The organism is Pauljensenia sp. UMB6358, from assembly GCF_030216865.1.
GTDB lineage: Bacteria > Actinomycetota > Actinomycetes > Actinomycetales > Actinomycetaceae > Pauljensenia > Pauljensenia turicensis_A.
The window spans coordinates 1-57,429 of record NZ_JASOMS010000010.1; the positions used below are offsets into that span (position 1 = coordinate 1).

Annotated in this window: 56 protein-coding genes (1 of these 56 only partly in view); 28 read left to right on the plus strand and 28 right to left on the minus strand. The window is 56.2% G+C overall.

Annotation, left to right across the window (positions count from 1 at the left end; genetic code table 11):
- Window positions 1-126: 126 nt before the first annotated feature.
- Window positions 127-606, minus strand: a complete 480-nt coding sequence (gene greA, locus QP381_RS07310) for a transcription elongation factor GreA (RefSeq protein ID WP_285068211.1) — start codon at window positions 604-606, stop codon at window positions 127-129.
- A gap of 168 nt (window positions 607-774) precedes the next feature.
- Window positions 775-1,455, minus strand: coding sequence for a PAQR family membrane homeostasis protein TrhA (trhA, locus tag QP381_RS07315; RefSeq protein ID WP_103632026.1), 681 nt, complete (start codon window positions 1,453-1,455; stop codon window positions 775-777).
- Window positions 1,456-1,792: 337 nt separating this feature from the next.
- Here trhA and QP381_RS07320 point away from each other — a divergent pair, with 337 nt between their 5' ends.
- Complete coding sequence (locus QP381_RS07320; protein ID WP_285068212.1) at window positions 1,793-2,554, plus strand: isoprenyl transferase; 762 nt, start codon at window positions 1,793-1,795, stop codon at window positions 2,552-2,554.
- A 97-nt stretch (window positions 2,555-2,651) separates the two neighbouring features.
- Here the strand turns inward: QP381_RS07320 and QP381_RS07325 are convergent, their stop codons facing one another.
- The 3 genes from QP381_RS07325 to xseA all read right to left on the minus strand — a co-directional run bounded on the left by QP381_RS07325 (window position 2,652) and on the right by xseA (window position 5,419).
- Window positions 2,652-3,587, minus strand: a complete 936-nt coding sequence (locus QP381_RS07325) for a carbohydrate kinase family protein (RefSeq protein WP_179369845.1) — start codon at window positions 3,585-3,587, stop codon at window positions 2,652-2,654.
- Between the two features lie 248 nt (window positions 3,588-3,835).
- Window positions 3,836-4,048, minus strand: coding sequence for an exodeoxyribonuclease VII small subunit (locus QP381_RS07330; protein ID WP_103632023.1), 213 nt, complete (start codon window positions 4,046-4,048; stop codon window positions 3,836-3,838).
- Between the two features lie 78 nt (window positions 4,049-4,126).
- Window positions 4,127-5,419, minus strand: a complete 1,293-nt coding sequence (gene xseA, locus QP381_RS07335; protein WP_179369844.1) for an exodeoxyribonuclease VII large subunit — start codon at window positions 5,417-5,419, stop codon at window positions 4,127-4,129.
- An 87-nt stretch (window positions 5,420-5,506) separates the two neighbouring features.
- Here xseA and QP381_RS07340 point away from each other — a divergent pair, with 87 nt between their 5' ends.
- From QP381_RS07340 to QP381_RS09690, 7 genes are all read left to right on the plus strand, one after another.
- Window positions 5,507-6,583, plus strand: coding sequence for a 4-hydroxy-3-methylbut-2-enyl diphosphate reductase (locus QP381_RS07340; RefSeq protein ID WP_103632021.1), 1,077 nt, complete (start codon window positions 5,507-5,509; stop codon window positions 6,581-6,583).
- 38 nt (window positions 6,584-6,621) lie between these two features.
- Window positions 6,622-7,716 carry a redox-regulated ATPase YchF gene (gene ychF, locus QP381_RS07345; protein ID WP_179369843.1) on the plus strand — a complete coding sequence of 365 codons (1,095 nt, stop codon included), beginning with the start codon at window positions 6,622-6,624 and terminating at the stop codon, window positions 7,714-7,716.
- 9 nt (window positions 7,717-7,725) lie between these two features.
- A complete protein-coding gene (locus tag QP381_RS07350) occupies window positions 7,726-9,267 on the plus strand; it encodes a recombinase family protein (protein ID WP_179369842.1) in 1,542 nt (513 codons plus the stop codon).
- Between the two features lie 727 nt (window positions 9,268-9,994).
- Complete coding sequence (locus tag QP381_RS07355; protein ID WP_179369841.1) at window positions 9,995-10,528, plus strand: antirestriction protein ArdA; 534 nt, start codon at window positions 9,995-9,997, stop codon at window positions 10,526-10,528.
- A gap of 219 nt (window positions 10,529-10,747) precedes the next feature.
- Window positions 10,748-12,334: an HsdM family class I SAM-dependent methyltransferase gene (locus tag QP381_RS07360; RefSeq protein ID WP_179369840.1), complete on the plus strand. Its 1,587-nt coding sequence runs from the start codon at window positions 10,748-10,750 to the stop codon at window positions 12,332-12,334.
- 3 nt (window positions 12,335-12,337) lie between these two features.
- A complete protein-coding gene (locus tag QP381_RS07365; protein WP_285068217.1) occupies window positions 12,338-13,267 on the plus strand; it encodes a hypothetical protein in 930 nt (309 codons plus the stop codon).
- Complete coding sequence (locus tag QP381_RS09690; RefSeq protein WP_179370289.1) at window positions 13,239-13,502, plus strand: recombinase family protein; 264 nt, start codon at window positions 13,239-13,241, stop codon at window positions 13,500-13,502. The genes QP381_RS07365 and QP381_RS09690 overlap by 29 nt, the downstream gene beginning before the upstream one ends.
- Window positions 13,503-13,546: 44 nt before the next feature.
- Here the strand turns inward: QP381_RS09690 and QP381_RS07370 are convergent, their stop codons facing one another.
- The 7 genes from QP381_RS07370 to QP381_RS07400 form a co-directional block, all read right to left on the minus strand.
- The gene (locus QP381_RS07370; protein ID WP_285068218.1) at window positions 13,547-14,044 is read right to left on the minus strand and encodes a toll/interleukin-1 receptor domain-containing protein; all 498 of its coding nucleotides are present in this window, start codon (window positions 14,042-14,044) and stop codon (window positions 13,547-13,549) included.
- Window positions 14,045-14,327: 283 nt separating this feature from the next.
- On the minus strand, window positions 14,328-14,636 hold the full coding sequence (locus tag QP381_RS07375; protein ID WP_179369837.1) for a hypothetical protein: 309 nt from the start codon (window positions 14,634-14,636) through the stop codon (window positions 14,328-14,330).
- 242 nt (window positions 14,637-14,878) lie between these two features.
- A complete protein-coding gene (locus QP381_RS07380) occupies window positions 14,879-16,162 on the minus strand; it encodes a relaxase/mobilization nuclease domain-containing protein (protein WP_179369836.1) in 1,284 nt (427 codons plus the stop codon).
- Window positions 16,159-16,404 carry a hypothetical protein gene (locus tag QP381_RS07385; RefSeq protein WP_285068221.1) on the minus strand — a complete coding sequence of 82 codons (246 nt, stop codon included), beginning with the start codon at window positions 16,402-16,404 and terminating at the stop codon, window positions 16,159-16,161. Before QP381_RS07385 ends, QP381_RS07380 begins: the two co-directional genes overlap by 4 nt.
- A 293-nt stretch (window positions 16,405-16,697) precedes the next feature.
- Window positions 16,698-17,006, minus strand: coding sequence for a hypothetical protein (locus QP381_RS07390; RefSeq protein WP_179369834.1), 309 nt, complete (start codon window positions 17,004-17,006; stop codon window positions 16,698-16,700).
- Window positions 17,007-17,073: 67 nt separating this feature from the next.
- Window positions 17,074-18,825, minus strand: a complete 1,752-nt coding sequence (locus QP381_RS07395; RefSeq protein WP_285068224.1) for a DNA primase family protein — start codon at window positions 18,823-18,825, stop codon at window positions 17,074-17,076.
- Window positions 18,822-19,118, minus strand: coding sequence for a helix-turn-helix domain-containing protein (locus tag QP381_RS07400; RefSeq protein WP_179369832.1), 297 nt, complete (start codon window positions 19,116-19,118; stop codon window positions 18,822-18,824). The genes QP381_RS07395 and QP381_RS07400 overlap by 4 nt, the downstream gene beginning before the upstream one ends.
- Before the next feature lie 450 nt (window positions 19,119-19,568).
- Between QP381_RS07400 and QP381_RS07405 the strand changes: the two genes are divergently transcribed.
- Complete coding sequence (locus QP381_RS07405) at window positions 19,569-19,898, plus strand: XRE family transcriptional regulator (RefSeq protein ID WP_101627554.1); 330 nt, start codon at window positions 19,569-19,571, stop codon at window positions 19,896-19,898.
- A 124-nt stretch (window positions 19,899-20,022) separates the two neighbouring features.
- Here QP381_RS07405 and QP381_RS07410 read toward each other — a convergent pair whose 3' ends face one another.
- Complete coding sequence (locus QP381_RS07410; RefSeq protein ID WP_179369831.1) at window positions 20,023-20,940, minus strand: hypothetical protein; 918 nt, start codon at window positions 20,938-20,940, stop codon at window positions 20,023-20,025.
- The gene (locus QP381_RS09695) at window positions 20,867-21,346 is read right to left on the minus strand and encodes a relaxase/mobilization nuclease domain-containing protein (RefSeq protein ID WP_350310056.1); all 480 of its coding nucleotides are present in this window, start codon (window positions 21,344-21,346) and stop codon (window positions 20,867-20,869) included. Before QP381_RS09695 ends, QP381_RS07410 begins: the two co-directional genes overlap by 74 nt.
- On the opposite strand from QP381_RS09695, the gene QP381_RS07420 reads away from it, so the two are divergent.
- Window positions 21,238-22,471 (plus strand): IS3 family transposase gene (locus QP381_RS07420; RefSeq protein ID WP_285068230.1). Its coding sequence is split into 2 segments (ribosomal slippage): window positions 21,238-21,527 and window positions 21,526-22,471, totalling 1,236 coding nucleotides; the frame shifts between segments, so codons are not numbered across the junction. The genes QP381_RS09695 and QP381_RS07420 overlap by 109 nt on opposite strands.
- 233 nt (window positions 22,472-22,704) lie before the next feature.
- Here QP381_RS07420 and QP381_RS07425 read toward each other — a convergent pair.
- The gene (locus QP381_RS07425) at window positions 22,705-24,099 is read right to left on the minus strand and encodes a sugar porter family MFS transporter (protein WP_179369828.1); all 1,395 of its coding nucleotides are present in this window, start codon (window positions 24,097-24,099) and stop codon (window positions 22,705-22,707) included.
- A gap of 171 nt (window positions 24,100-24,270) precedes the next feature.
- Window positions 24,271-25,272, minus strand: coding sequence for a LacI family DNA-binding transcriptional regulator (locus QP381_RS07430; RefSeq protein ID WP_179369827.1), 1,002 nt, complete (start codon window positions 25,270-25,272; stop codon window positions 24,271-24,273).
- A gap of 244 nt (window positions 25,273-25,516) precedes the next feature.
- Here QP381_RS07430 and QP381_RS07435 point away from each other — a divergent pair, with 244 nt between their 5' ends.
- From QP381_RS07435 to araA, 3 genes are read left to right on the plus strand one after another with little or no spacing between them, the layout of a single operon-like run.
- Complete coding sequence (locus QP381_RS07435; RefSeq protein ID WP_285068235.1) at window positions 25,517-27,142, plus strand: xylulokinase; 1,626 nt, start codon at window positions 25,517-25,519, stop codon at window positions 27,140-27,142.
- A gap of 36 nt (window positions 27,143-27,178) precedes the next feature.
- On the plus strand, window positions 27,179-27,880 hold the full coding sequence (locus QP381_RS07440) for an L-ribulose-5-phosphate 4-epimerase (protein ID WP_179369825.1): 702 nt from the start codon (window positions 27,179-27,181) through the stop codon (window positions 27,878-27,880).
- Window positions 27,881-27,922: 42 nt separating this feature from the next.
- Window positions 27,923-29,431, plus strand: coding sequence for an L-arabinose isomerase (araA, locus tag QP381_RS07445; RefSeq protein ID WP_179369824.1), 1,509 nt, complete (start codon window positions 27,923-27,925; stop codon window positions 29,429-29,431).
- Window positions 29,432-29,695: 264 nt separating this feature from the next.
- Here araA and QP381_RS07450 read toward each other — a convergent pair whose 3' ends face one another.
- The 3 genes from QP381_RS07450 to QP381_RS07460 form a co-directional block, all read right to left on the minus strand.
- Window positions 29,696-30,088, minus strand: a complete 393-nt coding sequence (locus QP381_RS07450) for a hypothetical protein (protein ID WP_179369823.1) — start codon at window positions 30,086-30,088, stop codon at window positions 29,696-29,698.
- Window positions 30,075-30,296: a hypothetical protein gene (locus QP381_RS07455; protein ID WP_179369822.1), complete on the minus strand. Its 222-nt coding sequence runs from the start codon at window positions 30,294-30,296 to the stop codon at window positions 30,075-30,077. The genes QP381_RS07450 and QP381_RS07455 overlap by 14 nt, the downstream gene beginning before the upstream one ends.
- Before the next feature lie 71 nt (window positions 30,297-30,367).
- Window positions 30,368-30,946, minus strand: coding sequence for a 1-acyl-sn-glycerol-3-phosphate acyltransferase (locus QP381_RS07460; protein ID WP_442953407.1), 579 nt, complete (start codon window positions 30,944-30,946; stop codon window positions 30,368-30,370).
- Window positions 30,947-31,240: 294 nt separating this feature from the next.
- Here QP381_RS07460 and typA point away from each other — a divergent pair, with 294 nt between their 5' ends.
- Complete coding sequence (typA, locus tag QP381_RS07465; protein WP_179369821.1) at window positions 31,241-33,160, plus strand: translational GTPase TypA; 1,920 nt, start codon at window positions 31,241-31,243, stop codon at window positions 33,158-33,160.
- A gap of 46 nt (window positions 33,161-33,206) precedes the next feature.
- Here typA and QP381_RS07470 read toward each other — a convergent pair whose 3' ends face one another.
- Window positions 33,207-33,584: a 2-hydroxymuconic semialdehyde dehydrogenase gene (locus QP381_RS07470; RefSeq protein ID WP_218840330.1), complete on the minus strand. Its 378-nt coding sequence runs from the start codon at window positions 33,582-33,584 to the stop codon at window positions 33,207-33,209.
- Between the two features lie 54 nt (window positions 33,585-33,638).
- On the opposite strand from QP381_RS07470, the gene fdxA reads away from it, so the two are divergent.
- The 3 genes from fdxA (at window position 33,639) to QP381_RS07485 (ending at window position 36,740) form a co-directional block, all read left to right on the plus strand.
- The gene (fdxA, locus tag QP381_RS07475) at window positions 33,639-33,962 is read left to right on the plus strand and encodes a ferredoxin (protein WP_006681386.1); all 324 of its coding nucleotides are present in this window, start codon (window positions 33,639-33,641) and stop codon (window positions 33,960-33,962) included.
- 17 nt (window positions 33,963-33,979) lie between these two features.
- The gene (dapC, locus tag QP381_RS07480; RefSeq protein ID WP_285068241.1) at window positions 33,980-35,122 is read left to right on the plus strand and encodes a succinyldiaminopimelate transaminase; all 1,143 of its coding nucleotides are present in this window, start codon (window positions 33,980-33,982) and stop codon (window positions 35,120-35,122) included.
- A 283-nt stretch (window positions 35,123-35,405) separates the two neighbouring features.
- Window positions 35,406-36,740 carry a citrate synthase gene (locus tag QP381_RS07485; protein WP_179369820.1) on the plus strand — a complete coding sequence of 445 codons (1,335 nt, stop codon included), beginning with the start codon at window positions 35,406-35,408 and terminating at the stop codon, window positions 36,738-36,740.
- Between the two features lie 135 nt (window positions 36,741-36,875).
- Here QP381_RS07485 and dapD read toward each other — a convergent pair whose 3' ends face one another.
- Both dapD and QP381_RS07495 read right to left on the minus strand, forming a co-directional pair.
- Window positions 36,876-37,859: a 2,3,4,5-tetrahydropyridine-2,6-dicarboxylate N-succinyltransferase gene (gene dapD, locus QP381_RS07490; protein WP_179369819.1), complete on the minus strand. Its 984-nt coding sequence runs from the start codon at window positions 37,857-37,859 to the stop codon at window positions 36,876-36,878.
- 98 nt (window positions 37,860-37,957) lie between these two features.
- Window positions 37,958-38,653: a Maf family protein gene (locus tag QP381_RS07495; RefSeq protein ID WP_103632015.1), complete on the minus strand. Its 696-nt coding sequence runs from the start codon at window positions 38,651-38,653 to the stop codon at window positions 37,958-37,960.
- 128 nt (window positions 38,654-38,781) lie between these two features.
- Here QP381_RS07495 and QP381_RS07500 point away from each other — a divergent pair, with 128 nt between their 5' ends.
- The 6 genes from QP381_RS07500 (at window position 38,782) to galE (ending at window position 45,182) form a co-directional block, all read left to right on the plus strand.
- Window positions 38,782-39,837 (plus strand): adenylate/guanylate cyclase domain-containing protein, encoded by a 1,056-nt coding sequence (locus QP381_RS07500; RefSeq protein ID WP_103632014.1) that lies wholly within the window; start codon window positions 38,782-38,784, stop codon window positions 39,835-39,837.
- A gap of 120 nt (window positions 39,838-39,957) precedes the next feature.
- Window positions 39,958-40,632 (plus strand): response regulator transcription factor, encoded by a 675-nt coding sequence (locus tag QP381_RS07505; protein WP_103632065.1) that lies wholly within the window; start codon window positions 39,958-39,960, stop codon window positions 40,630-40,632.
- Window positions 40,633-40,746: 114 nt separating this feature from the next.
- Window positions 40,747-42,072, plus strand: coding sequence for an ATP-binding protein (locus tag QP381_RS07510; RefSeq protein ID WP_179369818.1), 1,326 nt, complete (start codon window positions 40,747-40,749; stop codon window positions 42,070-42,072).
- 105 nt (window positions 42,073-42,177) lie between these two features.
- Window positions 42,178-43,326 carry a 5-(carboxyamino)imidazole ribonucleotide synthase gene (locus QP381_RS07515; RefSeq protein WP_179369817.1) on the plus strand — a complete coding sequence of 383 codons (1,149 nt, stop codon included), beginning with the start codon at window positions 42,178-42,180 and terminating at the stop codon, window positions 43,324-43,326.
- 120 nt (window positions 43,327-43,446) lie between these two features.
- Window positions 43,447-44,013, plus strand: a complete 567-nt coding sequence (gene purE, locus QP381_RS07520; RefSeq protein WP_103632011.1) for a 5-(carboxyamino)imidazole ribonucleotide mutase — start codon at window positions 43,447-43,449, stop codon at window positions 44,011-44,013.
- 167 nt (window positions 44,014-44,180) lie between these two features.
- Window positions 44,181-45,182, plus strand: coding sequence for a UDP-glucose 4-epimerase GalE (gene galE / locus QP381_RS07525; RefSeq protein WP_179369816.1), 1,002 nt, complete (start codon window positions 44,181-44,183; stop codon window positions 45,180-45,182).
- Window positions 45,183-45,267: 85 nt separating this feature from the next.
- Here the strand turns inward: galE and QP381_RS07530 are convergent, their stop codons facing one another.
- The 4 genes from QP381_RS07530 to QP381_RS07545 all read right to left on the minus strand — a co-directional run bounded on the left by QP381_RS07530 (window position 45,268) and on the right by QP381_RS07545 (window position 49,317).
- Entirely contained in the window at window positions 45,268-46,827 is a 1,560-nt protein-coding gene (locus QP381_RS07530) for an LCP family glycopolymer transferase (protein ID WP_285068249.1), read from the minus strand.
- Complete coding sequence (locus QP381_RS07535) at window positions 46,824-48,140, minus strand: LCP family protein (protein ID WP_285068251.1); 1,317 nt, start codon at window positions 48,138-48,140, stop codon at window positions 46,824-46,826. Before QP381_RS07535 ends, QP381_RS07530 begins: the two co-directional genes overlap by 4 nt.
- 62 nt (window positions 48,141-48,202) lie before the next feature.
- Window positions 48,203-48,637, minus strand: a complete 435-nt coding sequence (locus tag QP381_RS07540) for a DUF2304 domain-containing protein (RefSeq protein ID WP_103632006.1) — start codon at window positions 48,635-48,637, stop codon at window positions 48,203-48,205.
- The gene (locus tag QP381_RS07545; protein WP_101627541.1) at window positions 48,637-49,317 is read right to left on the minus strand and encodes a glycosyltransferase family 2 protein; all 681 of its coding nucleotides are present in this window, start codon (window positions 49,315-49,317) and stop codon (window positions 48,637-48,639) included. Before QP381_RS07545 ends, QP381_RS07540 begins: the two co-directional genes overlap by 1 nt.
- Before the next feature lie 105 nt (window positions 49,318-49,422).
- Between QP381_RS07545 and QP381_RS07550 the strand changes: the two genes are divergently transcribed.
- The 4 genes from QP381_RS07550 (at window position 49,423) to QP381_RS07565 (ending at window position 54,433) form a co-directional block, all read left to right on the plus strand.
- Window positions 49,423-50,037, plus strand: a complete 615-nt coding sequence (locus QP381_RS07550; protein WP_285068255.1) for an acyltransferase — start codon at window positions 49,423-49,425, stop codon at window positions 50,035-50,037.
- A complete protein-coding gene (locus QP381_RS07555) occupies window positions 50,037-51,137 on the plus strand; it encodes a DegT/DnrJ/EryC1/StrS family aminotransferase (RefSeq protein ID WP_285068258.1) in 1,101 nt (366 codons plus the stop codon). Before QP381_RS07550 ends, QP381_RS07555 begins: the two co-directional genes overlap by 1 nt.
- A gap of 7 nt (window positions 51,138-51,144) precedes the next feature.
- Window positions 51,145-52,128, plus strand: a complete 984-nt coding sequence (locus QP381_RS07560; protein ID WP_285068260.1) for a Gfo/Idh/MocA family protein — start codon at window positions 51,145-51,147, stop codon at window positions 52,126-52,128.
- A 100-nt stretch (window positions 52,129-52,228) separates the two neighbouring features.
- A complete protein-coding gene (locus QP381_RS07565) occupies window positions 52,229-54,433 on the plus strand; it encodes a cell wall-binding repeat-containing protein (protein WP_219585339.1) in 2,205 nt (734 codons plus the stop codon).
- A gap of 71 nt (window positions 54,434-54,504) precedes the next feature.
- Here the strand turns inward: QP381_RS07565 and QP381_RS07570 are convergent, their stop codons facing one another.
- Window positions 54,505-55,668, minus strand: coding sequence for a glycosyltransferase family 4 protein (locus QP381_RS07570; RefSeq protein WP_219585337.1), 1,164 nt, complete (start codon window positions 55,666-55,668; stop codon window positions 54,505-54,507).
- The gene (locus tag QP381_RS07575; RefSeq protein WP_219585335.1) at window positions 55,665-57,020 is read right to left on the minus strand and encodes a lipopolysaccharide biosynthesis protein; all 1,356 of its coding nucleotides are present in this window, start codon (window positions 57,018-57,020) and stop codon (window positions 55,665-55,667) included. The genes QP381_RS07570 and QP381_RS07575 overlap by 4 nt, the downstream gene beginning before the upstream one ends.
- Window positions 57,021-57,085: 65 nt before the next feature.
- Here QP381_RS07575 and QP381_RS07580 point away from each other — a divergent pair, with 65 nt between their 5' ends.
- On the plus strand, window positions 57,086-57,429 hold the 5' end (the start) of the coding sequence (locus QP381_RS07580) for a glycosyltransferase (RefSeq protein ID WP_219585333.1). The gene runs 886 nt beyond the window's last position; only the first 344 of its 1,230 coding nucleotides appear in the window; its start codon is at window positions 57,086-57,088; its stop codon lies beyond the right edge, outside the window.

A 57,429-nucleotide genomic window follows, 5' to 3' on the forward strand; every position in this document is an offset into this window, starting at 1 on the left:
GCCAAAGACTACTGACCCCGCCACACATGCTTCGGCGCTATTTCCCTCCGGGTGTTCTACGGAAGCGTATCCTCTTTGAAACGCTGACCGTAAAAGAGTAGGAATGAAGGGGCGCTCTAGAGCGGATCAGCCCACGAAAGGCTTTGCTGTGAGGATCTCGACCTCGATCTCCTTGCCATTTGGGGCCTCGTATGACACCTTGTCGCCCGTCTTGTGCCCGGTGACCGCGGCACCCAGAGGAGCCTTCGCAGAGAAGACCTGCACGCCCAAGTCTCCACCAGCGTCACGTGAACCGAGAAGGAACGTCATCTCGCGTCCGCCAACCAGAGCAGTCACAACCATGCCGGGTTCAACGATGCCGTCATCAGCGGGCGTTTCGCCAACCTCTGCTGAAGCGAGCATCTCCTGGAGAGTCTGGATGCGCGTTTCGTTCATCGACTGTTCGTTGCGTGCAGCGTGGTAGCCACCGTTCTCACGCAGGTCGCCCTCTTGGCGAGCCGCATCGATCAGCTTCGCAATTTCCGGGCGCTTGATTTCAATGCGCTCGGTGAGCTCTTTGTGCAGAAGGTCGTACTGAGCCTGAGTCAGCCACTGAGTGTCGGCCATAAGTGTCCTCCAAAAACGATAGCCGGAACGATGGTACCGGCGCTAAGACTCAGTCAGTCTAGCAATGTCAAAACATTCCTGCCCGAATGTGAAGTAGTCAGGTGAATTCCGGGCGCAAACGTAACGTGCAGATGAGCCGTCCGGCCTCGTCAACAAGGGAAGAGAAAATCAGAGAAGAACGGCCAAGTACACGCCCACGCAGTGGCATGCCCAGGCGGCAACGGTGAAAGCGTGGAAGATTTCGTGGAACCCGAACCACGTCGGGGAAGGATCCGGACGCTTTGTTGCGTAGACTATTGCGCCCAGTGTGTAAAGAATGCCCCCCGCGACGATCAGCCAGACCATAGCCGGGCCACCAGCGCTCCAGAGCTGAGGGAGGTATGCGACAGCAGTCCATCCCAAAACCACGTAGATTAACGTTGAGAGCCGCCGCGGGGCGGTCGGCCAGAAAAGGTTGATGAGGATCCCGATGACGGCCCCAATCCAGACAATCGACAGCAGAACCATTGCATCGTGCCTGGTGAGCAAGGCAACCGACAAGGGAGTGTATGTGCCAGCGATGAGAAGGAAAATATTCGAGTGATCAAGCCGTTTCCACACGAGCTCCCAGTTCGGCTTCCAGTAGAAGCGATGATAGAGAGCCGAGATGCCAAAAAGAAGAAGAGACGAGGCAAGGTAAACCGCGGATGCCCACTTCGTCGGAGTCGTTGGGGCAAGACAGATCAGCACAATTGATGCCGCTAGCGAGAGTGGGGCTGTAACAAGATGCAACCATCCTCGCAGGTGAGGCTTAATAGCGATCAACTGGTTTGGAACCCACGACTTCGGATGAAGCGATGCGACCTTCATGATGCCTCCCACAACGAATTCAAACGCGAATTAATTCAAACCGTGGCTGTCAGTCTCACGCTGATATCCACATAACCTACGTTACCGTAAGTTAGCGATTGTGTACGAGGGGCAATTCAGCAGATGAACATCTTCCAAGGCCTCCAAGGTGTTCGGTTCCAACAATCGTGGTCATCGCGCACCTCCACTGTGCATACGCGCGCAGGTAAGGTCACTTTCATTATGAAAAACGATTACCCTTAACGCAGATCAACGATCGCTAGCGGTTGCCCAATACGGTGTCGCTAACGGTTACGACACTGTCAACTGCTACCGGTAGTCTGAAATGGGAGGGACCATGGCGCGACTCGCTCTGGCCTATGACCTGTACGAGGAACGTCTGCGCAAGCAGCTTCCCCAGTCGGCCATCCCCAGACACATTGGTGTCATTCTTGACGGAAACCGTCGTTGGGCCAAATCCACCGGAAAACAAGCGTCGCAAGGCCATCGTGCCGGCGCCGAAAAGATCTCCGAATTCCTCGTCTGGGCAGAAGAACTCGGCGTCGAAGTCATCACCTTGTGGATGCTGTCGACCGACAATCTTTCTCGCACATCAGAGGAGCTGACCGAACTCCTTGGTATCATCGCCGACGCCGTTGACCACTTGGCTATGCAAGGAAAATGGCATCTCAACGTCGTTGGAGACTTGGGCCTACTCCCCGAAGACGTAGCAGCGCGGATCCGCGCATCGGTTGCATCGACCGCGACTATTCGGGGCATGAAAGTCAACGTTGCCGTCGGCTACGGAGGACGCCACGAAATCACCGAAGCTGTTCGTGCCATCATGCGTGAGGCGTCGGCCCAGGGGAAGAACCTTGACGAAGTCGCGGACTGTCTATCCGATGCGGATATCACTGCTCACCTGTACACGAAAGACCAACCGGACCCCGATTTGGTGATCCGCACGTCCGGCGAGCAACGACTGTCCGGGTTCATGATTTGGCAGTCAGTTCATTCGGAGTACTACTTCTGCGAGGCCTATTGGCCGGACTTTAGGCGCGTGGACTTCCTGCGTGCTCTGCGCTCCTATACTCAACGTGAACGCAGGCTGGGAAAATAGATCCGTCGGAGTGTGACACCGGTGGAGTGAAGCCACCTGTTGGATAAAGAATACGGGCGATACTTCATGAGGTATCGCCCGTATTTCACGTAGTGTGTCAGTCGATTTCGTACGACCACGGTGGGTTAGCGCCCGCGCGTGACACGGTCACGTCAGAGATGTGGGAAGCGCGGTCAAGAATTGTTTGGACCTGGCCAGCATCAATTGTCTCAAGAGTGGCGCGTCCTTCAGCACCGTACAGCTGAAGACCCCACATTGCATCCAAAATGCCACCCATGAACGAATCACCGGCACCAACGGTGTCGACGACCTTGACATCGCCGGGGGTAGCTTCGACGCGGACACCTGACTTCGAAACGGCTAGACCGCCCTTCTTGCCACGAGTGACGATAATCAACGAAGGCCCAAGGTCAAGCCAACGGGCAATCACATGATCGAGGTCTTCACCATTGGTAAGCCACTCAAGATCCTCGTCGGACACCTTGATGATGTCCGATACTCCGACGAATTTTTCGACCAGGGGCATGGCTTTTTCTGGCGAGCCCATAATGGCAGGACGAGCGTTCGGGTCGAAGGTGATCAGTGCGTGAGGACGCGCGGTTTTCAGGGCCTCGTACACGGTGTCGGCACCGGGCTGGACGGCCGCGGAAATCGAGCCTGCGTGCACGACCAGCGCCTGGTCAGAAACGGGGATCGGGCTGGTGGGGTTCCAGTCGAAGTCAAAGGTGTAGGTGGCCGCGCCCTTGTCATCAATGGATGCAAGAGCAGTGGTCGTGTGGTGAGCCCCGCGCGATTCGGGGGTGATGACCACGTGGGAAGCGGTGAAGTGTTCCTCGATGACCTTGCCACGCGGGTCGTTTGCAAACCACGTGGAGAGCACCGATGGGCGTCCCAGACGCCCGAGGGTCATAGCGACGTTCGCTGGCGAACCACCGGGGATTTCGCGTGCATCTTCAGGGTGAGAAATAGGCGTAACGATGTCAATGAGCGCTTCGCCGATGGCGAGAATATGAGGCTCGTGAGCAAGATCCATGGCACATCCTTTGTCGGGTGCGCAGACAGGCTGCGCGATCTGTACCGATTTTAGTCTGAGCAGGGTATCAACGTGCCCAATCGATGCTCGCGTGTGGCATCTGTGCGCAGGGTGTTGGTCTGTTGCCCGCCATGGTCGCCGTGTTCGACCCCAAAGCGGATATCAACTGGATCTCAAGCACATCCACAAAGACTCCCAAACGAATTCGATGACAAGCTCTACGCGAACCATCATTCGCGCCTGCCAGCTTACTGTGTGGGGGCCTCAGCCTTATCCAGACGAGACGCGGCAACATCAAGAATCTGCTTGCAGTGAGTGGCCAACGCTTCCCCGCGCTCCCACTGAGACAGAGTCGTTTCAAGCGGTGCTTGACCCGATTCGAGTTGCTTGACGATCTGCACGAGTTCGTCGCGTGCTTGCTCGTAGGACAGTGACTCGACGGGAGCCAGTTCGTTATCCATATGTACCTCCGGGGTATGACAGTCGATGTGAGAGTGAATGGTTGATGTGCAAAGAAAGGGGGACGAGGTCGCGCCCATTTATCCGTTCGCTTGGCCTGTCGGCGACGCGGGCGTAGTTCCCACAACCTGAGCGACCATTCGGCCCGATGCAAGGATGCCTTCGATCAAACTACCTTTTGGTGCGTCGGCAACATCCTTGATGATTGCTCCACTGGGAAGCTTCAGAATTGAATATCCGCGATCGAGTGTTCCCTGCGGGGAAAGAGCAGTGAGTGTTGCCTGCATCCGTCCCAGTGCGGTTGTTTCAGCTGAAAGGCGTCGCTCGACTGCATGTCGCAAACCGGTGAGCGTTTGAGCAAGCCCCGCGCGATGCGTATCGACGACCGCCCCCGGGCTGAGCAGAACCGGGCGAGAAGCGTATGAATCGATGAGCTGGCGCTCGCGGCCCAATCGAAGCATGATGGCTCCGCGCATTGTGTCGATTGCTGTTTGAATGTGCGCTTGCTCAGTTGTATAGTCCGGGACGATTCGCTTCGCGGCATCCGTCGGAGTCGACGCCCTGAAATCGGCGACAAAGTCCAGCAGGGGAGCGTCGGCCTCGTGTCCAATCGCCGACACGACCGGAGTGGAAGTTGATGCGACGGCGCGCAGTAGTCGCTCGTTAGAGAACGGCAGAAGGTCTTCGACGGAGCCGCCGCCGCGTGCGATGACGATGACATCAATATCAGGCCGTGCGTCCAATTCACTGAGAGCACTCATGACTTCGGGTACGCAGCGCTCGCCTTGAACGGCGACTTCCCTGATCTCGAAGTCGGCGACGGGCCAGCGGTCTGTGGCGTTGACGAGGACATCGTCTTTCGCCTTCGCGTTCGACCCGCAGATCAGGCCGATTCGACCGGGCAGGAAGGGGATGGGCTTCTTTCGCTCAAGGGCAAAGAGTCCTTCTTTTTGAAGCTGAGCGCGCAATTGCTCGATCTGAAGCAGAAGATTGCCCGAGCCCGCGATACGGATTTCTTGTGCGCGCAGATTCAGGGAACCCTTAGATGTCCAAAACTGAGGGGTAACACGCGTGACGATCCGTGCGCCCTCTGTGAAAGCGCCACCAAGTTCCTTCAGCATCCCCGGCCATGCGGTGACGGTCATCGAAGTGTCGGTCTCAACATCACGGAGGACGAAGAATGCGATTTTCGAGGTAGCACGTGGCTTATATTCAACGATCTGGCCTTCGACCCAGAGCGTAGACATGCGTTCGACGTAGATTTTGATGTTCTCCGTTAGCTTGCGGAGAGGCCAGGGGTTATCTGCGGTTGTGTCCGCGGCCCGAAGTGCCAGAGGTTGATTCGTCACGCATCCAAGAATGCCACAGGCCATGGGTGAATCGAATTGCAGAAATGTGGAGCTGTGCTCAAAGCCTCGTTCAGCGCGCACTCACGACACAGATGTCGGTAAATTGAGAGCATGAGTGACCTGACGGATGCTTTTCCCGCCATCGATTCGACCTACTCCGCTTCTTCGAAGGAATCGGGGAACGAGACCGGCCATATCTACTTGGCCGCCCCACGTGGGTACTGCGCCGGAGTGGACAGGGCTGTTGATGTCGTTGAAAAGGCCTTGGACCTTTACGGTGCGCCGGTTTACGTGCGTAAAGAGATCGTGCACAACAAATACGTCGTTGAGTCACTGACGAAGCGTGGTGCGGTTTTCGTCCAAGAGACTGACGAGGTCCCCGAAGGGGCACGCGTCGTCTTTAGCGCGCACGGTGTTTCGCCACAAGTACGTGATGGAGCTGAACGTCGTCGGCTTGCCACGATTGATGCGACGTGCCCGTTGGTGACCAAGGTTCACCGCGAGGCCATGCGTTTCGCGAAGGAAGACTACGACATCATTCTGGTCGGGCATCAGGGGCACGAAGAGGTCGAAGGTACTTTCGGTGAAGCCCCTTCGCATATTCAGGTCGTGGGAACACCCGACGAGGTCGCAAACGTTGAGGTTCGTGATCCTGACCGTGTCGTGTGGATTTCACAGACCACGCTGTCCGTTGACGAGACGCGCGAAACGGTTGACCGTCTGCGTCAGCGTTTCCCCAATCTGATTGACCCGCCGTCGGACGACATTTGCTACGCGACCCAAAACCGTCAGGTTGCCGTTAAGACGATTGCCCCGAAGGTTGATGTCATGGTGGTTGTCGGTTCGGCGAACTCCTCGAACTCGGTGCGCCTTGTCGAAGTCGCTCTTGAAGCCGGTGCCGGTGCAGCGTATCGCGTGGATAAGGCTGAAGAACTGCAGGAAGTCTGGTTTGAAGGCGCCAAGACGGTCGGACTGACCTCGGGTGCTTCCGTGCCTGAGATCCTGGTTCGCGATGTTATTGAGTGGTTGCAACCTCGTGGGTTCCCCACGGTTGACGTTGTTCGAACTGAAACGGAAACGATCACCTTCGCGTTGCCTCGTAATTTGCGAACGGAACTGAAAGCGAACGGCTTAGTCGACGCACGCCCGCACGCACCGCGCAAGGCTGGCCCTGATCACACCAGCTGATACTCCATACGATGGCACGCTGACCTAGAATGGTCAGCGTGTCTCTTACTATCGGAATCGCAGGACTGCCCAACGTCGGCAAGTCGACCCTGTTCAATGCTCTGACTCGCGCCACCGTTCTGGCGGCGAACTACCCGTTCGCAACCATTGAACCGAACGTTGGCGTTGTGCCTTTGCCGGATCCTCGCCTGAAGGTGCTGGCGGATATCTTCCATTCAGAGAAGATCATTCCCGCGACGGTTTCCTTCGTTGATATTGCAGGTATCGTCCGAGGTGCGTCTGAGGGTGAAGGCCTGGGCAACCAGTTCCTCGCGAATATTCGCGAGGCCGACGCGATCTGCCAGGTGACTCGCGCATTCTTAGACCCGGATGTCGTGCACGTTGACGGCAAGGTTGATCCTGCTTCCGACATTGAGACGATCCAGACCGAGCTGATTCTTGCCGATATCCAGACGCTGGAAAAGCAGATCCCGCGCCTCGAAAAAGAGGTACGAGGTAAGAAGACCGAAGCGGTCGTCCTTGAAACTGCCAAGGCAGCTCTTGAAATCCTCGAACGTGGCGAGCTCCTGTCGGGCCCTGCGGGCGCTGACTTGGATCCCGATGCGCTGAAATCGTTCCAGCTCATGACGACCAAGCCGTTTATTTTCGTGTTCAACATGGACGCGAAGGGGATGGAAGACGAGGCCCTGCAGGCATCGTTGCGCGAGCTGGTCGCTCCGGCTGATGCTATCTTCCTTGACGCTCAGTTCGAAGCCGAACTGGTTGAGCTTGATGAAGACGATGCGCGCGAGATGCTGGAAGAATCCGGACAGGGCGAAGCCGGCTTGGACAAGCTGGCGCGCGTTGGTTTTGAAACTCTTGGCTTGCAGACTTATCTGACGGCTGGCCCGAAGGAATCACGCGCGTGGACGATCCATCGCGGTGATACTGCTCCGCAGGCTGCTGGGGTTATTCACACTGACTTCCAGAAGGGCTTCATTAAAGCTGAGATCGTGTCCTATGACGACCTGATCAAATACGGTGGCATGCAGGAAGCCCGCGCGGCCGGCAAGGTCCGCATGGAAGGCAAGGATTACGTGATGGCTGACGGCGACGTGGTCGAGTTCCGAACGGGGCTTACGTCTAAGAAGTAGAATAGGGGTATGAGCAGTACCCCATCTACACCCGTCCGCGCAGCCGTCTATCTCCGTATCTCGCTCGACCGTGAAATGGACGGGCTTGCCATCGATCGCCAGCGGGAGGACTGTGAGAAACTCGCTCAGTTCCGAGGGTGGGAGGTTGTCGAGACCTACGTCGATCAGTCGATCTCGGCCTCTGATAAAACCAAGAAGCGCCCTGCCTACCTGCGGATGATCGCTGACTACGAGGCGGGGCTACTTAACGCGATCGTGTGCTACGACCTCGACCGGCTCACCCGCCAGCCTCGGGAACTCGAAGACTGGATCGACCGAGCCGAGTCCCGTGGCCTGCTCCTTGTCACGGCGAACGGTGACGCCGACCTTGGCACAGACGGCGGGCGCATGTATGCGCGCATCAAGGCTGCGGTCGCCCGCAACGAGATCGAACGCAAAGCAGCGCGACGGTCGCGTGCGCAGATCCAACGAGCTCGCCAGGGGAGACCTCCTAAAGGTGTCCGTCCAATGGGTTACACGACCTCAGGCGAACTCATCCCGCATGAGGCTGAGGCTGTTCGGGCTATCTACTCAGCCTTTCTGCGAGGTGACTCGCTCCACGGCATCGCACGTGCCCTGAGCGGTACTCAGGGCGGCGGCGAGGGGGCAGGGATTCCGCGCGTGCCCCTGCATAGTCGGACGATCGTTCTCGAGCGCAACGCACGTCGGCAGGCCGAGGGCAAAGAGCCTCGCCCCGTGCCCGCCGATAAGCCCTGGTCAGCCTCGACGGTGCTCGGGATCTTGCGGAACCCGCGTTACGCGGGCTACTCGGTCTACACCTCGAAGGACACTCGTCGGCAGGAGGCGGGGGAGTCGCGCCGCAAGGCCCTGCGAGACAACCTTGTCAAGGATGAGAACGGAGAACTCGTTCTCGGTCAGTGGGAGCCCATCGTCGAAGCAGATCAGTGGTGGACGGTCCAGAACCTCCTCGACGACCCTGCCCGCGTGACGAACCGCTCCGGCTCCACCGTTCGCAAGCACCTGGGGACAGGGCTTTACCGGTGCGGTGAGTGCGGGGAGCCGGTGCGAACCCGCGCCCGCTACTACTCGTGCAACGCCGGGCATCTCAACAGGACCAGAGACGCGATCGATAACTTCGTTCGGACTCTCGTCGTTGTCCGGCTCCAGAAGAAGGACCTCAAGCGGCGCAAGAAGCAGGCGGACCCCGAGGTCAAGGACGCATTCTCGGAGCGTATCGCTCAACAGCGCGCACGCATTGCTCGTGCTGAGCGAGATTACGACGCCGAGGTGATCGAGGGTGCTGACCTTGCCCGTATTCGCGCTGCTGCCCGTGATGAGATCGCACGACTTGAGGCCGAGCGCCTCGCCTCCGGTACCGGGACCGTGCTCGCACCCATCCTCGGGACGCCAGATCCGGCAGCGGCCTTCCTCGCGGCCCCTATCGCGTTACAGCGAACGATGATCGACACCCTCATGACTGTGACGCTCAAGCGGGCAAAGCAGGGCAAGAAGGGGTTTGATCCCGAGTCGGTTGAGATTACCTGGAAGTGACCTGGTTTCGGGGTGATGACGGTATGTGCTCCGGGGTGGAGTTGTGGAAACATCCAAGACCGCGCCCTGGCGGGCGCGATAAGGCGAAACTGTACAGCGCCCCTGCGGGCGCGAGGTCACCCTCACAGGAGGGTGAGCACGTGAAGGTGAGTGCCATGCGGGTGGTCGGCAGCATGTGAATAAGCCCGACATCACACGGTGCTGCACACATGCACACATTGTACACACATCATGTGTGCAGCACTTTTCGTTGAGATAGCAAGGTAAACTCGGGATTTACACACATGCACACATCTGAACGCATTACACCCTCTATAGGGCAATTATTTTTTCTCCCTATAGAAATGAGTAAGAAAGATGTGTGCAATGTGTGCATATAAGGACTTTTCGTTGATATAGCAGGCGAAAGTCCGCGCACACATAAGTGCACACATTGCACACAAATGTGTGCACTTGTCCTCACATCTTATCTCTCACCCTCACGTGCTCGATATAGAGCGATAGGTCTCGCCGATGTGGATGATTGTTGTCGTCGCGCCGAAGGAGCGCTGAGGGGCGTTGCTCGCGCAGTGAGCTCGCCACGTGGTTGATCGTCTAAGAACTCTCGTGCCGGGGAGCGCGGGTCGCAGTGCGACCCCGAGCTGCTTGTCGGAGGTGAGGTCGTTTGTGAGCGTCCTTACCCGAGCTGGACTGCCCGGCCTCACCTCCACCTACTCGGGAGGCTGAAATGACTACTCAAACTACTGTTCGTCCGTCGGTCTGGATCGGCTGCCTTGCCTGCTACAACACGGGTGTACTAAATGGACGGTGGTTCCCTGCAGAAGATGCCGAAGAAGTTACGCCTGATGACCTACACCAGAACCCCACAGATCACGAAGAGCTATGGGTCTTCGATCACGAGGGGTTCCCTGTCGGAACAGGCGAGATGTCAGCCACCACTGCTGTGCAGTGGGGTGAGCTGTTCGATGAGGTTGGAGAAGTGCAGTGGCCCGCACTGCTCGCCTGGGTCGAGACCGGCTGCTACATCGCAGGCGGCGATAACCTGCCGAGCGCGTCCGACTTCGAGGAGAGATATTGCGGTTGCTGGGAGTCGTTCGCTGACTACGCTACCCAGCTGGCTGAGGACATCGCCTTAATTGACGGATGGCCCGAGGAGGCGCAGCGCTACTTCGACTGGGAAGCGTGGACTCATGACCTCAAGTTCGACTACACCGTTGCGGATGCCCCTGACGGCGGAGTCTTCATCTACAGATCGTTCTGAGGCTAGACCTCGGTCACCATACGGTGACCGAGGTCTAGCCTTTCCTTTTGTCCCTCACTGCCACAGCGTCCACTGACGTTAGTATCCTAGTTTTGGTACGCTATCGGCTGTCAGACACCGATTGTGGGACACTCCAATCCGGCTTTACGCCCCCGTTGCTGTGTTTCTTGCGCTGTGTCCATAAACGAGTGATAACGGACAAGCGAGTGGAGGACGTCAATGGCTTTGACGGGACCTGAGCATCTGAAGGTGCGCCTTCCGGTCATCGAAAGGCTGAAGGTCGCAGGCTGGCGCGTGTCACAGATGCAGTGGCAGCCCGAGTGGCGCGTACCTAAGCGCCCCTCCGAGGCCAAGCTGCGCGAGGATGGGCGATCCTTCGAGGGCTGGCCTGTTGACCTCGTTTTGTTCCAGGATACTGACGGCCAGAACGACTGGCAGAACGTTCTCGGCATCTTTGAGTTTAAAGCACCGACGGAGAATGCTGGCCTTTCACAGCTGGAGATTTACCTCGGTCTGGAGCCGCGCGCACGCTTCGGTGTTTGGACTAATGGTTCTCGCACCGCGATGCTCTTCAAGTTGCCCGACGGCACCTTCAAGACCGTACGCCACAAGGAGCTTGTTCTCCCGTGCCCAGGAGATGACTTCGAGCAGGCCACGTCAAAGGCGATCACGTTCGATGATCTTGTTCAGCCTACCGAGCAGGAGCTCAAGGCTTCGTTCAAGACGATGCTTGATGTAGTTGTCGCTCGCGACACGATTGCGACGCGATCCGAGATGCACCTGGACCAGTTATGCAACCTCCTCCTCCTCAAGCTGGAGTCTGACACTAATGCCTCGCTCAAGCCTTCCTCTCCAGTCACTTTCCAATTGCAAGGTGACGAGGGGGCCACTGCGAAGCATATCCGCGAGGCCTTCGACCTTATGGTTGAGCAACGAGAAGAGGTATTCCGCGACGAGTTCGAGACTTCGCTCTCTTTGGATAGTCATACGATCAAGGAGGTCGTCTACGCGTGGTCGGGATGGAACCTTCTTGATATGCAGGCCGAGGCTGTTTCGGCAGCATTTCAGGTCTTCCGTCGTGCCAACCTCAAAGCGGGTGAGGGGCAGTACTACACGCCTGCACGGATCATCCGCGCTGCAATCAAATTGATCGACATTCAGCCTGATGACAAGATCATCGACCCTGCATGCGGTACCGGTGGTTTCCTTGTGGAGGCGTTTCGTCAGATGTCGGCAGGAATCGCGAATAGCGCCCGCCTGCGCACATGGGCTCACCGTAACGTCTACGGAGTCGACAAGGACTCCATCAATGTCAAGCTTGCGCGAGCGATGATGATGGTGATGGGCGATGGGTCAACCCATATCAACATCGGGGATTCCCTGCGTGAGGATCGGTGGGAGCAGGATTACCCGCACCTCCCGCAGGCGATGCGGGACGGCTCCTTTACCGTTGTCGTTACCAACCCACCGTTTGGGGAGAAGTTGAAGATCACTGCGAAGGACTGTCGAGAGAACGGCTACACAATCTCTTTCGCTGCCGGTGGTGGCAAGACGTATAAGGATCTCGAAATCGGTTTGGTCTTCTTGGAGCGTGCCTACCGTCTTCTTGCCCCTGGTGGTCGTATCGCGATCATCCTGCCCGAGACATACTTCTTTTCCGCGTCATACCGCTACGTACGCGAGTGGATGGCCTCGCGTTTCATTCGTCGCGGCGAGTTCAATATCCCTATGGAGGCGTTCCAGGGCTTCTGTCGTGCGAAGACGAACCTCTACGTCTTCGAGAAGATTTCTAAGAGGGGGGACTGAGCTATGCCGCACAAACCGAGCTGGTTCCGCGATGATGAGGTTTTCGTTTCCTTCGCAGATACTTGCGGAATTAATAAGGACGGCAACGTCCTCTACGTGATCGACTCCTTGACTGGAAAACGCACTGAGACCATCGATGACCGCCTCATGGAGGACATTGATGCCCTCGTTGCTGGGCGTCCAGCAGTGACTGGTCGCTGGGTCCATCGCGATCACCTCTCGATCGGGGCTCCGCGCTACTATGACACGCGCTTCGTGGCGGCTCTCGACGACCTACTCAAACAGCCTGCCTTTCGAGGATTCACAGCATGTACCATCGGTGAGCTTGTCGATGATGGTTTCATCGCCAAACGTGCCGGTCACGGTTCCCCGTCCGCCGACAAGCGCGGAGGCTCTGTCCCGTACATCAAGGTGTCCGATATCCGTGCAGGTCAGGTGAATATCAACCCGTCGAATATGGTGTCAGGGATTGTCGCCCAGTCCTTCTGGCGCGGACCTCATTCTGGCCTCAAGCCTTTCGATCTTGTGACTCCCATTCGAGCCTCGAAGAACATCGGTGAGTTCGCAGTCCTCATGCCCGGTCAGGAAGATGTTGTGCTGACAAAGGAGATGCTTATTCTTCGAACAACCTCGACGGCACCGGTTGATAATTTCTTCCTCCTTTGGGCGCTTTCCCTCAAGATCGTCCGACAGCAATGGAATCGCATAGTCCTAATGCAGACGAACCGCGAGGACGTAGGCGATCGTTACCTGGAGATCGAGATCCCTTGGACATCTGATGAGGACGCTGCTCGCAGCGTCTCCGCGCCATTCCGGAACTACTACCTTGGCATGGATGAGCTGCGACGTGCGTTCACTTCAGCACTTGCGCAGGACGATCTTCATCATGTCTTCCTCGGGATTGATGAGCCCCAGGAGGAAGCCGACCAATAGGTGTCCTCTTACCGTCACAAATACCCCTCACAGCTACGAAGTAGGTCTTGATCCTCATCGGTACGCCCGTGTGTCGACGGCCCGGCAGCGCGAGTCTCTGGACACCCAGCGTGACGCTCTCCTCGACGTGGGCTGCGACCCGACCCACTTCTTCGCCGACACTGTTTCCGGCAGCAAGTGGGAACGCCCCGGCCTCAAGAAGGCGTTCTCGTACATGCGCCCCGGCGGAAGCTGAGGGGTGTACTCCCGGTCTCCTTGTGATGCCTGGTTCTTTTCCGGTTAGTCAGAGAATGCGTCTGTCGAGACCAACTCGCTGATCTTCGTGGCGATCTCTTCCATCGTGTCATCGGCTGTATCGAGTCCACTCCGTGACGCGAGGAGGGGGCTCTCTTCTCGCAGGTCATCGTAGGTTACACCGTGAACGATCGGGACGAGCAGATCGCGTGCGAGCAGGGCGGAGAGCTCTTTGTCGGCGACACCTTCAGCCTTGATTCTCTTGATAAAAGATTTCGTAACCAGGACCAGTCCAGCACGCGACTTGGACAGCCCCTTGTCGATTTCGCGCATAAGATTCGAGCCCAGAAGCACTGCGTTCTCGCTAAACCACACAGATACGCCGACTCTCTCGAGTGCATCATTCAGCTCTTTTGCCGTCTCTCGCCGGTCGTCCCATGCGTGGCAGAGAAAGACGTCGTACTTGTCCGGTCGAAGGCCCTGTTCCTCGATGGATTTGCGAATCGGAGAGAGAGCTCGCACCTCTGATGCCGTGTATACCACGGTCGAAGACGAAGAGGACCAGCGTGGACGACTGTTTCGAGAAGAAACTCCCGTCCGGGTTCTGGGAGTCTGATACGTTGACGGTGAATAGGCGGATGGACTGCGGCTCGGGTAGTGCGAGCTGTAGTCGTACCGACCACCTCCACACGCCGGGCAGTTCGCTCGTCCGCTTGCAGTGCGGTGCCCTTGGATAGGTGCTGTGCATTGTGCCATACCGATATTATATGCGCTTGGGGGCTACAGGCGATGCCCAGAGCCCCCAAGTTTCTCGATGGTCCTCCTCTTACCACGTGCCGAACTCTTCGCGCAGCCGCTCACCGAGTCGCCATACCACAGCCGCGAATCCGGCTACCCCGCCGAGTGTGGCTAGCGCAATGAGGCCCTTTGCCCACCACGAGGTCGCTGCCTCGAATGATCCCCACGCCCAGCCCAGGAGCGGCCCGAAGCCGAGGGCGTAGAACGCTCCCATCGTGAGACCGCCGAGGATGACGAGCACCATCGCGAGTGGCACGAGGGCGAGGCAGATGCGACCAACCGTCGTCCAGGTGAGGTACCCCTTCAGGGCCTCTAGGCGGCGTTCGGTGTGGCTCACAGTGGTTACCACCTCCTCTGCCTTAGCGAGAGTCTGATCGAGCCTCTGGGCGACCTCGGAGATCTTATCAGCGCCGAGAGAAGCTACGCGATGCTCGAACCCTTCGAGGGTGCTCTCAACGCGCTTTATAGGGGGCTTCGACAGCCTGTGAGAGCCTCTGGTCGAGCACACGCACCGTGTGGTCACTAAGCCGGTCGATGTCTACACGGACAGTCCTGCCATTGCCGACGACGTGCTTGAGTTCACCCAAGGCCGAAGTCGTCTTCGTCAGATTGCTGCTGAGCTGCTTCATCATCGAGTGTGCTTGCAGTTCGGAGGCGCTCACGCTGGAGCCGTCGCTCGTTTTCACGACGCGCTTGTCTGAAACTGTCTCTCCGAGCGCGCTGAGCGTCTCGCTCTGCGCGTTCAGCGTCTTCTTGATCTCGTTTACGTCGCTCGTCAGCGAGTCGGGCAGCGAGACCTCCGAGGTCTGCGTCAACGATTTCAACTCGTTCGTGCGCGTGATCATCTCCTGCTCGACGCTTGTGAGTCCCTTCCTCAGGCTCGCCTGCGATTCGACCACGGCGAGGAGCAAATCCTCGATCTTCTTCAGCTGCTCTGAGCTCGCGGAGGGCGGCGTCGAGCTGCTCTCCATCTTCTGTAAAGCTCTGGACATCTTCTATCTCCTGTTCTCTCATCATTCGTTCGTTCATCGTGTTGTGGAGCGAAGCCCAGCCGTAGTCGGCACCGAGCTTCCTGGCCGTGCAGGCAGCCTTCGACCGACCGAAGCGGCGAACCTCGTCATTGTCGTCAACAAGGGCATAGGTGACGCTTGGGTCTCGTCCTGCTGCCTCGCTCTTTGCGCTGGTCTTCTTCTCGATGCTCACGCCGTGCTCGCGTGCGACGGTGCGCAGCGAGTCGAAGTCCACCGAGCGCGGGTCGAGGAGCGCCTCGTCGACCCGATCGGCGAGAAACTCTCGCCATGTGCTCTTGTCGAGCTCGTCGACCGTGAGGCCCTGGGCGCTTGCACCGGAACGCGACCTGTTCACGTCATGAGCGAGTGCGTCGGCTTTAAGGACGCCGAGTCCCATCTCGCGCATGATCTTGTCGTTGGCCTTCTTCAAGACCCAGTGAGCAAGGCCGTTCTCTCTCGCTGCTCGACCCGTTACGAGATCGACGTTCGCGATCGTCACGTGCGCGTGGGGGTTCCCGCCGTCGCTATCGAGATGCACAACGACATCACAGGGAGAGTTCGGTGCAACCTCTTTCGCCAACGCATAAGCAGCGTCAGCGACGATCTGCGGCGTTGCCGGATCGTTCGTGTCGAGCTCGTCAGCCGAGAACGACTGGATCACCATGAGCGCCTGGTTCTTGCGACCCGTGCCCTTCAACATCGACTCGATGGAAGTAATCGCGTCGTACGGGGTACGGAAGTCCGAACGCCATGCAGCCGCACGTGACTGCTTCACGTCAGCAGGTTTCCCAAAGTGTGCATACATGATCGCCGCTGCTGCTCGCACCGTCGTCGTCTGCTTCGTAATACTCATGCCGACAACTCCTTCACGACGCGCAGCAGCGCAGCCGTCGCCTCGTCGAGGCGAGCGACCGACGGTGCTGCACCAGCCCACCCTTGACGGGCGAGCTGGTTGACGTTGACGCCTACGGCGTTGACCTCGCCGGTCAATCGCAACACGTCGCGATTGACCAGCTTCGGCGCGGGCGCGCCGTCGAGATGATCGACGGCGGCCCTGATCGCTCCCGACTCGGAGAGCCGGTAGCGATTGGCCACACGGGCGAGCTGTGCAGCTTCTCCTTCGGAGAACCTGACAGTCACCCGCGTGCCGCGAGGCTCACGCCTCGCGATCCTCCGGTCCCCGCCACGGACTTGGTCTTCGACCTCGTCCGTTGTGGTGACCTCCGGCTGGACGTGCGGCTCCCTATCGTTCGACTCCTTCTGAGTCGACCTTCGAGGTGGTACCGCCCGTCGGCCAGCAGACGGTCTGTCTGACGACATCCCGTGCTGGCCAGAGGGGCGGCTAAGCCCCCCTCTGGACTCCCCCCACACGCTCACGTCGAAACTCGTCATCGTTCACCACCCCACACGGGCTGAGAACTTGACTCGTTCGACGCTTCGCTGTTCGCCTCACGACGGTGCGCCGCTGCCTTAACAGCAGCGCGCTTACGCTTCGCATTCTGCTCATCGATCCTCGCTTGTGCTCGATCGGTGAGCGTACGAACGCTCACCGAGTCTGCGTCCTCAATCTGATCGAGAAGGCTCACGATTGCGTCCGCGAAACGCGAGCGTTCCTTCGCCTCGGCAACGCGCTTCTTCTCCTTCAGACGCTCGACCTTCGCAAGAGCGACTGCGATTTCCTTGTCGAGATTCGCCATGATGATCTTCCTTTCACTAATGCGACGTGCTCATCGCGTTCGTACCGGTGCCCATCCCGGTTGAGGGCTAGATGGTGGTGATCGGTTGGAGACGAACGAGACCTCGACCGCGAGGATGGTTCTCGAAGAACTTAGGGTGCCCAGCGGACGTATCCCCCCACTCGATTCCCAAGGCGTAGCCGTACTCTTTGGCAAGCGGTTCATCGTCCCAGTACTGACCCCACATGACGGGGTTCTCGTTGCGTCCCATGAGTCTGAAGTGGGGTGTGCTCTCGCCGTCGAGGATGACCTTCAGGCGATCTCGGAACTTGCGGTAGGAAATCGCCCGACCCGAGGGATTCGTCTGCTTGAACCAAGCGACGTACGTCGCGAACAAGAACTCGACAGGTAGAACATCGGACACCAGTCGGTGCGAGTTCTCGCTCCACCAAGCACGCACAGGATCGTTGTTGAGCTTGACGTCTTCACCGAGCTCGACGGCCTTCGTTCCGACGATGAAGTCGTCGAAGTCGGGCAGCTCCAGGGCGACTTTGAGGACGAACTCCAGGACCTCAGGATCACGCATGAACCTGTCTTTAATGGACGAGTCGCGAGCTCCCGTGAAGCACTTGTCGAACGGCAGGAACGCAAAACGTCGCCACAACGAGTCAGTTTTGTCGGCGAACTCGGGCAGGTCGTTGAGGCACTGAACCATGACCCCGCGCGGTCGCCACTGGACGGCACGCTGGTTCTTCCGGTCGAGCGTGATGACTTCGTGCGTGATGTATTGCTTCAAGTCGCTCGCGGTCTCGGTGAAAACGCTCACCGAGTTCTCATCAGTAAACACCGCAGACTTACCGAAGAGCGGCTCCGTGCCGAACCGGTCAGAGAACTTCTTGAGGGGTACAGAGGCCCAGTTGCCAGAACCGACAAGCTCCTTCAAGAGCACGAGCAGTGTGCCCTTGCCACCCTCGCCCTTGGACGAGTAGAAGCAGACCGCCTTGTCGTAGTTCTTGTGGACTCGAAGAGCCGCCGTGATCGTCTGCCAGACGAGCGTGACCCGTTCCATATCGCCCGTGAAGAGGTCCGCCAACCACGAGTTGAACTCCCAGGGCGAGCCGTCCTTCAACTTGCGGATCGGGGAGACAGCGTTCGGGTTGTAGGCGGTCATGCACTTGGTCAAGTACACGCGATCCGGCGAGAACGCTTCGAGCGTGCGAGTCTCAACGTTGTAGATGCCATTGTCCACTGGGACAAGGTGAGGCTCGGTGCACTCAGCGACCATCGGCGCGAGGCAACGCAATTGCGCGTAGACCTCATTCACGAGGTACGTGTTCGCCGTCTTGGTATAGAAGGAAAGCAGCTCGCGCACGCCCTCGCGCTCAGTAATCTCGCGATAGGTGCCCTCGAACCGGCCAGAGGTGTGGTACCTCATCAGAGGCATCTTCGAGACCTCATCCGTCTCCTCACCGACGAGCACCACGCGATGCTCGGAGGCGATGAACTGCGCGAGCATAAAAGGCGGCAGGTTCTCCGGTGCGCTCCTGACGACGCAGCTACCCTTGTTCGCCTTGATGATCGCGAGGAAGTTACGGATCAAATCAAACGCCTTGCGATCCATGCGACGGCCACGGTTGCGCCCCGTCAGCCCCTCGGCGTTCGCCCAGCGGATCACTGTCTCCGAGACGAGGCTGTAGAACTCGCTCGGGGTGATGAACGCGCCCTTGTCGATCAAGCACACAAGGCTTTCAATGGCGTCATCTTCGATGCTATTCTGGGGAGTGAGTTCGAGAGCCCCCGTGTCCCCCTGGATGCGGGGGTTCTGTTGTGCGTAGTTCATGCTGCATCGCCTCCGAGAGCGAAACGGAGGCGAGCGATTTGCTCGTCGGACAAACGTGGAGCGGCGTCTACGAGAGCCTTGACGTGTCGCTCAACGGGGTCGATTCCCATCGGAACAGCAAGGGCTTCGAGGTCTTCGCGGCGAACCTTCACGCGATTGCCGGTCTTGTAGGCAGGCAGCTTGCCCCGGGCGATCCATGTGCGCAGGGTCGAGTACGCGCCGAAGCCTTCGGCAGCGGCCTCTTTAAGGGTTAGGTAGTACGTCCTCTCGGATGGAGGGGAGTAGGTTCTCATGGGGAGTCTCCAGATACGACGAAGTACCCGGAGGGGGATGCTTTCCCGGCTTGTCACTGGGCGGCCTACGCCGTGCTCATCGTCGCATTACCCCGGGTGCTACCCGGGAACCCAGCCCCTTCTGCTGCCCGGCCTGCCGTTCCGGGGCGTTACGCAGCTTCACTTCGTCGGAGGATCTACCGGCTGCTCGCCGTTCGGTGTGCTACACCGTGGCTTGGAGATCGATGCTCCAGCCACCCTCGGGGTGATCCCCTCTCCAGCGGCTCGCGTGATGTCGCTAGAAAGCTAACGCGATTGTAGCACGCCTCGCCAAATGTGAGCAACCGTTGGTAGTTGCATCCTCGATGTGTAATGTATGCGATGTGCGTAATGTGGTTGAGCTCCGCTTCAACGTTGAGCGAGGTGCCCCACCCATTGCAGTTTTCTGCTACTCGGTCTGATACTTGAAGCATGACGATGTGGAAAGTGTCTGATGACTGGTTTGATCGGCACACAACCCAAGACCTGGCATACCGAGTCCGGGTGCGTGTCATAACGCCGAAAGCGCTGGACTCCGCGTGGGCGCGCATTGTTGAAGAGCACGGTTCTGATGCCGAGGGTGTTGTGCCAATCGGCGGGGCTGCGCTCATCCGGGTCAACGACTGCGAGGCTGAGGCCATCAGCGGGGGAGAAGACGCCCTTGACTCTCTTGAGTGGGCGGTCAACGACGTTCTCGGTGAGGCCCTCAAGGGGGCCGAGGTGCTCGTTGTAAGCGAAGAGCGTTCCCTCGTCATCGACTAGGGAACGCTCTTCGGCTGCTTCTGAAATCAGCTGTGTGGTTAGGTGGTCATGCCCGATGCCCGGTCAGCTTCTTTAGTGGTCCTGATGAACCATGCGTTTGCCTGCGCCAGCCAGAAGAACGCAATCAGAAGGTCAGAAGGATCGAAATGATGGTCACTGCGACCGTTCCGCCACCACCGGACTCGAGGCCTGCGACGGTGAGGATGATCGAGTAGACAACGGTGAGCACTGTGACGGCTGTCAGGCCTGCACGTGCCCATTCGGAGCCCTCCCTGATCTTCAGAGTGAGCGTCAGCTGCAGAAAAGAAGCATCAACAGCTGCAGGATCATCGTCGCGAAGAAGGCGATGATGACGCCCCAGCGGATTTCGCCGAAAAGACTCATCATTCCTGTTCCCACGAGGGTCAGCGGGCTGACGACAATGCCGATCACAATCGCCATGATCGAGAAGAACCAGGCGATAATTGTCAAGGCGCAGCCGACGAGCTGCGTCGGCGAGGGCTGCTCGTGTAGCTGCGAGATCGACTCGCTCAGGCACTTCATCTCGGCGCTCTGCGCTTCGTCCATCGCCTTGAGGAGCCCGCTCACCCTGTTCACGGCGTTCGTGAGCTCCCTCGTCTGTTCCTCGACGTCTTCGAGCCTCGACATCAAGACTGCTGATGTCTCCGAGGCCTTCTGTTCTTTGAGCTTGTCCAGTGCGCTCACTGTCTTTCTCCTTTGTGCTTGCGTTCTGCTGGTGGAAGTCGAAGACCTCTTCAACCTTCGTTTTCATGAAGTCGTCGCACAGCGACGATGCTTTGCGCCTTCCCCACTTGCCGTTATCAACGCGACGCATGGAATACGTCCATCCGTCGCGCTCGGTGACCCGCAGCCTCACCTCGTGCTCGGCGAGCACCTGCTCGAACGCCTCGCGGTCAACACTTCGCGGATCGAGTAGCGCCTCCGTGATCTTGTCGTCGAGGATCTGTTCAAAGCCGGCGCCCTTGAACGCGCCGCGACGCAAATCCCAGTCGGTCTTTGGCTGCTCGGGTGAGGGGAGCACCTGGCAGCCCTCGTCCCTCAGAGTTGTCGTTTACTTGGCGGAGCCCTCGTGCCCACGAGCGGCAGCGTGAGAGTGTCTTGCCGGTGAGGTTGTCGTGGTTGACGACGTAGATGTGGTTGTGCAGATGTCCACCGGCACTATCCGTGTGGGTGACGACGAGGTAGTCGGCGCTATTCATCCGGCGTGCGAGCTTCACGCCGAGGTCGTGCACACGCTTGACGTGCTCGGGGTCGTTCAGGTTGAACTCTGAAGTGCCCCAGGTTTTGTTCCGTTTGAGTAGATGGGAAAATCTGGAACATGCCAAGAAAGTTTGATCAGGATGCGAAGGACCGTGTGGTCCGCCTCGTGGAAGACCGCATCTTGGCGGAGAACATTTCCATGCAGGAAGCCTGCAAGCTCGTGGCACCAAAGCTGGGCGTCTCGTGGCACACGGCGAGGCAATGGACGCAGGCCGCTCGCCGTGAGGGATACGTTTCTGAACCGTTGCCTGAGGACCTAGTAGCAGAGAATTCACGCTTGCGGCGTGAGAATCAAGAGCTGCGGGACACCAACGAGTTGTTGAAGGCCGCTTCGGCTTTTTCGCGTCCGAACTCGGTCCCACACGTCGGAAATGATCCGGTTCATTGATGAGTATCGGAATCGTTTCTCAGTCGAGTTCATCTGCCAGACGTTAAACACGCATCGCGAAGGCGGCTTCCTTACTTCGCGTGGGTACCGTCAATCTAAAGCCCGCGGTCTAAGCGCCCACAGCCTTCGCGACGCTGCTCTCGTGGAGCATATTCGCGACGTTCATGCTGAAAACTACGGCGTCTACGGGGTGCGGAAGATGTGGCGCGTGCTGCAACGCCAGGGTATTGACATCGGTCGCGAGCAAACGGCCCGGCTGATGCGCAGCGCTGGTCTGTCCGGCAAGGGCAAAGGCAAAGCACCAATCACAACGTGTAGGCCCAAGGGCCCGGATCTTCGCCCAGACTTGGTAAATCGTGAATTTAGGGCTCCGGGCCCTCATCGGCTGTGGGTGGCGGACATTACTTATGTGCGCACCAGGAAAGGGTTCGTGTACACAGCTTTTGTCACTGATGTGTTCTCCCGACGGATCGTTGGCTGGGTGCTGTCTGATTCGATGCGTACCGAGGCGTTGCCGCTGCAGGCGCTGAACCAGGCGATTGTGTGTGCGAAGGAGACAACGGGCTTGATTCACCATTCAGACCACGGCTCACAATACGTCAGCATCGTCTACAACGAGCGCCTGGCCGAGCACGGAATCACTGCTTCTACCGGCACTGCTGGTGATTCCTACGACAATGCTTTGGCTGAAAATGTCAACGGCTCCTACAAGAACGAAATTATCCATACCCGCGCATGGAATGATGTGATCGACGTCGAGATCGCCACGTTCGAGTGGGTCACCTGGTGGAACGAATCACGGCTCCACCAGAGCTTGGACTACCGCACGCCGGCTGAAGTCGAAACAGAATTTTGGGAACACCACCCCAGCCGAGAAATAATGGAAATCAAGGCAAATGCCTAGGAACAAAACCCAGGGCACTTCAACCAAGACGGATCCCTACACATCCGCAAAGGCTGGGCAGGCCAATAAACCACCCGACACGCCCGAAAAATACACACATTTTGGGTATTAACCCGGAAATAGGGGGTGGAAATCCTTCGTCGTCCATAACATAGAGAAAAACCGGTGGCACCTGATGTGGAAAGTGTGGTGCCACCGGAAAATATTGTTTGACGTTCGTCTAAGAAGAATAACTACTTTCCTAGGGAACGACGAACAGCTGCCTCTTCGATATCTTCGAGGCTGTGTCCACGGGTTTCAGGAACCATGAACTTGACGAAGAGAACGCCGAGTACACAAATCACGCCGAAGATGAAGAATACGAGTTCTTGGGACATCTTCGCTGTCATGATCGGGAACACGAGGCCCACGAGGAAAGATCCGATCCAGTTGAAGGAGGAAGCAATTCCTGAAGCGCGGCCACGAATAGCAAGTGGGAAGATTTCTCCAACAATAACCCAGGTTAACGGTGCCCAGGTGAAGGAGTAGAAGGCAACATAAAGGCTCAAGAACACGACGATCATCATCGGGTGAGCATTTGGCATCACCATGTTAATCACGGCGGGCAAGATGAAGGACAGAGCCATCACCGTTCCACCCATCATGATGAGAGTCTTGCGGTTGAACTTTTCTGCAATAGCGATGAACAAGAGTGAACCGAGAACCAGAATCACGCCCTGGATAATCGGCCACATCAGCGCTTCACCGGCGGCTTGGCCTGTTGCTTTTTCAACGATCAGTGGGATGTAGTAGAAGATCGCGTTAGCGCCCTGGAACTGCTGGAACGCGGCCACGCCAATACCGGCGATAACCAAGTAGCGGTAGCGAGGGGAGAACAGGGTACCCCAACTGACTTTACGATGATTTTCAGCTTCTTCGCTTGCGGTAGTGGTGATTTCATTGATTTCTGCTTCTACCTGATCGACAGGACGGATCATGCTGAGAACGTGACGTGCTTCCTCAACATTTCCATGATGAATAAGGAAACGAGGAGATTCAGGTAGGCGGAGAACACCGAGGAACAAAATCAGAGCAGGAATTGCGGCTGCAGCGAGCATCAAACGCCATGCGTACTGGTGAGGAAGGCCCTTGAGTAAGTAATCGACGATGTAGGAAATCAACATACCTGAAACGATCATCGTTTGATTCAGGCCGGATAGGTTACCTCGCAGGCGCGCAGGTGCCATTTCTGACATGTATGCAGGAACGAGTGCGGAAGCTGCACCAACCGCTATACCTAAGAAAATACGCATCGCGATGAGCCAGCCGGTGCCGTTATTGGGAACGATACTGCAAGCAATAGAACCTACGACGAAAATGACTGCCGAGGCAAGAATCATTTTCCTTCGACCTAAACGGTCAGAAAGCATACCGGCGGTTGCACCACCGAAAATAGCGCCGAACATAACGCCCGAGGTGATCCAACCGATGGTTGTTGCCTGCCCTTCAAGATTCCAATCATGCTGGAGGAAGGGTAGAGCGCCAGTCATGACGCCGATATCGTAACCAAATAAAATCCCGCCAAAAGCACCGAAGAAATAAATGAACTTCTCCGAAATCTTCTTCCGGCCATCTACAGTTTGTGCCATAGGAACTCCTTAAAAACCTCTCCGTTTCTCATTCATCGCATCATTACGATTATTTCGCCTGGTCGGTGAAGCGAAACTTTTAAAAAAGTTAACGCTAACATTATGGGGTGTGATAGTGACTTTAAAGAGTGGAAATCTGTTTGTCAATACCTAAATGAAAGGATGGTGAAATTACCTCTCGTGGTTCCACGGTCGAGAAGTTGATTCTCTAATCACTAAATGTGTAGGAATCGGCGCGAAATCAGTTTCTTCCTCCTCAATGAGGTGTAGTGCATTGGCTAAAACCTTGTGACCTAATGAACTGAAATCTTGTTCTACGGTTGATAGGGGTGGGCTGTAGTATTCGGATTCCGGAACATTGTCGAAGCCGATCACAGAAATGTCTGAAGGGACAGAGATTCCGCACTTATGGAAGGCGGCAAAAAGCCCGAGAGCCATGTGATCGTTGGCTGAAAATACTGCTGTTGGCCGGGTTTCCTTAGGCATGGAGGCAAGTGCTATACCTGCTTGATATCCCGATTGTGCGCCCCAGTCTCCTGGAAACTCAATCAACTTGAGGTTGTTGCGCTCTGCTTCATCTGTAGCTGCTTCCCGCCGCTGCCGTGCATCCATCCAGTTATCTGGGCCGGTGAGAAAAGCGATATTTCTGTGCCCGAGTTGGATAAGGTGACGAATCGCCAACCGAGCCCCTCCATCTTGATCAACCCATAAAATATTGAGGTTTTCACTCAGCGGCGAAGGGGAGCTGACCAAAAGAACGGGGATGGAGAGTTCGAGTTCAGCGGCGAATTTCGTGGTTAAATGCCGCGCCGCAACGATGATGAGTGCATCAATCGAACGCTGCATGAAATTATCTACCGCGCCGAAGAATTCGCTGCGAGATTCTTCTGTGACGGTTGCGAGAAGAGTGGTGTAATCCTGGGCGCGCGCTGCTTGTTCAATTGATGAAATTGATTGCGTTGGCCCATAGAGGAATGACCCTACCGTGATCACTCCAATCATGCGCGAACGCTTGGTGACCAGAGTTCGCGCAGTGGTGTTGGGGACATATCCGGTTTGGCGGATTACTTCCTCTACGCGTTCGCGTGTTTGCGGCTTAACTCCGGGGAAATTATTGATGACGCGGGAGACAGTCTGGTGGGAAACGCCTGCGATTTTAGCTACTTGCGCCATGGAAATGGATTGTACAGAGCCCATTTTTCCCTTCCTGATTACCTAAAGATAGGAATGTATTTCATAGAAGGCTGCAGGAGCCCACGTCGGCTTTAAAGTATAGAACAAGGGAGAAAAGTCATTCAATGCAAATTGCCCCTTGTGTAACTTTCGCTTATCTGGCATACTAGGAAACGCAACGATGTTAACGCTAACATGAATGGGTGTAAAAACGAACGTAAGTTTTACTCGAAGGAGAGTTACTATGCCACTTCTTCCTGATCACAAATCTGTGATTCGTTCGGGGGGTACTGCTTTAGGGATCGAATTTGGGTCCACACGTATTAAAGCAAGTCTCGTTACATTAACAGGGGAACCTGTCGCTACCGGTGTGCGCGAATGGGAAAACCAAATGATTGACGGCCATTGGAGTTATTCTCTTGATGCTATCTGGGAAGGCATTTCTTCCGCGTACGTCTCTATGCTGGAGAACTGCAAAGATAATCACGGCGTCGTCCCTGAAACATATTCAAGCATCGGCATTTCTGCCATGATGCATGGATATATGGCATTCGATCACGAAGGCAATCTTCTCACGCCGTTCAGAACATGGCGCGATACCACCACCAGCGCCGCCGCTGAAGAACTGACCGAAAAATTCGGCGTCAATATTCCGCTTCGTTGGTCCATTGCGCACTACTACCAAGCAATACTTGATGGAGAAAAGCACGTACCCAACATCGCTTTCTTCACCACATTAGCTGGTTACGTCCATTGGAAACTCACGGGTGAAAAAGTACTCGGCGTGGGGGATGCTTCCGGAATGTTCCCCATCGCCGCTGATGGAACCAGTTACGAACCAGAGATGATTCAAGCTTTCAATGCTCTGTCCGGCCAGGATACGAATGTTGAAGATCTCATGCCCGCTATCCTCCAAGCAGGTTCTAGCGCCGGGCACCTCACTGAAGAAGGAGCGCAGCTCCTGGACCGTTCCGGCAAACTCAAGCCTGGGGTTCTCTTTGCTCCACCTGAAGGTGATGCCGGAACAGGCATGGTAGCCACCAATGCAGTGAGCGTTCGAACAGGAAACGTCAGCGTAGGAACATCGATCTTCCTGATGGCTGTTCTTGAAGGCCCCTTGAAGAACGTTCATCCTGAACTTGATCTTGTCACCACGCCAGATGGTAAGCCTGTTGCGATGGTGCACTGCAATAACGGTGCTGATGAAATGTCGCGCTGGGTGGAAATCTTCCGTCAGGTAGGTAAGCGCCTCGGGGCTCCCGATACCTCCACCGATTTTGTGTTTAAAGCAATGCTGGAGAGCGCTCTCGATGGCGAACCAGATGCTGGCGGACTTCTCGCCTTCAACAATTTGGCAGGTGAACCCGTTGTTCATCTCACGGATGGCCGCCCGTTGATTACTCGCACGCCTTGGGCAGCCCTTAATTTGGAAAACTTTATGCGAGCACAAATGTATTCCACATTCGCAGCACTGGCGATTGGCGTTGAGGTGTTGGAATCCGAAAAGGTGCAGCTCGATATTCTTTCCGCTCATGGGGGAGTGTTCCGAACAGAAAAGGTGGCACAGCGATTGCTTGCCGCGGCAACTCACACACCGATCACCGTGCCCGATGGAGCTTCGGAAGGTGGATCGTGGGGAATGGCTGTTTTGGCTGCATACACCGCCTATCGTGAAGAAAAACAGCACGGGCCAGTCGTCAAGAGTTTGCCAGAATTTTTGAACGACGTTGTATTCGCTACTGCAGCAAACACCACGATCGTTCCATCCTCGGTTGATGCGCAAGGTTTCGCTGATTTCTTAGCTGAATACCGCGCAGCTTTGGCTATTCAGCCTGTTGCAATCGAAGCACTTCGTCCACGTGATCTGTAGAGCCAATCATCTGAATAGTCAATAAGGAGAAAAACGATGAGTTTAGAAAACTATTCACCTCAGATTCAGGAAAAAATTGCTGAAACACGAAAAATCGTGTGCGATCTTCACGCTGAACTTCCCCGCTGGGAACTCGTGGTGTGGACAGCAGGCAATGTGTCCCAACGTGTTGTTGTGGGAGATGAACCCTCACATGATGATCTTTTCGTCATCAAACCTTCCGGTGTTCGCTACGATCAACTCACCCCGGAATCCATGGTGGTCTGCAATATTAAAGGCGAACTGGTAGATGGGGATAGAAGCCCATCATCAGATACCGCAGCACATGCCTACGTTTATGAAAATATGCCCGAAGTGGGTGGTGTGGTTCATACCCACTCCCCCTACGCAACAGCGTGGGCAGCCCGAGGCGAAGAAGTACCTTGTGTGCTCACCATGATGGCCGATGAATTCGGTGGCCCGGTGCCTATCGGTCCCTTCGCCGTCATCGGTGATGATTCGATCGGCCGCGGCATCGTCGAAACACTCAAAGGTCACCGTTCCCCAGCTGTTCTCATGCAAAACCATGGACCTTTCACCATCGGTAAAGATGGGGAAGCAGCTGTGAAAGCAGCAACGATGGTTGAAGAAGTAGCACGCACTGTCCATATTGCTAGCCAGCTTGGTGAACTCATCCCGATTCCTCAAGAAAAAATCGATTCACTCTACAACCGTTACCAAAACGTCTACGGACAATAAAAACACCAACCACACACATTCATGAAACAAAGGAGTACACCCATGAAAAACCCATTCGAAGGTAAAGAAATCTGGTTCCTCACAGGAAGCCAGTTCCTCTACGGGCCAGAAACATTGGCTCAGGTAGCAGCACAATCCCAGGAAATTGCCAAGGCAATTGATGCCTCAAGCGAAGTTCCTGTCAAGATCGTGTGGAAGCCAGTTCTCACCACCTCGGATGCTATTTTGCGCACATTCCTCGATGCCGGTGCCGATGATAACGTAATCGGAACGATTGCGTGGATGCACACCTTCTCTCCCGCAAAAATGTGGGTACGTGGCCTAGAAGCAATGCGCAAGCCACTCCTTCACCTCCACACCCAAATCGATCGTGAAATGCCGTGGGCAACCATGGATATGGACTTCATGAACCTGAACCAGGCAGCTCACGGAGATCGCGAATTCGGCTACATCCTCACCCGCATGGGCGTTCCACGCACCACCGCTGTTGGCCACTACACCGATGAAGAAGTCCATCGCGAAGTAGGCGTATGGGCACGTGCTGCAGCCGGATGGAACGAAGCACAGAACCTGCGAGTTGTCCGCTTTGGGGACAACATGCGCAACGTCGCCGTAACAGAAGGCGATAAAACAGAAGCTGAAGTTCGTTTCGGCATCTCCATCAACACCTGGGGCGTCAACGATCTTGTTGCCCGCATCGAATCTGTCGAAGACAGCGAAGTTGATGCACTCGTCAACGAATACGAAGAAAAGTACGACGTCGTAGAAGAACTGCGTAAGGGCGGAGAACGCCACGATTCCTTGCGCTATGCAGCCAAGCAAGAAATTGCCTTGCGTTCCTTCCTCGAAGAAGAAAAAGCTGGCGCATTCACCGATACATTCGAAGATCTCGGCGGGCTCAAGCAGCTCCCAGGCCTTGCTGTTCAGCGTTTGATGGCTGAGGGTTACGGTTTCGGTGCCGAAGGCGATTGGAAGACAGCTGTTCTCGTTCGCTTGGCAAAAGTCATGGGCTACGGCCTCGAAGGTGGCGCATCCTTGATGGAAGATTACTGCTACCACATGGTTCGCGGCGAAGAAAAGATTCTCGGTGCACACATGCTCGAAGTCTGCCCCACACTGTGCGATGAAAAGCCACGCCTAGAAATTCACCCATTGGGCATTGGCGATCGTGAAGATCCGGTCCGTTTGGTATTCACCGCAACCCCACGCGAAGGCGTTGTTGTGGCAATGAGCGATGTTCGCGAACGTTTCCGCCTCGTCGCTAACAAAGTGAATGTCACCGAGCCAAATGAAGATCTTCCTAAGCTCCCAGTTGCTCGCGCAGTATGGCAGCCAGCACCTGATTTCCAGACTTCAACACACTGCTGGCTGGCAGCAGGCGCTGCACACCACACCGTGATGACTACTCAAATTGGTGTGGATGTGTGGGAAGCCTTTGCCAAGATCGCAGAAGTTGAACTCGCAGTCATCGATGAAGAAACAACTGTTCGGCGTTTCGAAGATCAACTGCGTTGGAACGCCGTGTACTACCGAATCGATCCAGCTCTGTAAATAGGGCTCAGGGACTGACATAAAATGACTGCTCTACTAGCGATTGCGCTGGTAGAGCAGTTATTTTTTAAGGATTGGATTAAATCGCGATCGCTCGAGATAGCTCGAGCGTCCGCGATTTCCTTGTCGAGATTCGCCATGATTCATTTCCTTTCGTGAGAACGCCGGCGCCCGCCCGGCGTTAGTAAAGGGGCAGATATAAATGCCTCACCATGGGGCGGGCAGGTTCTCGATGATGTTGAGGGGTCGACCCGTACCGCACCCTTAAGCGAGCGCGACGGAGGAAGTCCATGACAACGAGGGCGACGAGAGGGTACCCGCCAGGCAGTCCTCCAGAGGAGAACGCTTCAACATGTCCGCGGCCATCCGGCCCGGCCATGTTTCCGCTCCCATAGAACAATATGGCCGGAAGCCGTTTTGCTTGGTAGACGAGGCTTCCTGAGAGGTAAAAATGACAACCTTCCCGAGAAGGTTGTCACGAGAAGGACCGTTTTCGTTCTCAGAGTTGTCATTTGAGAGGATTTCGGGGCGGCGCTCTAAGAGCCTCCAGAGCGCGGCAGTAGGAACGCCACCAACAAGCTCATCAGAGGAATGCCAAGCGGTGTTCTGGAGCTGATCAGAGATGGTTTGGAAGGCGACAAACTCATCGTTGATCACCTCCGAGAGCGAAGCGGAGGCGAGCGATCTGCTCGTCGGACAGGCGAGGAGCGGCATCAACAAGCGCTTTGATGTGGCGAGCGATCGACTCGTCGGAGCTCGTCGTGGTCACGCGATGCGTGTTCACGTAATCGCGAAGATCTGCGATCCGGTAGCCGACGGTGCCACGCTGGCGACCAAGGCGGTCGGTGACGCCGGCGTACTTCACATAAGCGGGTCCCTTACCGCGCGAACGCCAGTTGTTCAGCGTTTTGGGTATTAACCCCAAAAACCAGGGGGTTAGGCCTCTTCGTCCTCAGCGCGCAGGCGCGGAACCGACGCCATTTCGGGGTTCACGCCCACCTTGTCAGCGTAGAACTCGCGGATGACCTCCATGTCAGCGCGCACGTCGCCGGTCAGGGTGATGTTATGACCCCATCCGAAAGTCATTGTCTTCTTATCGACAAACCCGAGCTGAACAGGCAGGTGAGCGTCCGTCGCAATGCGGTAGAAACCGGACTTCCAGTAGTCGCGCGGGGACCTCGTACCCTTCGGGGTGAGCACGATGGTGAACTCATCTACGGCGTTCGACTGCTCCACAATCTGCCCAACGACACCGTGTGCGCCACTGCGATCGATCGCACGTCCGCCGATCCACTTGACGAACCTGCCGAAGATGGGGACCTTCACCACGGAGTCTTTGACGAGGAACGTGAACTCGCGGTTAATCGACCAGAATGCGAGCGCCATGAAAACGCCATCCCAGTTGGACGTGTGAGGTGCGCCGATGACCATGACTTTTTCAGGCAGGGGTTCGGCGGACAGAGTCCAACGCGAGAACTTCATGTACGTGCGGGCGATCAGCGGGCGTATTCGCACAGTGTCCCTCTCGATGGTGGGTGCTTCGGGGTGGTTGGGTGGCGTTCGACAATGATGGGCGACGAGGCGCATCATGTGGTCGTACTTCCTATCTAACGGTAGTACGCCCGCTCGCGAGCGTGCATGAGCGTCCCACATGACGTGGTGAACGTCGCAGGTATGGGTAGGGGAATGCCGGCGTTAAGCCGATATTCTGGTTTCAGCTATTTTGTGGGTCGAATGTGTACCCACCGGCCATGCTCGCACTGACTGATTCAGGTGTTGCTGGCCATCGTGTTATTGAGGAGTTCATCTATGCCAACCCGCTCTGACCTGCGTAATGTCGCAATCGTGGCGCACGTTGACCACGGTAAGACAACCCTGGTCGACGCGATGCTCTGGCAGTCCGGCGCTTTTTCTGACCGTGACACCGTCGAGAAGACGGGCGAGCGCGTCATGGACTCGGGCGATCTTGAACGCGAAAAGGGCATTACGATCCTCGCGAAGAACACAGCTGTCCACTACCGTGGTCCAGCCGCTCAGAAGCTCGGTCTTGAAGACGGCGTCACCATTAACGTTATTGACACCCCCGGTCACGCTGACTTCGGTGGCGAGGTTGAACGTGGTCTGTCCATGGTTGATGGTGTTGTCCTGATGGTCGATGCTTCCGAGGGGCCGCTTCCTCAGACTCGCTTCGTTCTACGTAAGGCTCTGCAGGCACAGCTCCCGGTTATCGTCGTTGTGAATAAGGTTGACCGCCCGGACTCTCGTATCGAAGAGGTCGTTTCTGAAACGACCGACCTTCTGCTGTCGCTGGGTGAAGATCTGCTGAATGACGGTATTGAAACCGATGTTGATTCTCTGCTCGATGTGCCCGTTATTTACGCGTCCGCCAAGGCTGGCGTGTGCTCGCTGGAAAACCCCGGTGACGGCCAGCTTCCGACCGAGGATCTCGAGCCCCTGTTTGAAACGATTCTGAACCGTATCCCCGGCCCAGAATACGAAGAGGACATTCCGCTTCAGGCACACGTTACGAACCTTGATGCATCGCCGTTCCTAGGTCGTCTTGCTCTGCTTCGTATCCACAATGGCACGCTGACCAAGGGTGCGAATGTGGGTCTTGCCCGCCATGACGGCACCATTCGTTCCGTGCGTATCACCGAACTGCTACGCACTGAAGGCCTGGAGCGCGTTTCTGCTGAGACTGCTGGCCCCGGCGATATCGTCGCTGTTGCCGGTATTGAAGACATCATGATCGGTGAATCGCTGGTCGACCTTGAAGATCCTCGTCCTCTGCCGTTGATCACCGTTGATGATCCGGCGATCTCGATGACGATCGGTATCAACACTTCGCCGATGGCTGGTCGTGTCAAGGGTGCGAAGGTCACCGCACGTCAGGTCAAGGATCGTCTTGACCGCGAGCTGGTGGGCAACGTGTCTCTGAGGGTTCTGCCGACCGAGCGTCCCGATGCCTGGGAGGTTCAGGGGCGCGGGGAGCTGGCTCTTGCCATCCTGGTCGAGCAGATGCGTCGCGAAGGCTTCGAACTGACCGTCGGTAAGCCTCAGGTTGTCACGAAGGACATTGAAGGTGTTCGCAGTGAGCCGATGGAACGTATGACTATCGACATTCCCGAAGAGTACCTCGGCTCCGTTACGCAGCTGATGGCAGCCCGTAAGGGTCGCATGGAAACCATGTCGAACCACGGTTCGGGCTGGATCCGCCTGGAGTTTGTCGTTCCGGCGCGCGGTCTGATCGGCTTCCGTACCCGCTTCCTCACCGAAACGCGCGGTACCGGTATCGCATCGTCGATCGCTGACGGCTACGCCCCGTGGCAGGGGGTCATCGAGCAGCGTCTGACCGGCTCGCTGGTTGCTGACCGTGCAGGCCAGGCAACTCCGTATGCGATGACGAATCTGCAGGAACGCGGTTCCTTCATCGTTGAGCCTTCTTCCGAGGTTTACGAAGGCCAGGTTGTTGGCGAAAATCCGCGTGGCGAAGATATGGACGTCAACATCTGCCGTGAGAAGAAGCAGACGAACACGCGTTCAGCTACCGCTGATGTGTACGAATCGCTGACTCCGTCGCGCAAGCTGACTCTTGAAGAGTCGCTTGAATTTGCGGCTAACGACGAATGTGTCGAGGTCACGCCTGAAGCGGTTCGCGTCCGCAAGGTCGTCTTGGATGCGCAGGAACGTTTCAAGATCGCAGCACGCGAGCGTCGCGCAGCGAAGTGAGTGGCGCGACCATGCTTTACTAGCTCAGCTATAGATTCCGTCCCCGTCAGTTTTCCTTCTGAAACGATCCGAAGGCTGGTGGGGGCGGAACTTTTTTACCCGTGACCATGGTTTCGGCATCGATTCGGACCAATCCACGTCGGGTTTCAATCTCGACGTAGTCGCGGGACGTTGTTTTGAGGGTGCCAAGAGCGTCATGGAGTCCGTCGGCTAAACGGTAGCGGACAACAACGCGTTCGCCAGGTATCCATGCGAGCCATGGGAGTGGTGGTAGATTCGCGCCTTCGGTTATGTTGGCAGGAATTGCGCCCCGTGGGTCTTTGGAAAATCGCGCCTTCGCGTTGGTCTCGCTCGTGGGGAACGAGGCCTTGTCTTCGGCGCGATTATGCGCATTGGCGCTTTCAATTGGGGCACTTTGACTCATAAAGGAGATAATAGAGGGCAGAAGCTTCCCTATCGATTCCAATGAGGAGTTGCCATGACCTACGTCATCGCACAGCCCTGTGTTGACGTGAAGGACCGCGCTTGCGTTGATGAGTGCCCGGTCGATTGCATCTACGAAGGTGCGCGTACTCTCTACATTCACCCCGAAGAATGCGTGGATTGTGGTGCGTGCGAGCCGGTGTGTCCGACCGAGGCAATTTTCTACGAGGACGATCTGCCCGAGGAATGGTCGGATTACTACCGAGCAAACGCTGACTTCTTCAAGGATCTTGGTTCCCCCGGTGGCGCGCAGAAGACCGGTGTCCAGGACTTCGACGATTCGATGATTGCTGGACTTCCTCCGCAGAATCAGGACTGAGTCGCTAACGTGTCTATATGACCACGTTGCCTCATTCTTTATATCTTCCTGTATTTCCGTGGGATCAGCTTGCTCCCGCGAAGGCGCTTGCTTCGTCGCATCCCGATGGGATCTGCGATCTTTCGGTGGGAACCCCCGTCGATTCGACGCCGGGTTTTATCCGCGAGGCACTTTCGGTAGCGTCGGATGCTCACGGTTATCCGACGGTTATTGGCACTCGGGAAGTGCGCGAAGCGATCCTTGCATGGGGGCAACGTCGCAATATGGTGGACGTTGGCTTGTCCGGCGTTATTCCCACCATCGGTTCGAAGGAAGCGGTTGCCTGGATTCCGCGTCTGCTGGGAGTTGGCCCGGGGGATACGGTGCTTGTCCCAGAGGTTGCTTATCCGACCTATGACATTGGTGCGCGTCTCGCGGGCGCGACCCCCGTTCCAGTTGATCCTAGGAAGCCGGATACGTGGCCGGATGCCGTTCTTGTTTTCCTCAATTCTCCTGGAAACCCGGATGGTCATGTCCTGTCAGCTGACGAACTTCGTGCCGTTCGTCAGTGGGCATGTGAGCACGATGCCGTTGTCGTGTCCGACGAGTGCTACACGGCCCTGCCCTGGGCCGAGCCCTGGATCTCGGAGGGCGTCCCTTCCCTCCTCGACGAGACCGTGTGCGAGGGCGACCCGAGCGGCCTCCTCGTCCTCTACTCGCTCTCCAAGCAGTCGAACCTCGCGGGGTATCGCGCCGCACTCGTCTACGGGGATCCTGAGCTCGTCGCCCCGATCGTCGAGGTCCGCAAGCACTCTGGACTGATGGTTCCTGCTCCCGTTCAGCATGCGATGGCAATCGCTCTTCGCGACGAGGCGCATGTCGAGGCTCAGCGTGCTGTGTACGAACGGCGACGTAAGAGGCTGGTCGAAGCGTGCGGTAAAGCTGGCCTCGTGAATGATGAAAATTCTGTTGCCGGACTCTATCTCTGGCTCGCACATCCGCGCACGCAGGATTCGTGGGCGTTGGTTGACGCGTTCGCGAAACTGGGAATTCTGGTTGCCCCCGGCGATTTTTATGGGGAGGCTGCGAAGGGGCGTGTGCGAGTGGCTCTGACGGCAAGCGATGAGCGAATCGAGGCTGCCTCGCAGCGCCTTGAAACGTGCGTCAATTTCCTTGCGTAAGGGGAAACTCTCCCGGGTGTGGTGTCTTCCTGTTTTCGAATAACGACCCACACTTAGTATGTTGTTGACTAGTCCTTTACAATAACTTTGAAGAAAGTTTGGTGTTCTAGCGCTTTACAGGCCGAATAACGGCGTATAGAGTGACATAAATAACGGACTTTCGTCCTAAGTGGTGATTGTGGTCGCAGTGAAGCGACTCGTTGAGAACGAAAGCGCTTTCGCGCATTCTTCCAACCTGTGTGCTTGCATGGCTCCGCATTGCCCAACGCGTTAAGGAGTCCTCATGGCCAAGGCAAAAGTGGAATCGGTCGACACTACTTCCGACGGTGTGCTTACCGTCGGGGAAAAGAAGATCGTTCTCCCGCGCACCAGCGCCTCCGTCGGTAATGATGGCTTGAGCGTCTCCCGCTTGCTCGCCGACGGCGACGTAGTCAGCCTCGACCCCGGTTTTACGAACACAGCGTCATGCCAGTCTGCGATTACCTACATCGATGGTGGTGCGGGAATTCTGCGCTACCGCGGTTACCCGATCGAACAATTGGCAAAGCGCTCGTCGTTCCTAGAGGTTGCTTACCTGCTGATCTACGGCGAACTCCCTGATGCCTCCACACTGGAAAGCTTCATTCGCGCCGTCCACCGCCACCGCTTGCTTCACGAAGACTTCAAGGCTTTCTTCACCGCGTTCCCGCACAGGGGCCACCCCATGGCGATTCTCCAAGCGGGTGTCGCAGGCCTGGCAACCTACTACGAAGACACGCTTGATCCGCGCGACCGCACTCAGCTGGATACCGCGCTGGTGCTTCTGCTGGCGAAGGTACCGACCATGATCAGCTACATCGCGAAGCGTGCCGCAGGCTTGCCACTGCTGTACCCAGACTCGCAACGTAGCTACACCGAAGACTTCATCCGCATGACCTTCGGCATGCCCTATCAGGCGTACGACATTGATCCTGCGATTGTTCGAGCACTCGATATGTTGCTGATTCTTCACGCTGATCACGAACAAAACTGTTCGACCTCGACCGTTCGTTTGGTCGGGTCCTCGCAAGCGAACCTGTATGCGTCTGTTGCGGCCGGCGTGGGCGCGCTTGCTGGCCCGTTGCACGGTGGCGCGAATGAAGCGGTTCTGCGCATGCTCAATCAGATTCGCGACACTGGTGAGTCGGTCCAGAACTATGTGGACAAGGTGAAGTCGAAGGCGGAAGGTGTACGTCTGATGGGCTTCGGGCACCGCGTGTACAAGAACTACGATCCGCGCGCGGCTCTGGTGAAGGAAACCGCACACGATGTTCTGTCTCGCCTCGGCAAGCGCGACGAGCTCCTGGATATTGCGATGGAGCTTGAAGATATCGCTTTGAATGACGATTACTTCAAGGAGCGCAAGCTGTACCCGAACGTCGACTTCTACACGGGTCTGATCTACTCGGCGATGGGATTCCCGACCAAGATGTTCACGCCACTGTTCGCACTTGGTCGCCTGCCCGGTTGGATTGCGCAGTACGTTGAAATGACCGAGGATCCGTCGACGAAGATTGGTCGCCCGCGTCAGGTGTACGTTGGCTCGACTGAACGCGACTATGTGCTTCTTCGCCAGCGCTCGGCTCGCGTGATTGACTAACGCGCTGTCGGGTTTGCGCTCGGCGCATAGCCAAAGTCCTTGCCGCGCGTGGACGAGGCCGATCAACTGAACGTCAACGGGGGTGGTAGACCGTGGTCTGCCACCCCCGTGAGCATGAAAAGGATCGAGCCTTCATCAGTTGGTTGCATGTAGCTCATCGTTCAATTCGATGCCCTTGCCACCGCGGGCCAGTGCTTCGATTCGACCCGACTGAGAATTGCGTCGGAACAAGACATTTGATGCGCCTGCAAGCTCGCGCGCTGCAACCGTCCGAGGTTCTGCGAAGAGGCCGTTCGAACCGGGGACGACGCCACCGGATTCCATGACGGCAACCTTTGCTCCTGCGGTCAAGTACAGACCAGCTTCGACGACGCAGTCGTCGCCAAGAGGAATTCCGAGACCGGAGTTTGCGCCGAGCAAGCACCGCTTACCAAGCTTCACGCGCTGGCGGCCACCGCCGGACAGGGTGCCCATTGTGGATGCGCCGCCGCCCACGTCGGAACCGTCGTCGATGACAACGCCCTGAGAGATACGGCCTTCAACCATGGATCGACCGAGGGTGCCGGCGTTGAAGTTCACGAAACCGGCGTGCATGACGGTTGTTCCTTCAGACAGGTAGGCGCCCAGGCGTACGGTTGCACCGTTTGCAATACGCACGCCCTTCGGTACGACGTAGTTCACCATCGGGGGGAACTTGTCGACGCCGATCACGGTGACCGGGTGGCCAAGGTGAGCGCGCATACGCAGACGTGTTTCTTCGAAGTCTGCGACTGCGCACGGGCCCTCGGAGGTCCATACGACGTTGGGGAGGCGAGAAAAAATACCGTCAAGATTGATGGTGTTCGGCTTTTTCATTCGGTGGGAAAGCAGGTGGAGGCGCAGGTAGGAATCCGCAGTGGACTGCGGTTGATCGTCCAGATCTGACCTGCAGGTGACAACCGTGGTGCGAACACCGCGCGCATCATTGTGGCGCTGCATGTGAGTCAGGGTGTCGAGCAGATCTGCGTCATCGCCGGGTTCCATCTGACCCAGGTGTAGGCGCGGGTACCAGACGTCGAGAGTCTCGCCGTTCTTCGTCACTGTTGCGAGGCCAATGCCCCATGCCTGATTCGTATCCATGGGCTTACTGTAAAGCGAGAGTGCCCGCTGTGGGGTGCCCATTCCGCCTTTCGGCAGGTTTGCAAGGTGTGATGAGTGTTCCCAAATGCTGGGAAAGTTCAGCGAGGCTGGCGATGATCCCAGAGATCCGGCCAGAAAACACCAATTTCTTCAGCCATCGTGTGAACCAGTGGGAGTGAAATCCCGACAACGTTGTGGTGATCGCCGTCGACCCCAGCAATGAAGGGCCCGCCAAGACCGTCGATCGTGAAAGACCCCGCAACGTGGAGCGGTTCGCCGGAGTCTACGTAGGCATCAATCTCGGCGTCGCTCATCGAGCCGAATCGGACGATGGTTGAAGTCGAGGCGTGGGTGCGCGCAATCAGAGCGTAGGAATCTAGCGGGGTAGAGGGGTCTCGCTCGACGAGCGCTGCGCTATGGCCGGTCCACAGAATTGCTTCGGAGCCTCTGAAAGCTCGGATGCGCTCGCGTGCAATTTCTGCAGTGTGGGGCTTGCCCAGCATCTGCCCGTCCTGCAACAGCATCGAATCGCACGCAACGACGAGGAGGCGTTCGCAGTGGGCCTCGTCGATCACAATCGTGCCATCGACTAAGCCGGAAATGACCGCACCGCACTTCGCGTCTGCCAGGGTTGTCACCTGATCGCCGGGCGAAGGAACGCCGGCGCTACGCGCGCAGAAGTCGGCGAGCACGAGGTCTTCATCAACGTCGGATATGCGAACAATAGGTGTGATGCCAGCGGAAATCAGAGTTGCTCGGCGAGCCGGTGACTTTGAGGCAAGAAGAAAACGCATAGGTCTATTTTGCCTTTTCAATCGGCAATTGATACATCTTGATAATTGTGTGCAGTAACTGCACGAATCTGTCAAACGTGATGTACGCTACTGAAGTATCTGTGTGGATCTGTATGTGAAGGGGAGAGATGGACAGCGCTGTGCCCAATGGCGAAGCTCAAGCTCACCAGTCTCAGTCCCCTACTTCGGACGACCATCAGACCGTTAAACGCTACGTTCCCCGCCTTTTGGGCGGTCCTCTGACGATGAGTGCCGACGAGCTCGCCCAGCACGCTGGTACTACCGTTGAACAAATCAATGACTTTTGGAATTCACTGGGATTCCGCCCCCCTGAGCCTGGCGAAAAGACGTTCACCGAACGTGATCTGGACGTGTTCGTCTCGTGGAACGACATGATTGATTCACAGGCGATTGACACGGCAACCAGCCATTCGCTTCTGAGGGCGAATTCCCACTTGGCCGATCGTCTAGCGCTGTGGCAGTGTGAAGCGCTTGTTGAAGACGCGGTGCGACGCCTAGGCTTGGATGACACGACGGCTCGCCTCTACGTTCTAGACCATATGAAGGACCGTGTCGAGGCATTCGAGAGGATGTTCATTCACTCGTGGCAGCGTCAGATGGAGGCATTGCTGTCGCGCTTGGATAAGGAAGTGTCCCAGCGCGGTCACGAGAACTCCAAGGCTCGGTTCCCACTCAATCGTTCGTTGGGCTTTGTCGACATGGTGTCCTACACGTCCTCGTCGACAATCCTGGGTGGTGAGGTCGTCGAACTGATCGAGCACTTTGAAGCCGAATCGCGTCAGGCGATCACGCAGGCTGGCGGTCGCGTGGTGAAGACGCTGGGCGATGCTGTTTTGTACATTGCCGACGATCTTGAGACCGGTTTGAACGTGATTTTTTCGCTGATTGAGCGCTTGAATGCGGATGATACGATCCTTCCTGTTCGTGCATCTTTCGTCCGTGGCGATGTCTTCTCACGTTCGGGTGACGTGTTCGGCCCGACGGTGAACTTGGCTTCTCGTTTGGTTGATATTGCGCCGGTCGGTCAGATTTTGACGGACCCAGCGACCGCTACTGCCGTTGCTTCGAAGGCGGGGGATGGGTATCGCTTGGAGGAATTCCCCTCCGCGGACCTCCACGGATTTGGTCCGGTTTCCCCCTACTTGCTGACGCTCCAAGACTAAGGGGGCCCGCTTTTATATACGAGGCCGGGCACTTTGACGTGCATGAGCTTCTCAACAAACCCGTGTCCAAAAGGTCAAGAAATCTGAAAGAAATTATCTTGAAAGTATATGATGGGGTACGTGACTACTGTTCTGCTCGTTGAAGATGATCCCGCGATCAGCGAACCTCTCGCTCGCGCCCTTGGCCGCGAGAACTACGAAGTGCGTGCGCACGGCACCGGTCGTGGCGCACTCGCTGAAGTAGATGGCGCTGACCTCGTTCTGCTTGACCTTGGCCTTCCAGACATGGATGGTCTGGATGTCGCGCGTGAAATTCGTGCGTCGGGAAAGAGCGTTCCGATTCTGATCCTGACGGCGCGCACTGATGAAGTCGATATGGTTGTTGGCCTGGATACCGGCGCCGATGATTACGTGACTAAGCCTTTCCGCCTTGCAGAACTTCTTGCGCGCGTCCGTGCTCTTCTGCGTCGCACGGGAACCGAAAGCGTCGAGGGTGACCTGGGCGCTCAGGATGTTCGCGTTGATGTGAACGCTCACCGTGCTTTCGTTGGTTCAACAGAATTACAGCTGACGGCGAAGGAATTCGACCTGTTGCGCGTACTGCTTCGCGACGCGGGAAGCGTTGTCGAACGTGACGCTCTGATGCGTGAGGTCTGGGGATCGGACCCGACAGGATCCACGAAGACTCTGGACATGCATGTCTCATGGCTTCGTCGAAAGCTTGGCGATGATGCGACCAAACCGCACTACATCACCACTGTCAGGGGTATGGGCTTCCGTTTCGAAGTTCGCTGACACACTGACAACCTTATGGGGCCCGCGGCGAATCCTTCGTCGCGGGTAACCTATTTCAGGGGAACGATCTGACAGCATCGCTTCGCCGGGAATCATAGGGAATGAAAGGGACCCATGCGTAAAAAAGCCGTTCGCATGATTGTCACTGCTGTTGCAGTGGTGTGTTTCCTGATGGGTATTCCCGGTGCGGTCGCAACCTCCACCATTGTGTGGAACTCTGATTGGGATCGCGTCCAATCCCGGGCACAGACGATTGTGAACACAATCGATCGTCGTATAGCGACTGGTGCAGATGTCGATCAAGACACGGTCACTTCTTTGGCGAAACCAGTGACCGACATGCAGGGGAATGCCTATATCAGTGTGAACACGCGCCAACACGGACTGATGCTTGCCGGGGAAAAACCCCGGGGAATGTCGTTCGTCGTGCATGCGTCATCCACGGCGGGAACGTCGATCCGCATGGAAGTATCCGCAGAACAAACGCTGAAACGTATCGCATTCGTGTTCGGAATCTTTATTGCCGGAATCGCAGTGTGCCTGCTGGTTGGTTTAGCCCTTGCCCTCCGCTTTTCACGCCAGCTATCCGCGCCCCTCATCTACCTGGCAGCCCACGCTGAGCAGGTCGGTGCGGGCCAGGTTCGTGCTCAGGTCAAACCTTCGGGCATCGAAGAAATCGACTTGGTCCAAGAAGAACTGTCGCGTACCAGTGAACGCATGGCGGGCAGGCTAGCTGCCGAACGTCAGTTCGCAGCCGATGCGTCACACCAGCTTCGCACTCCACTGACTGCACTTTCCATGCGCCTCGAAGAGATTGAAATGATCTCCACTGAACCCGAGGTACAAGAAGAAGCTCGCAACTGTCTCGAACAGGTCGAACGCCTCACGGGCGTTGTGGCTGAACTCCTTGATGCGAACGCCCGAGCATCTGCGCAAACTGAAGCAATCCACATTCTTGAAGCGTTCAACACACAGCGCGAAGAATGGGAACCCGCGTTCGAAAAAGCCGGGCGTAGCCTCGTATTCACCGACGAAGCTGAACTGCCGTTGCTTGCCGACGCCAGCAAGCTTTCCCAGGTCCTTGCCACATTGATTGAAAATTCGCTGAACTACGGTGAAGGCACAACCCTGGTCGTCGCACGGAAGTCGACGAACAAGCGCGGAGTCATTATCGAAGTCTCAGACGAAGGATCGGGTGTCGCCGATGATCTTGCTCCCGATATTTTTGCCAAGGGAGTTTCCGGCCACGGTTCGACGGGGATCGGCTTAGCACTGGCGAAAGACCTGACTCAAGCGATGGGTGGGCGTCTGGAACTGACACAGAACCATCCTCCGGTTTTCACCGTTTCGCTTTCTGCGATTCCTGCTTCGATGGACCCGGATCACGTCATGCCACAGGGATCGGTTGTCTCGATGGGGCGTCGTTCTCGTCGCTTCTGAAATTGGCGTTGCTTTCGCGCGCATCCCAATGGAAGAACAATGAGGCTCTGACGTCGCCGTGAACGTAGGTGCGCCCATAAGCCCCTTGCGACTAGATTAAGAGCCATGGATCAAGCCAAGGACACTCGTCCGGTTGTTGCAGTAATTGGCGGTGGGCAGCTTGCCCGAATGATGGCGGAAAGTTCGATCGCCCTCGGCTTTGAACTTCGTGCGCTTGTTGAATCCTCGGATGGGTCAACGGGACAGGCACTCGCCACGTCGATCGTCGGAATGCCAGGCGATACCGACGCCGTTGCACAGCTGATTGACGGTGCGGATGTGGTCACGTTCGAACACGAACATATTCCGGCTTCGGTCTTTGATGTCGCCAAGGGCCACCTTCCAGCAGAGCCCCCGCGAACCGCGTTGCTGTATGCCCAAGACAAACTTGCAATGCGCGAAAAGTTAACCGAGCTGGGCATTCCATGTCCCCGTTGGGCGAAAGTGTCCACCCTTGAAGAACTCGCCTCTTTCGGTGATGCTGGCACGTGGCCGATCGTCGTGAAGACTCCGGTCGGCGGATATGATGGCCACGGTGTACGAGTGATTCACCAAGCTGAAGACGCCGTCGATTGGCTTGCCAAAGGAACTCTTCTTGCCGAAGACTGCGTCCCCTTCACCTCAGAAGTCGCCTCCCTGAGCGCACGTACTCCCTCCGGTCAGATCGCATCCTGGCCGGTCGCATCCACCGAACAGGTGGACGGAGTCTGCTCCGTGGTTACCGCGCCTGCTCAAGGCCTGACTGAGGAAACACGTGCCCAGGCCACATCGATTGGTGAAACGGTCGCGCGTGAACTTGGCGTCACGGGTGTCCTAGCCGTCGAAATGTTCGTCGTCGGACAAGGAAGCGACCAGCACGTCCTTGTGAACGAGCTTGCGATGCGCCCACACAACACCGGCCATTGGACGATCGATGGGGCGTTCACCAGCCAATTCGAACAGCATCTTCGCGCTGTCCTTGACCTGCCCCTCGGTTCAACAGACCTCGTCAATCCTGGAACACACGCGGTCATGGTGAACCTGCTTGGCTCCGAATTCGTCGACCCAGCACGCCACCTTGCCTCTGCGCTCGCAGACCACCCGCGCGCCAAAGTGCATCTCTACGGCAAAGAGGTTCGCCCCGGGCGCAAACTCGGTCACGTCACCGTCGTCGACAAGGACCCAGCCGTTGCGCGCGCCGAAGCTGAAGCCGTTGTCGCCACTCTGCGTGGCTAACGCTCACATATTTCGCCTCTCGTTCTTCGTCACCGACGAGGCCGGGCGGCACTCACACCCCCGATCCGTAATCATGCCCGCATACATGACCCATTGACCGTTTTAGTGAAGGAACCATCGATGACAACCGAAACACACCAGCTCGATATCACTCTGACAAAGACCGGAGACAACCCTGCAGTCGGTATCGTCATGGGATCCGATTCCGACTGGCCCACCATGGAACCCGCTGTTGCTGCGCTCGCAGAATTCGCTATCGCCTGCGAGGTCGGTGTGGTCTCTGCACACCGTATGCCCGAAGACATGGTTGCGTACGGGCGAAGCGCTTCTGCTCGAGGTTTGCGCGTCATCATCGCTGGCGCAGGCGGTGCGGCGCACCTGCCGGGTATGCTCGCAGCCCTTACGGAACTTCCAGTCATCGGTGTTCCCGTTCCTCTCAAACACCTTGATGGTGTCGATTCCCTGCACTCGATCGTCCAGATGCCGGCAGGCGTTCCCGTTGCTACGGTTTCGATTGCCGGTGCGCGCAATGCTGGCCTTCTGGCAGCACGAATCCTTGGAGCAGGTGAAGGAGCCCAGGCCGAGAAACTGCGCGCCCAAATGCGTCAATTCCAAGTTGCTCTGCGCGACGTTGCAACGGCAAAGGGGAGCGCCCTAGCTGACACAGTGAAAGCTTCGTTGAGCTAAGCATTAACGCCAAGACAAACGTGGCTCCGCAAGATTCCCGCGGGCATCGTGGCTCGCACTGTGTGTGACGGAAGTACGACCTAGCTGGGCCTCGCCAATAGGTGGACAAAGGCGGAAGAAACCGACGAAGTCCTTTGAGGCGGCTATACGGCGACTAGGATGAGAGCATGAGCATTCTTGTCACTGGTGGCGCTGGATATATCGGATCCCACGTAGTCCGACTGCTATTGGAACGAGGCGAAAAGGTCATCGTTGTCGATGATCTTTCAACGGGCACAGCATCAAGGGTAGAAGGCGCAAAACTCATCACTCTTGATATCGCTACCGATAGCGCAAGCACAGATCTTGCGAACGTCATGCTGGATGAAGACGTCACTGCCGTTGTTCATTGTGCAGCACGAAAGCAGGTAGGGGAGTCGGTTCGACGCCCCATGTGGTACTACCAGCAGAACATTGGTGGCCTCGCGAACGTCCTTCGCGCCATGAACGATGCTGGTATTGAACAGATCATCTTCTCATCGTCAGCCTCTGTTTACGGAATGCCGGACGTTCATATCATTAGCGAAGATACCGAATGCCATCCGATTAATCCCTATGGTGAAACGAAGCTTATAGGCGAGTGGATGATGCATGACTGCGAGGTCGCATGGGGCCTCAAATGGATCGGGTTGCGCTACTTTAATGTTGCCGGTGCTGGTTGGGATGATCTAGCAGATCTGGCAATCTTGAACGTGGTTCCGATGGTTCTCGATCGTGTTGAACGCGATGAGCCCGCCAGGATTTTCGGATCGGATTATGACACTCCGGACGGTACATGCGTTCGCGACTACATCCACGTTCGAGATCTTGCAGAAGCTCATATCGCTGCCCTCGATGCTCTTGCTGATTCTCGTCCACTTCAACATAACGTCTTCAACGTTGGAACCGGGAGGGGCACTTCTGTCCGCGAAATCATTGACGGACTGCGCCGTGTTGCCGGTTGGGATTTCGAAGTCGTTGAGGAATCGCGGCGTGCGGGTGATCCCCCCGTCCTTGTTGGGGACGCAACACGGATCAGTGAAGAACTCGGTTGGGTAGCACGCCATACGCTTCACGATATTTTGGAGTCAAGTTTTTCCGGCTGGCAGGCCGGACCTCGCCGTATCGACGTGACAAAGTACATGAAGTAAGTCTTCGATTACTTGCGGTGTGGGGGATGATCGTTACGACCATCCCCCACACACCGTTGCATGATCTTCAGCTTGAAACTGAGAATTAACCGTTGATGATATTGAAATCTTCGATGGAGAGTGCGCCTGAACGCAGCTTCTCAAAGAAATCAGGAGCTGTTGTTCCTTCAAGAAGGACAGCAGAGGTACCCATATCAGTCTGATAGTTAACCTCGTCGATTGGGGGCGCACCGATCAATCCGTTATTCGATGCAGAGCGGAAGGCCAAAACAAGCTTCGCAACATCGACAACGGACGAATCCTCATCAACAGTGAAGGACTCAGAGCCAGCTCGCTCAAGGCGTAAAGTACGTGCAGGGTTAACAAATGTTTCGGTGCTTGCGGACTTGTCAATAACTTTTGAAATCACCTGACGTTGCCGCTCAGCACGACCAATATCGCCCTTCGGATCCGAGTAGCGCATACGTGAGAAGGCTAGGGCTGTCATCCCATCAACGTCGCTACATCCAGCTTGCCAGACAAGCCCAGAAGGATCATCGCTGACATCACCGTCGAAACATACATTGATTCCGCCAACGGCATCGACAATATTCGCAACGCCACCCATGCCGACCTGAACATAGTGATCAACGTGCAATCCGGTCAGATTTTCAACTGTCTGTGTCAGCAGATTTGCTCCACCATATGCGAAAGAAGCATTGATCTTGTCCCAGCCGTAGCCGGGGATCTCCACGTAGCTGTCGCGCGGGATGGAGAGGGCTGTTGCTTGACCATTCTGAGCGACGTGAACCAACATAATGGTGTCCGAGCGATCATTCCCGTCAAAATCATCCTGCACTGCGCCGTCTGCGCGGGAATCAGATCCCGCTAAAAGATAGGTTGTACCGGGCGTGTTCGCTCCGCTTGTCAAAGCGTTTGTTCGACCAAGGTGAGAATTAGCATCCCACACCAAAAAAGCTCCCCACGCAACGATCAGGACAAGAAGGGCGACCACAAGGGAGACGAGTTTGCGTCCCCAATGAGCAGAACGTTTCTTTGGTGCTACAGGGTGACGAAGCGACGCTTTCGAAGAGACAGCGTTCGTTGATTGAAGGCGCGGTTGAAAGCGTTGAACAGAAGACTGGGTTGTCGACATTCCACGTTGGCGAGATTCCTGAGTAGGTGGAGTATGAGTGATCCCGCTAGGCTTCGACATCGTGCGACCCGGAGTATAAGCAGGGGGATTTGCTGTTTGCCGATGCTCGCTTGAATCTGAGTTTCGCCCCACGCGATGTTTGCGTCCGGGAGCAAAAGATGGAGGAAGATTTTCAGCAGGTTGGTCAGCGGTTGTTGGGAGCAAAGAACGCTTCGGCATCTGTTCATCTGCTGATTCTGATCCGATTCGCCACGCATGCGGTTCGGCATCGTCTGCCGCAATACCGCTGACACGAGGGCGTTCACGGAGCCGAATAACGGGGCGCTGAAGAACCTGATCCTTCGAATCTGCTCCCGATTCTGAGGACGAAATAGCTCGCTGTTCGACAGAGAGGCGAGGAATGCCCGGAGAATCAGGGTGGCGTGTCTCGCCATTCACCTTCTTTACATCCGCGCGTGTAGGACGCTTTCGACCAGATGAAGGGACGAAAGAGGGAGGTTCGGTGCTCATCGGTTCGGGGGACAGGTTGCAGGGACAGGTTGAGCGGTGTCGGTGGAAGCAGATGATGCAGTACCTGACACGGCAGTCGTGTCAGATTCATCTTGTTCTTCAATGACTCCGCCGGAAGAGGAGGAAGAAGCCTGAGCAACTGATTGAGTGGAATCAGCAGGTGCGTCTTCATAAGGGATCGTCATTTGAGCCCCGGTCCCGTCGGTGTACTCTGTACCTCCTGGTAGCTGAGTGTCAGTTGCTAATGCCTGCCACAATGGTCGCGAAAGGTATTCAATCTCAATCACTCGGTTGGGATCCTCGGGGGCTTCAGCCCACGGCATCGTTGTGAAGCGAATGTTCGATGCCTGCAACTTCAGCATGGAGGCAAACAGACCGGCATCAGCGTTAATGTCGCCGAAGTTCGGTGACACTGTAAGAGAAGCAATTGCTGCCTGAACGAAAGAAATCAGGGCGGGGAAATCAGTAATAAAGTTTCGGGACAAAAGTTCACGAAGCGCTGCCGCGATCAGCTGTTGCTGGCGTCCAATACGAGAAATATCTGAACCGTCGCCGACATTTTTACGAGCGCGCGCGTACGCTAGCGCGCTATTCGCGTCGAGGTACTGGCACCCTGCCTCAAGATCGAGACCGGACGCGGGATCGTACATTTCTTCAGGAATATCTAGCCACACGCCACCGACAGCATTGATCAACCCTTTAAAGCCGGTGAAGTCAACAACAATGAATCCGTCAATCGTTAAACCAGTCAGTTCTTCGACCGTTGCTTTGGTACAGGCAACGCCACCTGCCAGATCGTTTGTGCCGGCACCCATTGCAAATGCTGAGTTAAACATTCCGTAGTACGACGACGTAATCGAACCATCTGAACGCATACACGAAGGGATATGGGTCAGAAGATCGCGAGGAATGGAGACAAATGTGACTTCCGAACGATCGGCGGAAATATGGGCGATCATTGTCGTGTCGGACTGAATCGTCGTCAGTTCTTCGGCGTCACCGTAGTCAGAGCTTTGGTTATAGCGTGAGTCGACACCGGAGACAAGAATATTGATCGGTTGTCCCACATAAGCATCGATGAGCTTCATTGGTTCTGGTTTGGTGGATTGAGGTGTCTCAAGCGCGGAAATATCCAGCGACGCGTTCTTCACCTGATTGGCAAGGCTCCGATAGACGAAAGCTGCAGTGGAGCCAACGAATAGCGTCACGGTCAAAAGAGATGCGAGCACGGTTCGCAGAACACCAAAACGGAAGGGGTTCCGTGCGGCATGCTGAACCAGGTTTGCCCGATTCTTCAACGTTTTTTTACTCATCGGTGTCGATCGTAGCGTGAATAGAAGCGTTTTCGGCGGTTGGGCACCCAAAAGTGGCGTTTTTAATCGCCCGTGTTGTTCAGAGTGGTACTTGGCTCACTTGAGGGATTCCCGGGCTCGTCGGTGGTGTGAGTATGCGTCGTCAGAGGGGATTCACGCGAAGGTGGGTCGTTGCGAAGCGCGACTTGGCGGGCAAGAAGAGTGATTCGTTTTTCCAGCGCCATGGAATTGCGATATGACGCGCTCATCTGGGCGAGTACACAGATAATGAGGGCGTAAACCAAAAGGTTAATGCCCCGTTCTACACCGACAACTCGCGCAATCTGGTTCAGAAGTGGCGGATACACAATTGTGATGATGGCAAAGATAACGATGACGAGGATCAGTAGCCGTTGCGCGGCAAGATGCGATTGGCTTTGAACTGGGCGAACCAGTAGCCACGTGACAAGGGCAAGACCGATGATCAGTAGGGCGCGGATAAGAAAATACTCTGTCATCATCGCTCCCACATAAGATCAACAAGAATATTGACGCCGTTTAAAAGGGATTGTCCCTTAGCTTGCGAATAGTCCGAATACGTGATGTGGACCGGGTACTCAGCATAAGGCAAGTGAGTGCGTGCCAACTGAGAATTAATCTCCGAGGCGTGTGCCATGCGGTTGTGATGCAGGTGCACGTGGCTAAAAGCATCACGGTTCAGAGCTCGAAGCCCGTTGTGTGCATCCGACAGACGAAGCCCCCCGAGTAGACCGGAAATGAATGCCACTGTTCTTAGAGCAACGCGACGTAGTAGCGGAACGGACTTGCCGTGTCTTCCTAAGAAACGAGATCCAAGCACGAAACCCAGCTGATTCTCTTTCCCGTATTCCACCATTGAACGAGCATCTTTCGGATCGTGTTGACCGTCAGCATCAAAAGTGACAATCCAGCGCGCCGATGTATGAGTCTTCACCCATTCGATTCCTGTTTGCAGAGCTGCGCCCTGACCAAGATTGATCGGGTGGGTAATGACAGTGGCTCCATGTGAGCGGGCGACCTTGGCAGAATCATCGTTTGACCCGTCGTCTACACAGAGAATCCGAGAAAAATAAGGCATCAAAGCATCGATAACGGTGCCGATCATCTGTCCCTCGTTGTACGTAGGGATGATGATCCACGTATCGTCATCAATCCTCATGATCGCTATTCTCGCACTCTTATATGCAGCGTGGCGACGTGAGCGTATGGGGATGAAGAGTATTGAGAGGAAAGAAACGTCGCCGGTACAGTAGGAGTGTTGCCTATGAAAGGACGACCGGTGAGTATTCAGGCAAGCGCGGATGTGAGCGAGAACGCCTCAGTTCCGCCTTCGTGCGCGGTTTGGCATTGCGCTCAGATTCGCGAGGCCGCGATTCTGGGCGAGAACTGCATCATCGGTCGCGGCGTGTATATCGGCGAAGGTGTCAGGCTGGGAGCTAACTGCAAAGTTCAGAACTATGCCTTGGTGTACGAACCTGCCCTATTGGGTGACGGAGTTTTTATTGGGCCAGCAGTCGTCCTGACAAACGATCATTTTCCACGAGCAGTGAACGTAGATGGCTCCATCAAATCTGCTGATGATTGGCAACCTGTCGGCGTCACAATTGGTGATGGAGCTTCCGTGGGTGCGCGAGCTGTTGTGGTTGCTCCCGTCTCAATTGGTCGTTGGGCGATGGTTGCAGCAGGCGCTGTTGTTACGCGAGATGTTCCAGACTATGCCCTTGTCGCTGGTGTTCCTGCCCGACAGGTTGGCTGGGTAGGAACGGCTGGCGTTCCACTGAAAGAGATTGAGGGGCAACCGTCGCGTTTGCGTTGCCCCAAGACGGGTGAAACCTACACTGTCGTTGGCGATACTGTCCTGACGAAAGACGATGACTGATGCCTGCAATGATTCCTGCCGCCCATCCCCTTATCGGCGAAGAGGAAGTAGACGCTGTTTGCCGAGTTTTACGTTCTCGAATGCTTGCCCAGGGTAAAGAAGTCGCCGCATTTGAAAACGAGTTTTCAGCTCAGCTTGCTGGTGGCGCCAACGCCGTTGCCGTTAATTCAGGAACTTCTGCGCTTCATTTGGGTCTTCTTGCATCGGGGGTCGGCGTCGGCGACGAGGTTATTGTTCCGTCGTTTACTTTCGCGGCAACGGGCAATGCAGTTGTACTCGCCGGAGCAACGCCTGTTTTTGCTGACATTGATCTTGACACGTTCTGTCTGAGTCCCGCTTCGGTTGAAAATGCAATCACTGAGCGAACGAAAGCCATTATGCCGGTTCACCTCTATGGTCATCCGGCGCCGATGAATGAGCTGAAAGCGCTCGCGGACAAATACTCGCTTATGCTCTTTGAAGACGCGGCCCAAGCACACGGGGCTCAGCTTGATGGTCAATTTGTTGGAACATTTGGAGCATTTGGAGCTTTCAGTTTCTATCCGACGAAGAACATGACATCCGGTGAGGGTGGCATGGTGACGACAATGGATCAGACGATTGCACGAAACGTTCGTCTTTTGCGTAACCAAGGTATGGAACAACGGTATGCGAATGAGCTGGTTGGCTTGAACAACCGCATGACCGACATCCATGCGGCAATCGGGCGGGTGCAATTGACGAAAGTTGGACAGTGGACCAAGCAACGTCAAGCTCATGCCGCATTCTTTGACACTCATTTAGAAGGAGTAATTGTTCCTCGTGTCGCTGAGGGAGCGACTCACGTCTATCACCAGTACACGATTCGTCTGATTGATACTGATCGAGACCGTTTCATGAAGGCATTGGCTGAGGAATGGGGAGTGGGAAGCGGAGTGTATTACCCGATTCCGAATCATAGGCTTGAGTCATTGAAACCCTATGCGCCATCGACCGAACTCGACAATACGCTTCGCGCTGCGCGCGAGGTATTGTCGTTGCCCGTATATCCATCCTTGATCGACCAGCAACGTGAACGCATCGTTGAAGCCGTGAACACGCTTGCTCGCGCTGGGGCGTGAGGTTTCGATGACTATTCGTTTGGGTATCGTTGGCGTTGGCTCAATGGGGCGCCATCACGTTCGCATTGCTCGACAAACCGATGGAGTTGAGCTGGTTGCCCTTGTTGATCCAGCAGGAGATCGCTTTGGTGTCGGCAATGGCATGAAAGTTCTGCCTGGCGTTGATGACATGATTTCCCAAGGTATTGATGCGGCGATCGTTGCTGTACCGACGGTGTTCCATGAGCAAGCGGCACTGAGCCTTGCTGACGCTGGTGTTCACACATTGGTTGAAAAGCCACTTGCCACGTCATACGAAGCGGGCAAGAAGATCGTTGAAGCATTCGATAATGCTGGTGTTATCGGTGCTGTTGGCTACGTTGAGCGCTGTAACCCTGCGCTCATGCAAATGCGTCAGCGCATCGCTGGCGGTCAGCTTGGAAGAATTTTTCAGATTTCAACCAGGAGGCAATCACCTTTCCCGGCGCGCATCTCCGACGTCGGTGTAGTGAAGGATCTGGCAACGCATGACATTGATCTTGCGCAGTGGGTGACGGGGAGTAGCTATCGGACAATCTTTGCCCAAACGGCGTATCGTTCGGGACGCGAAGATGAAGACATGCTGGTTGCTTCGGGATGTTTGGATAATGGCATCTTGGTCAACCACCAGATCAACTGGCTTTCTCCCTATAAAGATCGCACGACGATTGTCGTTGGAGAGAAGGGGGCCCTGGTCGCCGATACTGCGATGGCGGACCTGACGTTCTACGAAAACGGCTCAACACGCGTTCAGTGGGATCAAGTGGCAGCTTTTAGGGGTGTCAGTGAGGGAACAGTGACTCGCTATGCGATTGATAAGCGTGAACCTCTTGTTGTTGAACAGGAGAACTTCCGCGATGCGATCAACGGTATAGGGGCGAATCATGTTTCGATGCGTGAAGCTTTAGAGACCCTACGAATCACGGAAGCGATACTGGAGTCTGCGCGCGAAGGGTACGCGGTGACCCTGTAACAAATAGGGGCTCAATGGCGTGATACTGGTGAATTCACATTGTTTCCATTAACAACATGTGTCACACTAGCAACATCTGTCACCGCGTTTTGGAGTAATTGTGCGCCGATTGTCTATTGTGTCGCTTCTGAGTGTGGGCGCGTTAGCTGCTGCTCTTGCCCTTCAGCCATCGACGCCTTCGACTGCTACTGACTTAGTTCTTCCCTCTGACATGGATGTTGCTCCTGCCACGGTTTCCATTGCTGATATTCATGGCATGGAAGACATCGCTGAAGCTCCCATGGAAGAAAAAGTCGCTCCAAGTGAATACGGAACTGGTGAAAGTGAAGATCCGTTCCTTGTTGAGGTTGAACAGCGCTCTCTTCACAATGCTTCCGAAGTAGTTCCCGAAGAGAATGAAGAATCTGTTCTGCACGTCGCGTCTGATCTTCCTTCAGGTGTTGTTATTGCCGGTGTTGTGTTCGAAGACGGTATTAAAGAAGGCGCAGTCACGATCGCATACCGAAGCGAAGCCGATGGTATGTGGTCTGGCTGGACAGACGTCGAACTTGAGGATGCTGTTGCTGAGACAATGACGCAGAGCACGAATCCCATTTATCTTGAGGATGCCTCGAAAATCGAAGCTGTCGTGAAAGCGGCGCCTGGCACTGATACTGATGTCCAGGCCCTGGGGAACGTTCATGTGAGCGTGGTGTACACCGAAACCCAGGAAAATGAACTTGGCTCTGATTCTTCGTTGAAGAAGGTTGACTTCAAGGAGCAACCGGGCGCGCGTGCAGTGAATACTGGTGTACGAGGCGCCTCGTACAACACTGGAATGCAGGGACTGAATATTTTGTCCCGTGGCGAATACGGTCTGCCATGGTCGTCAGGTTGGACTCCTGAAGCGATTAGGCCTCAGGGTGTTGTTATCCACCACACTGCCTCGGACAACAGCTACTCTAAGGCAAGCGCCGCGGCGACGGTGAAGGGTATTTGGAATTTTCACACCAACGTGAATGGTTGGGGTGATGTGGGCTACCACTTCCTCGTTGATCGCTATGGCACCGTATATGAAGGTCGCGAAGGATCTTTGACTGGCTTCTACGAAGGCGGTCATGCCTACGGTGCGAACACGAACACGCTGGGCATTTCTGTTGTCGGAAACTTCGTCTACGAAGAACCGCCATATGTAGCTCAGAACTCCGTGGCAAAGCTCGCTGCGTGGCTCTTTAAACGAATCGGTATCGAGGATCCCTACAAGGGCATCTGGGTTCAGGGGCAGCCAGCCGGTGGTCGTTGGATTCCAGCATTGTCGGGTCACCGTGACGTCGGGGGAACAGAGTGCCCAGGTCAAGCGTTCTATGACAAGCTTCCGCGTCTGCGTAAGGTTGTTGCCAGCCTCGTTAAAGGCAACAACGCTTGGATTGACGGAGCAGGCAATGTTCAGGAGACTCCCAGAGCTGTTCCCGCTGAAGGCGGACGTCTTTCGGGCGCAGACCGCGATTCCACCGCAATTGCCATTTCGCAAGCGCGTTTCCCCTCGGGAGCGACGACAGCCTATCTGGTGAACCGCCTGTCGCCGGTTGATGCTTTGGCTGCCGGCGTCGTTAAAGACGGGCCAATTCTCTTCGCTTCACGCGGGGGAGTGAAGCCTGAAACAGTCAACGAAATGAGACGCCTTGGTGTTTCAAAGGTCGTCATGGTTGGTGGAACCGGAGTCTTGCCAGATTCGCTCTGGAACTCGCTCCCGGGTGTTTCTCGAGTGCGCTTGGGCGGAACTGATCGTTTTGATACTGCTCGTCGTGTTGCTTCATACGTGTTTCCCACGACATCCGCAGCGGTTTACGTTGCAGATGGCTTGGGTGTGAACGGCGTTGGCTCAGCTGACGCTCTGGTTGCTGCAAACGCCGAAGACGGGCCGATTCTCTTGGCGAAGCCGGGAGTTGGCTTGGATAGTGCGTCTGCTTCTTTGGCATCAAAGCTGGGTGGAAAGAGGTATCAGCTGGGCTCGGTGTCGCTAGCTGCTGGTGCCACCTCGCTCGGAGGGACAGACCGGTACTCCACGTCGGTTGCTTCAGCGCGTCATTCGTATCCGACAAAGCCTTCAATTGTCTATCTTGTCCGCGGCGATGTTTTCATGGATGGTGTTGCATCAGGCACCCTCACGGATGGTCCTCGTCTGTTGACCGAAACCGCTTCACTGCCCTCCAGTGTCTGCGACTACTTGAAGGACGTTAAACCCAAGAAGGTTGTCGCTCTAGGCGGAACCGGTGCTGTTTCAGACGAAGTTCTCATGAAAGCCCGGATGTGCGCAAGTAGGTGACCAGAAACAGCAAAGTGGGCGCGAAAGGAGAATTCCTCACAACGCCCACGGTGTTTTCGGACTCCGCGCGCTCAGAAGGCTGTTGAGTGTGTGAGCTGACTGTAGATATCCCGTAGTTGTTCGATTGCGCGTGTGACACTGCGATTCTTTTTGACCCAGCGTGACGCATGCTGAGCGCGTTCTTCACGCTCAGATTCGTTCATGCTCAACAGGGCTGTCATCTGGGATGCAAGGGATTGCACATCGCGCTCCGTTACGAGATGTTCACTCCACGATGGTGCGACCATTTCAGGAGTTCCACCGACCCGATTCGCGATAACGGGGGTCCCGCACGCTTGCGCTTCAAGAAGGACAAGTCCGGCGGCTTCGGCTCTACCGTTCGTTGTTTGGGTGGGGAGTACGAGGCCGGTCGCGCAACGCATCCACTTGCGGACCTCTTCCTTTGTTGCGCGTCCGAGCACGTGAATTGATGGGTCGGCGGAAGCGGCCTTGTCGACTTGAGAACGTAGCGGCCCATCTCCGATCAGGACAAGGCGATGGGGGTACGAACTTAAGAGGGAATCGTGAGCAGAAAGCAGGTCGGGGATCCCTTTGAGCTCGCTCAGCGCTCCGACGAAAAGCAGGATTGGATCATCGGTGGCAAGCGGAGATTGTTCGCCGGTGATGGAAGAAGTGGCGGGAGTCCACCAGCTGGTGTCGACGCCTTGGTAATGAACAGTCAGTTTGCGGGCATCTACTCCAGATTGAACAGCTTTGTCAGCAAGGAACCTCGACACGGCGAGCACCTGTGTAGATTGATGGAACGCAGCCTCAATATTGAGGTCATTCCAATATGCGCCGGCTCTTCTCGGTATAGAGGGAAGATGGATTCCAAGGTTGGAATGATGATAGGCATCCCCGCCGTGCACGGTTGTCACCAGTGGAACACCGAGCTTGCGTGATGCTCGAGCCGCTGGAAGAGACCACGTTGCCTGCTGTTGATGAATGATGTCGGGGTGGCTGGCAACAATCATGCGTGTCATGGCGTGCCCATACGCCCATTTCGCAGCGCGTTGAACTGTAGGGGCAAGACGATCGGGAACCACCTGGAGAACAGGAATGCTCATTGATGGATCATCGATGAACGCCGTACGAGTCACGATGGTCCAGTCGATATCCGGCATTGCGAGCGCATGGGCGGTGGCGAAATACGTGGGAGGAATCGACAGAGTGCCTTTGGTCAGTGTGACTTTCATTCGGTATCTGCCTGTTCAACGGTCATGGGCGCCACGACACTAGTGCGTGGCGTAACGGGGTAAGACTCCGTATTGTCAGACTTATCCCAGACTCTAGCAACGCGAACCGTGAGCGCGGTGAGGCCGGCAAGTAACAGTGCCTGGACGATGGAGACAACCCAGAGCGTGGTGACGATCGGAAAGCCTGCGCCACCCATGATATGGATGATTCCAAGGGGAGTTGTCGCATACACGCACGCGAATGCGAGCATCAGACCTTGCCTGTCTGTGACAACGAAAACCGTTGAAATCGGCGATGTCACGACATTGAGCAGAAGCCAGGGGAGGAGGGCTTGAGCAATCAGCCCAGACTGTTCCCAACCGACCCCCAAATACCAGGGGAACAACGAAGGAGCGATCAAGGCAAGCAGAACGAAGGGACCGATGGAGGCGAAGAAGGATAAACGGATCGATCTACGGACTGTCATCAACAGCGTTCCGCGGGGTGCAACAGCGAGGGAACGATAGGTCACTTGAGAAACTGCGCTGGTGATCAGAGCTACGGGCGCTTGCATGAGGAGCCACGCTTTGGCAAACTGCCCCTGCGGATCAGCTGAATACCACACGCCAATGAGCAGGACGATTCCGTTGACTCGCACAGCGTCAACCAACGCATTGGGAGCGTTAAGTAACGGCATTCGCCGATAGCGGCGCAGGAGTTGCTTCGTGGTGCGTCCGCCAGTCTCGGGGGCGACGAGGCTCGATCGGCCACGATACAGCAGAGTAGAAGTAGAGAGGACCTGCCCGAAGAACTGGCTGAAAAGCTGACCCGTTAGGGGAGCTAAGCCAGCAAACGGGGCTCCGATGCGGCTCAACTCAATACCGGCAGAATTGAGCACCCTATTTGATGAAATGACTGAGAATCGTTCGACTCGAGTGAGCCAGTAATTCATCACTGACGTGACGGAAAGGCACATGACAACAATGCCTGACCAGCCAAGAATCCCCGCCAATTCCTCGTGGTTTAAAGCGCGGGAAATCGGGCGGGCAAAGATCCAACAGAATACGGATGTCAGTACTGCAACGATGGATGTCAGCGTGAGCGAAACGCGGACAAGGCGTCGCGCCTCGTTGTCACAGTCGGGAAGCACGATTGCCATGTCGTATCTGCCAGCACTCACGCCCGCGACAATCTGCGCAACAGCAAGGAACGCAGCAAATGATCCAATATCTTCGGGAGTATAGAGGCGCCCGATGATGGGGGTTGTCACAAGGACAATCAGCTGTGCAATGACGGTTCCCGTCAGAAGCGTCGAAATATGTGCCAGCTGAGGATGTTCAGCTCGCATTCGACGCAGGATAGACGGACCCATACGTGCAATTGTGCCATTACGGTGTCTGCTTGGAGTATCAGGGGAGAGTGCTGCACACTTAAAGAGTGAAACGACGACGCTCACCATCGCGATCAAAGGCTCGTGTCGTTATTGCGACCCGTACTTTTACGCCTGATCCAGCTGCCGCGGCACTTCGCTTGAGTGCTCTCGCTCGTGCCCTGCATGCGCGCGGGGCTCAGGTGAGTGTTTTCACCTCAAAACCCGAAAAATCACTGCGGAGCCTCCCACTCCCATCGTGGATGAACGATATCGACGTCAGGCGCTGGCCGGTTCTTCGTGACGCAACGGGAGCAGTACGCGGATACGTTCCCTATATATCTTTCGACGTTCCGCTCTTTTTCCGCCTGCTAACGGCGAAACGCCCAGATGCAGTGGTCAACGAACCGCC

Coding starts and splice junctions, on each gene's coding strand:
- QP381_RS07470 (WP_218840330.1), bottom strand. CDS start 33,584: ATGAGTCAAAGTGCCCCAATTGAAAGCGCCAATGCGCATAATCGCGCC.
- QP381_RS07500 (WP_103632014.1), top strand. CDS start 38,782: ATGGACAGCGCTGTGCCCAATGGCGAAGCTCAAGCTCACCAGTCTCAG.
- QP381_RS07535 (WP_285068251.1), bottom strand. CDS start 48,140: ATGAGTAAAAAAACGTTGAAGAATCGGGCAAACCTGGTTCAGCATGCC.
- QP381_RS07570 (WP_219585337.1), bottom strand. CDS start 55,668: ATGAAAGTCACACTGACCAAAGGCACTCTGTCGATTCCTCCCACGTAT.
- QP381_RS07485 (WP_179369820.1), top strand. CDS start 35,406: ATGGCCAAGGCAAAAGTGGAATCGGTCGACACTACTTCCGACGGTGTG.
- QP381_RS07380 (WP_179369836.1), bottom strand. CDS start 16,162: ATGAGTATTACGAAGCAGACGACGACGGTGCGAGCAGCAGCGGCGATC.
- QP381_RS07430 (WP_179369827.1), bottom strand. CDS start 25,272: ATGGCGCAAGTAGCTAAAATCGCAGGCGTTTCCCACCAGACTGTCTCC.
- QP381_RS07540 (WP_103632006.1), bottom strand. CDS start 48,637: ATGACAGAGTATTTTCTTATCCGCGCCCTACTGATCATCGGTCTTGCC.
- trhA (WP_103632026.1), bottom strand. CDS start 1,455: ATGAAGGTCGCATCGCTTCATCCGAAGTCGTGGGTTCCAAACCAGTTG.
- QP381_RS07390 (WP_179369834.1), bottom strand. CDS start 17,006: ATGGCGAATCTCGACAAGGAAATCGCAGTCGCTCTTGCGAAGGTCGAG.
- QP381_RS07400 (WP_179369832.1), bottom strand. CDS start 19,118: ATGAGAACCTACTCCCCTCCATCCGAGAGGACGTACTACCTAACCCTT.
- QP381_RS07395 (WP_285068224.1), bottom strand. CDS start 18,825: ATGAACTACGCACAACAGAACCCCCGCATCCAGGGGGACACGGGGGCT.
- greA (WP_285068211.1), bottom strand. CDS start 606: ATGGCCGACACTCAGTGGCTGACTCAGGCTCAGTACGACCTTCTGCAC.
- QP381_RS07530 (WP_285068249.1), bottom strand. CDS start 46,827: ATGAGCACCGAACCTCCCTCTTTCGTCCCTTCATCTGGTCGAAAGCGT.
- QP381_RS07435 (WP_285068235.1), top strand. CDS start 25,517: ATGCCACTTCTTCCTGATCACAAATCTGTGATTCGTTCGGGGGGTACT.
- fdxA (WP_006681386.1), top strand. CDS start 33,639: ATGACCTACGTCATCGCACAGCCCTGTGTTGACGTGAAGGACCGCGCT.
- QP381_RS07355 (WP_179369841.1), top strand. CDS start 9,995: ATGACTACTCAAACTACTGTTCGTCCGTCGGTCTGGATCGGCTGCCTT.
- QP381_RS07555 (WP_285068258.1), top strand. CDS start 50,037: ATGCCTGCAATGATTCCTGCCGCCCATCCCCTTATCGGCGAAGAGGAA.
- QP381_RS07440 (WP_179369825.1), top strand. CDS start 27,179: ATGAGTTTAGAAAACTATTCACCTCAGATTCAGGAAAAAATTGCTGAA.
- QP381_RS07365 (WP_285068217.1), top strand. CDS start 12,338: ATGCCGCACAAACCGAGCTGGTTCCGCGATGATGAGGTTTTCGTTTCC.
- QP381_RS07330 (WP_103632023.1), bottom strand. CDS start 4,048: ATGGATAACGAACTGGCTCCCGTCGAGTCACTGTCCTACGAGCAAGCA.
- araA (WP_179369824.1), top strand. CDS start 27,923: ATGAAAAACCCATTCGAAGGTAAAGAAATCTGGTTCCTCACAGGAAGC.
- typA (WP_179369821.1), top strand. CDS start 31,241: ATGCCAACCCGCTCTGACCTGCGTAATGTCGCAATCGTGGCGCACGTT.
- QP381_RS07405 (WP_101627554.1), top strand. CDS start 19,569: ATGACGATGTGGAAAGTGTCTGATGACTGGTTTGATCGGCACACAACC.
- QP381_RS07515 (WP_179369817.1), top strand. CDS start 42,178: ATGGATCAAGCCAAGGACACTCGTCCGGTTGTTGCAGTAATTGGCGGT.
- dapD (WP_179369819.1), bottom strand. CDS start 37,859: ATGGATACGAATCAGGCATGGGGCATTGGCCTCGCAACAGTGACGAAG.
- galE (WP_179369816.1), top strand. CDS start 44,181: ATGAGCATTCTTGTCACTGGTGGCGCTGGATATATCGGATCCCACGTA.
- xseA (WP_179369844.1), bottom strand. CDS start 5,419: ATGGCCTGTGGCATTCTTGGATGCGTGACGAATCAACCTCTGGCACTT.
- QP381_RS07325 (WP_179369845.1), bottom strand. CDS start 3,587: ATGGATCTTGCTCACGAGCCTCATATTCTCGCCATCGGCGAAGCGCTC.
- QP381_RS07550 (WP_285068255.1), top strand. CDS start 49,423: ATGAAAGGACGACCGGTGAGTATTCAGGCAAGCGCGGATGTGAGCGAG.
- QP381_RS07320 (WP_285068212.1), top strand. CDS start 1,793: ATGGCGCGACTCGCTCTGGCCTATGACCTGTACGAGGAACGTCTGCGC.
- QP381_RS07360 (WP_179369840.1), top strand. CDS start 10,748: ATGGCTTTGACGGGACCTGAGCATCTGAAGGTGCGCCTTCCGGTCATC.
- QP381_RS07340 (WP_103632021.1), top strand. CDS start 5,507: ATGAGTGACCTGACGGATGCTTTTCCCGCCATCGATTCGACCTACTCC.
- QP381_RS07350 (WP_179369842.1), top strand. CDS start 7,726: ATGAGCAGTACCCCATCTACACCCGTCCGCGCAGCCGTCTATCTCCGT.
- QP381_RS09690 (WP_179370289.1), top strand. CDS start 13,239: ATGAGCCCCAGGAGGAAGCCGACCAATAGGTGTCCTCTTACCGTCACA.
- QP381_RS07560 (WP_285068260.1), top strand. CDS start 51,145: ATGACTATTCGTTTGGGTATCGTTGGCGTTGGCTCAATGGGGCGCCAT.
- QP381_RS07495 (WP_103632015.1), bottom strand. CDS start 38,653: ATGCGTTTTCTTCTTGCCTCAAAGTCACCGGCTCGCCGAGCAACTCTG.
- QP381_RS07510 (WP_179369818.1), top strand. CDS start 40,747: ATGCGTAAAAAAGCCGTTCGCATGATTGTCACTGCTGTTGCAGTGGTG.
- purE (WP_103632011.1), top strand. CDS start 43,447: ATGACAACCGAAACACACCAGCTCGATATCACTCTGACAAAGACCGGA.
- QP381_RS07575 (WP_219585335.1), bottom strand. CDS start 57,020: ATGGGTCCGTCTATCCTGCGTCGAATGCGAGCTGAACATCCTCAGCTG.
- QP381_RS07545 (WP_101627541.1), bottom strand. CDS start 49,317: ATGAGGATTGATGACGATACGTGGATCATCATCCCTACGTACAACGAG.
- QP381_RS07425 (WP_179369828.1), bottom strand. CDS start 24,099: ATGGCACAAACTGTAGATGGCCGGAAGAAGATTTCGGAGAAGTTCATT.
- dapC (WP_285068241.1), top strand. CDS start 33,980: ATGACCACGTTGCCTCATTCTTTATATCTTCCTGTATTTCCGTGGGAT.